This is a genomic window from Bacillus sp. AY18-3 (assembly GCF_008042305.1).
In the GTDB taxonomy this organism is placed as follows: Bacteria; Bacillota; Bacilli; order Bacillales; family Bacillaceae_G; genus Bacillus_A; species Bacillus_A wiedmannii.
In genome coordinates this window covers 1-57,671 of the sequence record NZ_QKQR01000005.1, presented here as the reverse complement: position 1 = coordinate 57,671, position 57,671 = coordinate 1, and the positions used below count along the sequence as shown (strand labels likewise).

General features: G+C 35.7%; 57 protein-coding genes, 8 tRNA genes, 1 rRNA gene and 3 riboswitches (1 of these 69 running past the window's edge). Of the genes, 22 read left to right on the top strand and 44 right to left on the bottom strand.

What is annotated here, in order from left to right; all coding sequences use genetic code 11:
• A protein-coding gene (locus tag DM800_RS04895; protein ID WP_048542991.1) for a transglycosylase SLT domain-containing protein crosses the window boundary here: on the bottom strand, positions 1 to 378 show its 5' portion. It extends 156 nt beyond the left edge of the window; only the first 378 of its 534 coding nucleotides appear in the window; it begins with the start codon at positions 376 to 378; the stop codon falls past the left edge of the window.
• Between the two features lie 250 nt (positions 379 to 628).
• Between DM800_RS04895 and DM800_RS04890 the strand changes: the two genes are divergently transcribed.
• Positions 629 to 2,278, top strand: coding sequence for a DUF2334 domain-containing protein (locus DM800_RS04890; protein ID WP_147786525.1), 1,650 nt, complete (start codon positions 629 to 631; stop codon positions 2,276 to 2,278).
• A gap of 113 nt (positions 2,279 to 2,391) precedes the next feature.
• On the opposite strand, the gene DM800_RS04885 is transcribed toward DM800_RS04890, so the two are convergent.
• From DM800_RS04885 to DM800_RS04865, 5 genes are all read right to left on the bottom strand, one after another.
• Positions 2,392 to 3,156: a TatD family hydrolase gene (locus tag DM800_RS04885; protein ID WP_098048790.1), complete on the bottom strand. Its 765-nt coding sequence runs from the start codon at positions 3,154 to 3,156 to the stop codon at positions 2,392 to 2,394.
• Positions 3,157 to 3,899: 743 nt separating this feature from the next.
• Complete coding sequence (locus DM800_RS04880) at positions 3,900 to 4,256, bottom strand: YxeA family protein (protein ID WP_048563001.1); 357 nt, start codon at positions 4,254 to 4,256, stop codon at positions 3,900 to 3,902.
• A 138-nt stretch (positions 4,257 to 4,394) separates the two neighbouring features.
• Positions 4,395 to 5,231, bottom strand: coding sequence for a YitT family protein (locus DM800_RS04875; RefSeq protein ID WP_000248044.1), 837 nt, complete (start codon positions 5,229 to 5,231; stop codon positions 4,395 to 4,397).
• 117 nt (positions 5,232 to 5,348) lie between these two features.
• A complete protein-coding gene (locus DM800_RS04870; protein WP_147786524.1) occupies positions 5,349 to 5,678 on the bottom strand; it encodes a PH domain-containing protein in 330 nt (109 codons plus the stop codon).
• A gap of 147 nt (positions 5,679 to 5,825) precedes the next feature.
• Positions 5,826 to 6,803 carry a LacI family DNA-binding transcriptional regulator gene (locus DM800_RS04865; protein ID WP_087984956.1) on the bottom strand — a complete coding sequence of 326 codons (978 nt, stop codon included), beginning with the start codon at positions 6,801 to 6,803 and terminating at the stop codon, positions 5,826 to 5,828.
• A gap of 305 nt (positions 6,804 to 7,108) precedes the next feature.
• On the opposite strand from DM800_RS04865, the gene DM800_RS04860 reads away from it, so the two are divergent.
• Positions 7,109 to 7,204: a DUF3948 family protein gene (locus DM800_RS04860; protein WP_001060007.1), complete on the top strand. Its 96-nt coding sequence runs from the start codon at positions 7,109 to 7,111 to the stop codon at positions 7,202 to 7,204.
• A gap of 73 nt (positions 7,205 to 7,277) precedes the next feature.
• Here DM800_RS04860 and DM800_RS04855 read toward each other — a convergent pair whose 3' ends face one another.
• Entirely contained in the window at positions 7,278 to 7,883 is a 606-nt protein-coding gene (locus DM800_RS04855) for a lysophospholipid acyltransferase family protein (protein ID WP_147786523.1), read from the bottom strand.
• 340 nt (positions 7,884 to 8,223) lie between these two features.
• Here DM800_RS04855 and DM800_RS04850 point away from each other — a divergent pair, with 340 nt between their 5' ends.
• The gene (locus DM800_RS04850) at positions 8,224 to 8,319 is read left to right on the top strand and encodes a DUF3948 family protein (protein ID WP_001060007.1); all 96 of its coding nucleotides are present in this window, start codon (positions 8,224 to 8,226) and stop codon (positions 8,317 to 8,319) included.
• A 60-nt stretch (positions 8,320 to 8,379) separates the two neighbouring features.
• Here DM800_RS04850 and DM800_RS04845 read toward each other — a convergent pair whose 3' ends face one another.
• Both DM800_RS04845 and DM800_RS04840 read right to left on the bottom strand, forming a co-directional pair.
• On the bottom strand, positions 8,380 to 8,520 hold the full coding sequence (locus DM800_RS04845) for a YrzO family protein (protein ID WP_000894064.1): 141 nt from the start codon (positions 8,518 to 8,520) through the stop codon (positions 8,380 to 8,382).
• Positions 8,521 to 8,541: 21 nt separating this feature from the next.
• Positions 8,542 to 9,510: a DMT family transporter gene (locus tag DM800_RS04840; protein WP_142310846.1), complete on the bottom strand. Its 969-nt coding sequence runs from the start codon at positions 9,508 to 9,510 to the stop codon at positions 8,542 to 8,544.
• Positions 9,511 to 9,637: 127 nt separating this feature from the next.
• Here DM800_RS04840 and DM800_RS04835 point away from each other — a divergent pair, with 127 nt between their 5' ends.
• Positions 9,638 to 10,504 (top strand): LysR family transcriptional regulator, encoded by an 867-nt coding sequence (locus DM800_RS04835; RefSeq protein ID WP_048542928.1) that lies wholly within the window; start codon positions 9,638 to 9,640, stop codon positions 10,502 to 10,504.
• 255 nt (positions 10,505 to 10,759) lie between these two features.
• Entirely contained in the window at positions 10,760 to 10,861 is a 102-nt protein-coding gene (locus tag DM800_RS04830; RefSeq protein WP_001060018.1) for a DUF3948 family protein, read from the top strand.
• A gap of 65 nt (positions 10,862 to 10,926) precedes the next feature.
• Here DM800_RS04830 and DM800_RS04825 read toward each other — a convergent pair whose 3' ends face one another.
• Positions 10,927 to 11,874 carry a helix-turn-helix transcriptional regulator gene (locus tag DM800_RS04825; protein WP_106383479.1) on the bottom strand — a complete coding sequence of 316 codons (948 nt, stop codon included), beginning with the start codon at positions 11,872 to 11,874 and terminating at the stop codon, positions 10,927 to 10,929.
• A gap of 143 nt (positions 11,875 to 12,017) precedes the next feature.
• Between DM800_RS04825 and modA the strand changes: the two genes are divergently transcribed.
• The 3 genes from modA (at position 12,018) to DM800_RS04810 (ending at position 14,656) form a co-directional block, all read left to right on the top strand.
• Entirely contained in the window at positions 12,018 to 12,824 is an 807-nt protein-coding gene (gene modA, locus DM800_RS04820) for a molybdate ABC transporter substrate-binding protein (protein ID WP_098856585.1), read from the top strand.
• Between the two features lie 5 nt (positions 12,825 to 12,829).
• Complete coding sequence (gene modB, locus DM800_RS04815; protein WP_098134564.1) at positions 12,830 to 13,504, top strand: molybdate ABC transporter permease subunit; 675 nt, start codon at positions 12,830 to 12,832, stop codon at positions 13,502 to 13,504.
• A gap of 300 nt (positions 13,505 to 13,804) precedes the next feature.
• Positions 13,805 to 14,656 carry a GRP family sugar transporter gene (locus DM800_RS04810; protein ID WP_000353549.1) on the top strand — a complete coding sequence of 284 codons (852 nt, stop codon included), beginning with the start codon at positions 13,805 to 13,807 and terminating at the stop codon, positions 14,654 to 14,656.
• A 238-nt stretch (positions 14,657 to 14,894) separates the two neighbouring features.
• Here DM800_RS04810 and pnuC read toward each other — a convergent pair whose 3' ends face one another.
• Positions 14,895 to 15,527, bottom strand: coding sequence for a nicotinamide riboside transporter PnuC (pnuC, locus tag DM800_RS04805; protein WP_147786522.1), 633 nt, complete (start codon positions 15,525 to 15,527; stop codon positions 14,895 to 14,897).
• 187 nt (positions 15,528 to 15,714) lie between these two features.
• On the opposite strand from pnuC, the gene proC reads away from it, so the two are divergent.
• From proC to DM800_RS04785, 4 genes are all read left to right on the top strand, one after another.
• Positions 15,715 to 16,518 carry a pyrroline-5-carboxylate reductase gene (proC, locus tag DM800_RS04800; RefSeq protein WP_147786521.1) on the top strand — a complete coding sequence of 268 codons (804 nt, stop codon included), beginning with the start codon at positions 15,715 to 15,717 and terminating at the stop codon, positions 16,516 to 16,518.
• 1 nt (position 16,519) lies between these two features.
• Complete coding sequence (locus tag DM800_RS04795) at positions 16,520 to 17,353, top strand: aldo/keto reductase (protein WP_088061710.1); 834 nt, start codon at positions 16,520 to 16,522, stop codon at positions 17,351 to 17,353.
• A gap of 153 nt (positions 17,354 to 17,506) precedes the next feature.
• Positions 17,507 to 17,611, top strand: a riboswitch (SAM riboswitch).
• A 132-nt stretch (positions 17,612 to 17,743) separates the two neighbouring features.
• A complete protein-coding gene (locus DM800_RS04790) occupies positions 17,744 to 19,384 on the top strand; it encodes a peptide ABC transporter substrate-binding protein (RefSeq protein WP_147786520.1) in 1,641 nt (546 codons plus the stop codon).
• Positions 19,385 to 19,792: 408 nt separating this feature from the next.
• The gene (locus DM800_RS04785; protein WP_147786519.1) at positions 19,793 to 21,433 is read left to right on the top strand and encodes a peptide ABC transporter substrate-binding protein; all 1,641 of its coding nucleotides are present in this window, start codon (positions 19,793 to 19,795) and stop codon (positions 21,431 to 21,433) included.
• Positions 21,434 to 21,475: 42 nt separating this feature from the next.
• Here DM800_RS04785 and DM800_RS04780 read toward each other — a convergent pair whose 3' ends face one another.
• The 3 genes from DM800_RS04780 to DM800_RS04770 are packed head-to-tail and all read right to left on the bottom strand — an operon-like array spanning position 21,476 to position 22,922.
• The gene (locus tag DM800_RS04780) at positions 21,476 to 21,823 is read right to left on the bottom strand and encodes an ABC-2 transporter permease (protein ID WP_097891789.1); all 348 of its coding nucleotides are present in this window, start codon (positions 21,821 to 21,823) and stop codon (positions 21,476 to 21,478) included.
• Complete coding sequence (locus tag DM800_RS04775; RefSeq protein ID WP_075312858.1) at positions 21,820 to 22,011, bottom strand: hypothetical protein; 192 nt, start codon at positions 22,009 to 22,011, stop codon at positions 21,820 to 21,822. Before DM800_RS04775 ends, DM800_RS04780 begins: the two co-directional genes overlap by 4 nt.
• A gap of 11 nt (positions 22,012 to 22,022) precedes the next feature.
• Complete coding sequence (locus DM800_RS04770; protein ID WP_097907322.1) at positions 22,023 to 22,922, bottom strand: helix-turn-helix transcriptional regulator; 900 nt, start codon at positions 22,920 to 22,922, stop codon at positions 22,023 to 22,025.
• Between the two features lie 172 nt (positions 22,923 to 23,094).
• Between DM800_RS04770 and DM800_RS04765 the strand changes: the two genes are divergently transcribed.
• Positions 23,095 to 23,562: a YusW family protein gene (locus tag DM800_RS04765; RefSeq protein WP_088061704.1), complete on the top strand. Its 468-nt coding sequence runs from the start codon at positions 23,095 to 23,097 to the stop codon at positions 23,560 to 23,562.
• Positions 23,563 to 23,578: 16 nt separating this feature from the next.
• On the opposite strand, the gene DM800_RS04760 is transcribed toward DM800_RS04765, so the two are convergent.
• Genes DM800_RS04760 through DM800_RS04740 form a run of 5 tightly spaced genes read right to left on the bottom strand, consistent with a single transcriptional unit; the run spans position 23,579 to position 28,878 of the window.
• A complete protein-coding gene (locus DM800_RS04760; protein WP_070169278.1) occupies positions 23,579 to 25,189 on the bottom strand; it encodes a peptide ABC transporter substrate-binding protein in 1,611 nt (536 codons plus the stop codon).
• A gap of 13 nt (positions 25,190 to 25,202) precedes the next feature.
• Complete coding sequence (locus tag DM800_RS04755) at positions 25,203 to 25,976, bottom strand: ABC transporter ATP-binding protein (RefSeq protein WP_060486393.1); 774 nt, start codon at positions 25,974 to 25,976, stop codon at positions 25,203 to 25,205.
• Entirely contained in the window at positions 25,973 to 26,983 is a 1,011-nt protein-coding gene (locus DM800_RS04750) for an ABC transporter ATP-binding protein (RefSeq protein WP_088609470.1), read from the bottom strand. The genes DM800_RS04755 and DM800_RS04750 overlap by 4 nt, the downstream gene beginning before the upstream one ends.
• Positions 26,940 to 27,944 carry an ABC transporter permease gene (locus DM800_RS04745; RefSeq protein WP_147786518.1) on the bottom strand — a complete coding sequence of 335 codons (1,005 nt, stop codon included), beginning with the start codon at positions 27,942 to 27,944 and terminating at the stop codon, positions 26,940 to 26,942. The genes DM800_RS04750 and DM800_RS04745 overlap by 44 nt, the downstream gene beginning before the upstream one ends.
• A 16-nt stretch (positions 27,945 to 27,960) precedes the next feature.
• Entirely contained in the window at positions 27,961 to 28,878 is a 918-nt protein-coding gene (locus DM800_RS04740; RefSeq protein WP_000289321.1) for an ABC transporter permease, read from the bottom strand.
• A 134-nt stretch (positions 28,879 to 29,012) separates the two neighbouring features.
• A riboswitch (SAM riboswitch) is annotated at positions 29,013 to 29,118 on the bottom strand.
• Positions 29,119 to 29,515: 397 nt separating this feature from the next.
• Here DM800_RS04740 and DM800_RS04730 point away from each other — a divergent pair.
• Positions 29,516 to 29,650, top strand: coding sequence for a DUF3951 domain-containing protein (locus DM800_RS04730; RefSeq protein WP_097891821.1), 135 nt, complete (start codon positions 29,516 to 29,518; stop codon positions 29,648 to 29,650).
• An 18-nt stretch (positions 29,651 to 29,668) separates the two neighbouring features.
• On the opposite strand, the gene DM800_RS04725 is transcribed toward DM800_RS04730, so the two are convergent.
• The 6 genes from DM800_RS04725 to DM800_RS04700 form a co-directional block, all read right to left on the bottom strand.
• Positions 29,669 to 30,172, bottom strand: a complete 504-nt coding sequence (locus tag DM800_RS04725) for a hypothetical protein (protein WP_000756533.1) — start codon at positions 30,170 to 30,172, stop codon at positions 29,669 to 29,671.
• A gap of 249 nt (positions 30,173 to 30,421) precedes the next feature.
• Complete coding sequence (locus tag DM800_RS04720) at positions 30,422 to 31,672, bottom strand: multidrug effflux MFS transporter (RefSeq protein WP_001014693.1); 1,251 nt, start codon at positions 31,670 to 31,672, stop codon at positions 30,422 to 30,424.
• A gap of 126 nt (positions 31,673 to 31,798) precedes the next feature.
• Positions 31,799 to 33,517, bottom strand: a complete 1,719-nt coding sequence (locus DM800_RS04715) for a DUF3981 domain-containing protein (protein ID WP_147786532.1) — start codon at positions 33,515 to 33,517, stop codon at positions 31,799 to 31,801.
• Between the two features lie 78 nt (positions 33,518 to 33,595).
• On the bottom strand, positions 33,596 to 34,129 hold the full coding sequence (locus tag DM800_RS04710; RefSeq protein ID WP_048567287.1) for an MFS transporter: 534 nt from the start codon (positions 34,127 to 34,129) through the stop codon (positions 33,596 to 33,598).
• On the bottom strand, positions 34,126 to 35,562 hold the full coding sequence (locus DM800_RS04705; protein ID WP_147786517.1) for an FAD-binding oxidoreductase: 1,437 nt from the start codon (positions 35,560 to 35,562) through the stop codon (positions 34,126 to 34,128). The genes DM800_RS04710 and DM800_RS04705 overlap by 4 nt, the downstream gene beginning before the upstream one ends.
• Before the next feature lie 112 nt (positions 35,563 to 35,674).
• Entirely contained in the window at positions 35,675 to 36,439 is a 765-nt protein-coding gene (locus DM800_RS04700) for a hypothetical protein (RefSeq protein WP_000720089.1), read from the bottom strand.
• A 145-nt stretch (positions 36,440 to 36,584) separates the two neighbouring features.
• On the opposite strand from DM800_RS04700, the gene DM800_RS04695 reads away from it, so the two are divergent.
• The 4 genes from DM800_RS04695 to DM800_RS04680 all read left to right on the top strand — a co-directional run bounded on the left by DM800_RS04695 (position 36,585) and on the right by DM800_RS04680 (position 40,282).
• Positions 36,585 to 37,493, top strand: a complete 909-nt coding sequence (locus DM800_RS04695) for an NAD(P)-dependent alcohol dehydrogenase (RefSeq protein WP_087984968.1) — start codon at positions 36,585 to 36,587, stop codon at positions 37,491 to 37,493.
• 80 nt (positions 37,494 to 37,573) lie between these two features.
• A riboswitch (SAM riboswitch) is annotated at positions 37,574 to 37,688 on the top strand.
• A gap of 85 nt (positions 37,689 to 37,773) precedes the next feature.
• Positions 37,774 to 38,586 carry a MetQ/NlpA family ABC transporter substrate-binding protein gene (locus tag DM800_RS04690; protein WP_087984969.1) on the top strand — a complete coding sequence of 271 codons (813 nt, stop codon included), beginning with the start codon at positions 37,774 to 37,776 and terminating at the stop codon, positions 38,584 to 38,586.
• A 12-nt stretch (positions 38,587 to 38,598) separates the two neighbouring features.
• The gene (locus DM800_RS04685; RefSeq protein WP_147786516.1) at positions 38,599 to 39,639 is read left to right on the top strand and encodes a methionine ABC transporter ATP-binding protein; all 1,041 of its coding nucleotides are present in this window, start codon (positions 38,599 to 38,601) and stop codon (positions 39,637 to 39,639) included.
• Positions 39,614 to 40,282 (top strand): methionine ABC transporter permease, encoded by a 669-nt coding sequence (locus DM800_RS04680; RefSeq protein WP_088061690.1) that lies wholly within the window; start codon positions 39,614 to 39,616, stop codon positions 40,280 to 40,282. Before DM800_RS04685 ends, DM800_RS04680 begins: the two co-directional genes overlap by 26 nt.
• A 37-nt stretch (positions 40,283 to 40,319) precedes the next feature.
• Here the strand turns inward: DM800_RS04680 and DM800_RS04675 are convergent, their stop codons facing one another.
• Positions 40,320 to 41,096 (bottom strand): SDR family oxidoreductase, encoded by a 777-nt coding sequence (locus DM800_RS04675; protein WP_147786515.1) that lies wholly within the window; start codon positions 41,094 to 41,096, stop codon positions 40,320 to 40,322.
• A gap of 460 nt (positions 41,097 to 41,556) precedes the next feature.
• Between DM800_RS04675 and DM800_RS04670 the strand changes: the two genes are divergently transcribed.
• From DM800_RS04670 to DM800_RS04655, 4 genes are all read left to right on the top strand, one after another.
• Positions 41,557 to 42,858: a DUF5068 domain-containing protein gene (locus DM800_RS04670; protein WP_137011024.1), complete on the top strand. Its 1,302-nt coding sequence runs from the start codon at positions 41,557 to 41,559 to the stop codon at positions 42,856 to 42,858.
• A gap of 140 nt (positions 42,859 to 42,998) precedes the next feature.
• Positions 42,999 to 43,490, top strand: a complete 492-nt coding sequence (locus tag DM800_RS04665) for an RNA polymerase sigma factor (RefSeq protein WP_088061685.1) — start codon at positions 42,999 to 43,001, stop codon at positions 43,488 to 43,490.
• The gene (locus DM800_RS04660; RefSeq protein WP_088061683.1) at positions 43,490 to 44,401 is read left to right on the top strand and encodes a sigma factor regulator N-terminal domain-containing protein; all 912 of its coding nucleotides are present in this window, start codon (positions 43,490 to 43,492) and stop codon (positions 44,399 to 44,401) included. The genes DM800_RS04665 and DM800_RS04660 overlap by 1 nt, the downstream gene beginning before the upstream one ends.
• A 245-nt stretch (positions 44,402 to 44,646) precedes the next feature.
• The gene (locus tag DM800_RS04655) at positions 44,647 to 45,153 is read left to right on the top strand and encodes a DoxX family membrane protein (protein WP_087984974.1); all 507 of its coding nucleotides are present in this window, start codon (positions 44,647 to 44,649) and stop codon (positions 45,151 to 45,153) included.
• 71 nt (positions 45,154 to 45,224) lie between these two features.
• On the opposite strand, the gene DM800_RS04650 is transcribed toward DM800_RS04655, so the two are convergent.
• The 18 genes from DM800_RS04650 to rrf all read right to left on the bottom strand — a co-directional run bounded on the left by DM800_RS04650 (position 45,225) and on the right by rrf (position 57,635).
• Positions 45,225 to 45,791: a DUF4256 domain-containing protein gene (locus tag DM800_RS04650; RefSeq protein ID WP_088061681.1), complete on the bottom strand. Its 567-nt coding sequence runs from the start codon at positions 45,789 to 45,791 to the stop codon at positions 45,225 to 45,227.
• 117 nt (positions 45,792 to 45,908) lie between these two features.
• Positions 45,909 to 47,873 (bottom strand): S9 family peptidase, encoded by a 1,965-nt coding sequence (locus DM800_RS04645; protein WP_147786514.1) that lies wholly within the window; start codon positions 47,871 to 47,873, stop codon positions 45,909 to 45,911.
• 269 nt (positions 47,874 to 48,142) lie between these two features.
• Positions 48,143 to 49,945, bottom strand: coding sequence for a glutamine--fructose-6-phosphate transaminase (isomerizing) (gene glmS / locus DM800_RS04640; RefSeq protein ID WP_088061678.1), 1,803 nt, complete (start codon positions 49,943 to 49,945; stop codon positions 48,143 to 48,145).
• A gap of 12 nt (positions 49,946 to 49,957) precedes the next feature.
• Positions 49,958 to 50,143 carry a hypothetical protein gene (locus DM800_RS04635; RefSeq protein WP_033659100.1) on the bottom strand — a complete coding sequence of 62 codons (186 nt, stop codon included), beginning with the start codon at positions 50,141 to 50,143 and terminating at the stop codon, positions 49,958 to 49,960.
• Between the two features lie 286 nt (positions 50,144 to 50,429).
• On the bottom strand, positions 50,430 to 51,776 hold the full coding sequence (gene glmM / locus DM800_RS04630) for a phosphoglucosamine mutase (RefSeq protein WP_000521485.1): 1,347 nt from the start codon (positions 51,774 to 51,776) through the stop codon (positions 50,430 to 50,432).
• Positions 51,769 to 53,274: a CdaR family protein gene (locus DM800_RS04625; protein ID WP_147786513.1), complete on the bottom strand. Its 1,506-nt coding sequence runs from the start codon at positions 53,272 to 53,274 to the stop codon at positions 51,769 to 51,771. Before DM800_RS04625 ends, glmM begins: the two co-directional genes overlap by 8 nt.
• Entirely contained in the window at positions 53,267 to 54,088 is an 822-nt protein-coding gene (gene cdaA, locus DM800_RS04620) for a diadenylate cyclase CdaA (protein ID WP_097907823.1), read from the bottom strand. The genes DM800_RS04625 and cdaA overlap by 8 nt, the downstream gene beginning before the upstream one ends.
• A 249-nt stretch (positions 54,089 to 54,337) precedes the next feature.
• On the bottom strand, positions 54,338 to 55,231 hold the full coding sequence (gene rocF, locus DM800_RS04615) for an arginase (protein ID WP_088061671.1): 894 nt from the start codon (positions 55,229 to 55,231) through the stop codon (positions 54,338 to 54,340).
• A 209-nt stretch (positions 55,232 to 55,440) separates the two neighbouring features.
• Positions 55,441 to 56,586 carry a glycerate kinase gene (locus DM800_RS04610; protein WP_147786512.1) on the bottom strand — a complete coding sequence of 382 codons (1,146 nt, stop codon included), beginning with the start codon at positions 56,584 to 56,586 and terminating at the stop codon, positions 55,441 to 55,443.
• A 106-nt stretch (positions 56,587 to 56,692) separates the two neighbouring features.
• Positions 56,693 to 56,768 (bottom strand) — tRNA-Ala (locus DM800_RS04605).
• 90 nt (positions 56,769 to 56,858) lie between these two features.
• Positions 56,859 to 56,934: transfer RNA gene (locus DM800_RS04600), tRNA-Lys, on the bottom strand.
• 5 nt (positions 56,935 to 56,939) lie between these two features.
• A tRNA-Gln gene (locus DM800_RS04595) sits at positions 56,940 to 57,014 on the bottom strand.
• Between the two features lie 65 nt (positions 57,015 to 57,079).
• Positions 57,080 to 57,163 (bottom strand) — tRNA-Tyr (locus DM800_RS04590).
• A 17-nt stretch (positions 57,164 to 57,180) separates the two neighbouring features.
• Positions 57,181 to 57,256, bottom strand: a tRNA-Val gene (locus DM800_RS04585).
• A 5-nt stretch (positions 57,257 to 57,261) separates the two neighbouring features.
• Positions 57,262 to 57,336, bottom strand: a tRNA-Glu gene (locus DM800_RS04580).
• A gap of 22 nt (positions 57,337 to 57,358) precedes the next feature.
• Positions 57,359 to 57,431, bottom strand: a tRNA-Thr gene (locus DM800_RS04575).
• A gap of 4 nt (positions 57,432 to 57,435) precedes the next feature.
• Positions 57,436 to 57,510 (bottom strand) — tRNA-Asn (locus tag DM800_RS04570).
• Between the two features lie 9 nt (positions 57,511 to 57,519).
• A 5S ribosomal RNA gene (rrf, locus tag DM800_RS04565) occupies positions 57,520 to 57,635 on the bottom strand.
• Positions 57,636 to 57,671: the final 36 nt, after the last annotated feature.

The following is a 57,671-nucleotide window of genomic DNA, read 5'->3' as shown; positions in this document are numbered from 1 at the left end:
CACCCCGCGCTTATATCCTTTCATTAAATGCGGCATTGCAATTTGCGCATTTGTGCGCGGATCTTTCAACTCTTCATCAGTTAAATGATCTGGTGCAAGCCCACCGCCACGGTGCAATTGAAACAGTCCGAATGAAGTTCCGTTATCTCCAATACTTCTTGGATTTAACCGGCTTTCATGTTCAGCAATTGTAAGAGGTATCCATTCTGGAAGATTGACTTTCTTTGCTTCCTCTATAATAATTTGTTTCATTTGTTTTGCTTCTTCTGAGTCAACATAGCTTGTCTCATTCACTAACTTGCCCATTCCTTCAGACTTTCCTTGGAAATATAAGTACACCCCAAGAACAACTAAAAATCCTACAAAGAATTTCTTCACTACCACTACCTCTTTCTCCGCTGAAATTTGTCCCCTTTCAGCCTTCCTCCCTTTACAATTACCCACATTCTATCATTCTCTTACCCTTTTATCATAGCAAATAACTATATATATTATCATCATGCTTTAGACCGATTTTGTGAAAAAACAGCTGGTAAATACGTGCAAAAATGTAACTTTCATAGACTACAACGTATTTTTTGTATATAATTTTAAATTGAACTCTACATATAGAAGAGGAGCAGACCAAATGAAAAAGTGCATCATACTCTTGTTCAACATTTTACTACTTATCCCTATCCACACCTCTGCACAAACATCATCAAAACCAAAAGTACTTGTTTTATACAGTACAAAAGACGATAAAATTACAAATAATATTCAAATTCTTAATACCCAATTAGGACATTTTACAAACGATATAACTACGAAAAGTTTAAAAAAGGCTAATGAAATTACTAATTCATCTTCTTATACACATATTGTTTATATCGGTGAACAAAAAGAAGAGTTTCCTATTGAAACAAAGCAACTTCTAGAAAATTTCTCAGGCCCAGTATTAGTTTTAGGACAAAATGTTGAACAATTATCTCATCGCTTTTCTTTCATTACCCTAAAGGCTGATGATATACGAGTTAATAAAATCGAATATCCAAGCCATAAGCTTAAAAACACTTTAGAAGAGGAACGATTGGTTCAATCTTTTGATACAACCGGAACTGTTCTTGCTAACGCTTTAAGCTCAAATAGCAAGAGCCCACTAATCGTTCGGCACGAAACATCTTATTACGTTGCAACGTCAAATCTCTTTGACTGGATGTCTCATTATGTCGGCGAAATGTTATTTTCTTACTTTGGACAAAAGCCAACGACAAATAAAGTAGAGGCTTATTTACGTCTTGAGGACGTTCATCCAGCCGCAGATACAAATCAATTAAAAGAAATTGCTGAATTACTAAAAGAGAAAAAGATTCCTTACATGATCACTGTTATTCCTGTATATACAGATCCAGATACAGGTAAAACACTGCATTTAAAGGATAAACCCGAACTAGTCGATCTTTTACGCTCTATGCAAGATGATGGTGCATCAATTATTATGCATGGTTATACGCATCAATTTTATGATAGTGAAACTGGGGAAGGTTTTGAATTTTGGGACGTAAAAACAGATCAACCAATTCGTCAACCGAAGCATGAAAAACCAAAAACAAAAGATGACTTCCCTAATGTCGAAGCATATAATGCATATGTAAAAAAAGGGGAAGAGTTTGAAGAAAAGTATACGACTGATCATATTGAAAAAGGTATTCAAGAACTTGTAGATGCCAAACTATATCCTGTCGCATTTGAAGCACCTCATTACACGATGTCTCAAAAAGGATATGAAATATTATCAAGGTACTTTTCAACTTATGTAGGACAACTACAGTTAAGTGATACAACTTGGAAATCCATGCACTCACCATTCTATACAAGTACCCCATCATTTTTACACGGAATGAAATTAATACCTGAAACAGTTGGCTTTATTGAAGAAGATAAGCCACATGCTATTGCAAAGATGAAAGAACGTGCTGTATCTGTTGCTAAATTATCCGATGGAGTTATTGGTGCATTCTATCATCCTTACTTAGGTGTGAAACCATTAAAAGAAGTATTAAAGGATCTAGAAAGCATTCCAAATATAGAATGGATTGATTTACAAAAAGAAGCAAATGAAGTGAAAATGCAAGATATTCATATTACTACTAATAAAGACGGCATTCACGTTGAAAAACCAACAAGCGCAAGCGATGTAATGGATTATATAAAACAATATGGATTCTTCCTTATACTTGGTTTCTTCATCATTGTCTTTCTATTGTTATTAAGACGTGGGAAAAAATTAGAATCTTAATACAAAACCACCAAGCATTTTGCTTGGTGGTTTTTTTAACTTAAACTAAAACGTGGCATGTTATTAATAACCCATTGATCATTTTCATAATAAAAAGGATAAGAGTAACGCTCCTATCCTTTCAAATAAAATTGAATCGTATTTTCATATATCGTTTTCGCAACCTTATTAACAGATACGTTTTTTATAACACTAATTTCCTTTAATACCTCTCGAATCATTCTCGGATGCGTCATAACATCCTCGTGAAATTCCCACGGTCCATCTGTTTCTACCATCATATATTCAAGTGGATAATACGAAACAATTTTTCTAATTTTGTCCTTATGTAAAACATCTGGTGTGATAGAAATATAATAACCGTTCCTCATCATCCGTTTCATTGTTGTTTCACTTCCTTTAAACCAATGAAAGTGTGCACGTGAAACTTTATATTTCTCTAGTAAATCACATACAATATCAGCATCTTCATACACTGCATGCAATATAATGGGTAAATCATATTTACTAGCTAGTTCAACAAATCGTTGTAACACTGATATATATGATTTGATAGTAATACGCTCATCTTCTTTTCTTAAATAATACGGTAAGCCTACTTCACCAATCGCAACTATGTCTTCTACATGCTCTTCAATTAATTTATAAATTTGCTCACATTCTTCTTTATGAATCGGTTGCTCCGGATGAAAACCTATTGCTGGATGTACAAAAGGATATCGCTTTGCTAAAGATAAAGTTTCTTTACATGATTGATAATTCATAGATACCGCGATAAGCCCCTGTATCTCTTTACTATGTTCCACATCTTTAAGTAATCTACTTTTTTCTTCATCCTTATATTGGTCAACATGTATATGACTATCAATCCATTTCATCTTTATTCCCCCATAAAAAAAACAAGAAAGGATCTCCCTTCTTGTTTTATCATCTATATTATTTAACAATTAAGTTTGTTATGATATCAAATAATCCAATACATACTACGGCAACAGTAAAGTAGCTACAGAAATCTTTAATTGGAAACTTCACTACTTCTTCTTTACGCATCCCAGTTTTCTCCCTTCTTACTATATCCCTAATTATTTTATCTATTTGTATCTATTATGCAAAAAATATGACAAATTTACTATCGAATTAACTTACGTAAACCTTACAATGTTGTAAGGTTTATAAAAAGAGCCTCATCTAAATACAGATGAGGGCTATTAAAAAGTAGTTGGTTTTTCATTCTTCATTAATATTACAAACAGAAAGTAATACAGTGAGACTTTCTAATTACACTATATGAAATTCACTATCTTTTAACCATCGAATTACATTACAGAAGACTTACATGTTTGTAAGCTATGTGTAATGTAATTCGATAGTTTCTCTTACCTATATCTCGTACACTAAAGTTAGAAAGCAAGCCAAATAAGAAGAACACTCACATAACCAAATTACATTGCTAGTAGCTACTCTTCTTATACCTTTCACTCATGCTACTACAATGTACCCCCTTCCCCTTTATATAACAAAAAGAGCCTTAGTCCATATTGACTAAGGCTCTTTCATGAACCCTAAAATACCCCTACCTAGTATTTTTATTTTCGACAAAAAATAGATGGGGTATAATCTGCTATCTCATCGTTAAAAGTTTACTCTTCGCATTAATAGGAATATTTACAGCTTCAATTTCTTCAATCGCCTCTCCGTAGCGTCCTTTTGCATACACCTTTAACGCTTCATCTCTCTTTAACATATGCTTAACAGTCTTCTTTATTTTTTGTTCTCTTCCACGTTCGTCAAATGCAATAAATTCATATTCATACCACTCATCACCAATATGCTGACCAATTGTATTCACGACCGTATAGTATTCTTTCGTCTTATAAAGTGGATTATATTTATCGATAACTGGTCCAAGTTTCGTAGGCAGTAACATTACTACTATCACTATCATCGCTATTATAGTAGTGATCATTTTTTTCTTCATAATCAATCTTCCTCCTCTGCAGGATATATATACATCCATTTTAAAAAGAAGGAATAAAATCTACTATTGAATCTCATTACATTACACTTACATTATTGTAAGAATTAAAAAAGGTGAACGAATTTACTCGTTCACCTTTTAGCTCGCTTTAAAGCCACCGCCAAGTACATCGCGTACATCATGAATAACAACGAAAGCATCTTCATCTACTCGACTAATAACCTGCTTTAACTTAACAAGCTCTTGTTTATTTATAACAACATATAACACTTCTTTATTTTTACCAGTATATCCGCCGCGTCCTTCTAATACAGTGACACCGCGTGTCATGTTTTTCGTAATAGTTTCACGGATTAAATCCGGTTGATTTGAAATGATTGTAACAGCTGTTTTTGTATCCATTCCTTCTACAATGAAATCAATCACTTTCGCTCCGATGAATACTGCAACAAGTGTGTACATTGCTTTTTCTTGCCCTATTATAAATACAGAACCAGCAATTACCACAATATCAATAATAAGTACGCCTTTACCAACGCTCCACCCTAAATATTGATTGGCTAACCGAGCTAAAATTGCCGATCCTCCTGATGTACCTCCAGCTTTGAACATACAGCCTAATCCGACACCGACAAATAAGCCAGCGAATAGAGCTGCTAATAACGTATCACTATTTACATGATACTCAATATGTTCCGTAACATATAAAAACAAGGATGTTTCTACAATCCCTAAAATTGTATAAACCATCGTTTTCTTATCAAAAAATTTATAACCAATAGCTAGTAAAATTGCATTTATAGCAAAGTTTACAATCCCCGGTGACCAATCAAATAAATAGTACGTAACAACCGTTAAACCAATAATTCCACCCTCTGATAAACGGTTTGGAATTGCAAAGTAATTAATACCAATTGCGAATAATAATGAACCAATTGTAATTAGTGTTATTTCCTTTATACGTTGATTAACCATAGTTCATACCTCCCCCCATTTGACATTGTATCACTATCTCCTAGAGGTTTAGAAGTTGTTTTTATTGCGCATTTTTACTCTTACAGATCGGGATATTATGTTTAAACAAAGGGGTGATTAATTATTCATATTCGCTCTAACTGTACGGACAAATCGCTCCACATTCCCCTTCTGAATATACTTAGCTCGAATGGTTTCATGATTACAAGTACATTCGAAATGCGGACGAAAATCTATGCTATCTATATGCAAATATGAATAATCTTTAAATGTTGCAGGATAGTATGGAAATTTCCCATAAAAGAGAAGACGTCTAGTAGTAGCAGCAAAAATCCCTTGTTGATACGATAGCGTAAAATTATCCTTCTCAAATATCCCTACGACAAAAGCCAAAATCTTTTCATCATCCTCTATATACTTTTTCATACTCAATAAAAGTTCATTCATGCATATCCCTCCAAATACTATTCTTGAAAAGAATCCATGGATTATTACAGACCGGTGTAACTCCTTTATAAAGTATGAAACGCGTTTCCTGTCAAAGATATTTCAAAAAAATAATCCGTTATGCAATTTACACATAACGGATTAAAACTAAACAGTAGAGCGTTCCACAAGTTCGTATGGAATTTCCACCTTTTCTTGTTTAGAACTCTCACCACTTATTTGCCTATAAAACATTTCAAAAGCCTTTTTACCTATCTCCTTTAAATTTTGATCAATGGTTGTAAGTTGTAACACTTGCGAAATAGGTTGATTATCAAAGCCAATAATCGCTAAATCCTCAGGAACTTGAATACCTAATTTTTCAGCTTCTGTCATAACCCCAATCGCAACTTCATCTCCTGCTACTATTAATGCTTCGGGAAGATGCTGCATCCCCTTTAATTTATGAGCCACTTTCACACCATCTTCTAATGTAAAACATTCTGTAAAAATCCATTCTTCATTCACTTCTTCATCTATAGATTGCAATTGCTGTTTATAAACATCAAAACGCTTTTGACTACTCGGACCTAATTTCCTCCCCGTACAATAACCAATTTTTTTATAACTTTTCTCAATCAAATAATCCATTCCTAATTGAAAAGCTGCCGAATGATTCGTATATACACTTGAGATATTTGAAATATCATTATCTTCACAAGCAACGATTGTCCCATAGGAAGCATACGGCTCTATCGTTTCCCAATCATTCGCACGAGAACAAATAATAAGGCCATCCAATTGTTTTGTTTTTAACATATGTAAACTTTTCATTTCTTCTTTTTTATTATAATTCGTTTGGCAAAGTAGCACTCTGTAATTATGAGCTAACGCCACCTCCATCATCCCGCCCACCATCGCATCAAAACATGGATGATTAATATACGGTAAAATTACACCAACAATATTCGTTTTCCCTTTTGATAAATGAACGGCATTTGCGTTTTGTGAGTAATTCAACTTCTCAACTATCTCCATAACCGCTTTCCTTTTTTCTTCACTTACATATGGGTGATCATTCAACACTCTCGAAACAGTTGTAACTGAAACTCCCGCCATCTTTGCAATATCTTTAATATTGGCCATACACTCACCTCTACTTTTAACTTAATGAATTCCACGAACATATGTCAAACTTTCTCATCATTACACCTTCATTCGTTTTTCTTACAAAAGTGTAATTTTCCTGTAAGCTAATTCGATAGTTACTCTCCTCAATATTTCATACAATTAAGTCAGAAACAGGACAACAACTATTCGAAAGGGAGCGGATTCATATGATGAACAAAATGAAATCAAACAATTTTTTAAATACAATGGGCATGGTATTTTCCGCTCTAATCGATGCTAAAGCTGTTGCTTCTACATTAAACAAGTAAGGAGAATGCATCATGAATAACATCACTTTTAACAAATTAGATTTTTTAGGACTAGCTAGTGGCTCTCTTCTTCTTACTGCTTTTATTTACGCCGCTACGCTTGTATAACTTTTGTGTCCCCTTTCCCCTTTATTATAAATAGTAATAGAAAAGACGACCGTCTATGCCCGGTCGTCTTTTCTTACTTTTGATTTGATTGCAAAGTTTCCTTTAGCTCATCAAACTTCTCATTTAATTGATCTGTCATCATTTTCATAGCTGTCTTTCGATCTATTTGTTCTTCAGCATCAATTTGAATTGGGTCGCCAAAAATTAATTGTGCCCTTTTCCCTTTTATTAATTCTTTTACACTTGATGGACCAACATAAGCTGCCGGTACTAACGGGACATTAGAACGCAATGCAATCGTAACAGCCCCAGCTTTTAATGAAACGTCTTCTGTTGATCGTGTCCCACTCGGAAAAATCCCTACTACTTTCCCTTCTTTTAATAGGCGTGACGGAATTTTGAGTGTACTCGGTCCTGGATTCGCACGATCTACAGGGAATGCATTCACATTTTTAAAGAACCAATTTTTGAACTTCCCTTCAAATAACTCTTTTTTTGCCATGTAATGAATTTGGGTCGGGTACATCCCTGTGGCTAACATTAATACATCCATAAAACTTGTATGTGTACATGCAACAACATATGGGCCACCTTCTGGTAACTTTTCTCTTCCTTGCACTTCTACTTTCCCAGCTGTTTTAAATATATATTTCAACAAAAATGTAATTGGTTTATACATTTGTTTCGTTCCTTTCTGAATATCCGAATTATAATCATTTTCTTATAACGATTATAACACTAAGTTTTAGGAGTTGGTAATAATTTTAAGTATTAATTGTTACATTTCAATTCTTACAAAAGTGTAATTTTCTTGTAAGCTAATTCGATAGTTACTTCCCCAAATATTTCATACAATTAAGTCAGAAAGAAACAACAACTATTCGAAAAGGAGCGGATTCATATGATGAACAAAATGAAATCAAACAATTTTTCAGATACAGTGGGCATGGTATTTTCCGCTCTAATCGATGCAAAATCTGTTGCTTCTACATTAAACAAGTAAGGAAGGAGAATGCATCATGAATAACATCACTTTTAACAAATTAGATTTTTTAGGATTAGCTAGTGGCTCTCTTCTTCTTACTGCTTTTATTTACGCTGCTACGCTTGTATAACTTTGTGTCCCCTTTCCCCTTTATATAGAAAAAGACGACCGTCTATGCCCGGTCGTCTTTTTACATTTTTCTTTCTTTCAATTCTTTTAAAAGCTGTATCAGCTCAGCTTGTTGTTTTATCTTTTTACGACCATTTCGGTTAATTGCTGCAAGCTCGCAGGCAACTCCGACGGCGAAGAAAAACAATAAACTTTCTAACATGTGAAATCCTCCAATTGCCTATTAAACAGCTTGACGTAATTGCTCTTCTTGTAAACTTCGCTTGTTTATATTTTCTTCTTTTCTCTGACAAACGTTATTGCGAATAAGTGCTGCAATAACAAGTAAAGTCCCTATAATATCAAACATTGTTATTCGATATCCTTGCATCATCATAATAACTAAAGTCGTGATTGGTACAAAATTAATAAATAAAATCCCATTAATGGACGATAAAATTTTCACACCATAGTTCCAAGCAAGTAACGCTACGATACCTGGTAATGTCATCATAAAAAATAAATCATATTTCACGATAGAAATCGTTCCCATATTCGGAACCGATACGTATCCAAACGATGTAATGATTACAGTTATAATCCCTGTGACAGTCGTACCGAATACACACGTCAACGTAGAATAACGTAATGTTGACCAATCGCTACACGTTTGACCACCCATCGTATAAATAACCCAACCTACAACCCCAACAAATATAAAGGCCAGCGAAAACATGTTATCTTTCAATGTTAAAAAGAAACTCATATCACCTTTCGTAATAACGAATACAGCCCCTACAAAAGCGATAATCATGCTCGTTATCATATACTTTTTCGGTTTTACATGCTTATATCCCCATAGAATACAAATAGAAATCATCGGCATCAGTGCTTCCATAATGGAGGCTACCATCACACCTGATTTTCCCATTAACATTTGACCTAAAAATATAAGTACATTATATACAGTAAACGCCATCGTTCCGAAAAAGACGAGTAACTTTCCTCTTCCCTCTAAACGAAATGCCTGTTTTCCTTCTTTCATTAACAACAATACAATCAGTACGATCGCCACTGCTCCATAGCGAATAAGCGAAAAATAAAATGGATCTATGTATTCTAGCGCATGATCAGCAACCGGAAACATTGCTCCCCACGACATACTTGCAATTAAACACGCTAAAGCCCCTATTATCATTTGACCTTTTTTCACCACAATCCCCCACTTCTTTCTATTTGCACAAAGAGAATTGTAAAAGAAAAAATATATCACGTAAAATGATTCAAAATGATGTTAACTATCATTTATAATGATAGTTAACATCAAGGAGGATCACATTATGGAATTAAGAGATTTACAAATCTTCCAGAACGTTGCCGACAAAGGTAGTGTAAGCGGCGCAGCAAAGGAATTAAATTACGTACAATCAAATGTAACTGCACGTATTAAACAACTAGAGAACGAACTAAAAACACCGCTCTTTTATCGTCATAAACGAGGCATGACTTTAACAGCTGAAGGAAGGAAAATGCTCGTTTATGTTAATAAAATTTTGCAAGATGTTGACGAGCTAAAACAAGTATTTTTAGATAGTGAAACTCCCTCTGGCATATTAAAAATCGGTACAGTCGAAACAGTAAGTACATTACCTACCATTTTATCTTCTTACTATAAACGCTATCCGAATGTCGATTTATCATTACAAGCGGGTCTAACAGAAGCATTGATTAGAGAAGTACTTGATCATCAATTAGATGGTGCCTTTATATCAGGGCCTATTAAACACCCACTAATTGAACAATACGATGTTAGTACAGAAAAATTAATGCTTGTAACACAAAATAAAGCTTTTCATATAGAAGAATTTACAACAACGCCCCTACTCGTTTTTAACCAAGGATGTGGATACCGTTCCAAACTAGAACGATGGCTTAAAGATGAAGGTTTGCTCCCAAAAAGAATTATGGAATTTAATATATTAGAAACGATATTAAACAGTGTTGCACTCGGCCTTGGAATTACACTCGTACCACAGTCTGCTGTCCACCATCTTTCTAAAGCTGGTAAAGTACATTGTCATGCAATCCCTGAAAAATATGGTAGTATTTCAACGGTTTTCATACGCCGTAAAGATAGTTATATGACGAATTCAATGCGTAGCTTTTTAAAAACAATTGAAGAGCATCATCATATCAATATGCTTTAAAAGACATTCTTACATGAATGTCTTTTTTTCTTACAAAAATGTAAGTCTCCCGTAAGCTAATTCGATAGTTGCAGGCGATCATATTTCCTATAATTAAGACATAAAGCAGGGCAACAACAATTCGAAAAGGAGCGGATACGCATGATGAACAAAATGAAATCAAACAAATTTTTACATACAATGGGCATGGTGCTATCCGCACTTGTCGATGCAAAAGCTGTTGCAACTACATTAAATAAATAAGGAGAGATTATAATGAACAACATTACATTTAACAAATCAGACTTTATCGGACTTGCAAGTGGAGCGACTCTTCTTACAGCCTTCATTTACACACTTGCTCAAGGTCTTGTTTAATACTTTGTTTCCCCAAACCCCTTTATATATAGAAAAAGCTGCTTGTCTTATAGACAAGCAGCTTTTTAGTTTGTTTCATATATAATTTGACCTGTTTTCGTCATATCGTATCCGCCAATCGCTTTTAATTCATTATGAAATTCTTCCGATTGCAGAATATCTTTCACGACTTCGATCAGCTCTTCATTTTCTTTATTCTTCAAAATCACTAAATCATACTGTTCTTTCATGATTGGAATAAAGTCTACATTTACAATCTGTGAAAACTTTTCTGAACCTACTCCTACGTCAGCTTTTCCATTTGCGACTTGCGTGGCAACACCAAGATGATTCGACTCTTCCCATTCATATCCACTAATACGCTCTTTATTTAATTTTTGAATGCGCAATTGTTCATCCACTAACACCCTAATGCCAGAACCTTTTTCTCGATTTACAAATCGTATAGATGATTGAGATAAATCAGCCCATGTTTTTATATTTTTCGGATTTCCCTTTTGCACATAAAACCCAACGTTTCTTGCTAATAAATTAATCATCGTACATGGTTGTCCCACTAAAATACGTTTTACATACGGAACATTATATGTACCTGTTTCTCCATCAAACAAATGTAAGCTAACGATATTTCCTTCTCCTTGATACATTTTTACTAAACTCGTTAAACTACCTTGATATGCCCTTAATATGTTTGAACTTGGCAGGCGATTTTCTATACGTTTTGCCAACATATCTAACGTTAGTTCTTGTCCGCTAATAATACATGTATCCAAGCCCCTACTATCTTCGCTCTTTACAGGAGTACCTTGTATTTTCCCTGTTTTCATTTGCTTTATATATTGTTCTAAATCTGTTGCATCAATGCGCATCTGTCTACCAATTCTATAAGAAGGAAGTTCTCCTTTTTTAATTAGATCGTATACAGTTAATTTTGATACCTTTAATCGCTTCGCTACTTCTTCCGTTGTGTAGGAATGATGATCCATAGACGATTCCTCACTTTCTTCATTCATTGTAACAAAGAAAAGAATATTTCTCCTATATTAAAAAACAACTATATCGTTCAAATTATATTCAATTATAACTAATTATATCTAGTTATAATTAGTTATAATTAGTTATAATTGAATATATCAAAACGAAAGGGGATTTTTTTATGAACAAGTTTACATTACGATCCATCGGAGCACTTATACTTTCTTTTCTTCTTATATTTAGTGCCGCATGTACAAGCGGCGAAAAGAAAGAGAAATCAACTGCTAAAGAAGGAAAAGCAGTTGAACTTACTATATCAGCAGCTGCAAGCTTACAAGATGCACTAAAAGAAATTGAAACACAATATAAAGAAAAAGAACCTAATATTAAACTTTCTTTTAACTTCGGTGCTTCTGGTGCACTTCAACAACAAATTGAACAAGGCGCGCCTGCTGATTTATTCTTCTCAGCAGCCGAAGATAAATTCCAAACTCTTGTAAAAAAAGGATTCATTAATGAAAAAGAAGGGAAAAATCTTCTTGGAAATGAACTTGTTCTAGTTATCCCAAAAGATAGTTCTCTTACGAAAATTCAAGATTTAAAAGATGAAAAAATTAAGAAAATCGCACTTGGCACACCTGAATCTGTACCCGCGGGAAAATACGCAAAGGCTTCTCTCATACATGAAAATCTTTGGAATGACATTCAAAATAAAATCGTATTTACAAAAGATGTTCGCCAAGTGTTAACATATGTAGAAACAGGTAATGTCGATGCTGGTATTGTATACAAAACAGATGCTCTTATTTCAAACAAAGTAAAGATTGGTGAGACAGCAGCAGCTACTTCGCATGAGCCAATCCACTATCCTTTAGGTGTTATAAAGGAATCTAAGCATAAGAAAGAGGCGACTTCATTTTATGAGTATTTGCAGTCAAAAGATGCACAATCTATCTTTAAGAAATATGGATTTACAGTCCTATCATAATTGCCATGAGCTTTGATGCCCTTTTGTCACCGATCTTTCTATCTTTACGAGTAGCTGCATGCGCCACCATTATCGTTACAATTTTAGGGACGATTATCGGGCGAGCGCTAGCACGCTCCTCATGGAGATATAAAATAATATTAGAAACTATTTTCTTATTACCAATGGTACTTCCACCAACTGTAATCGGCTTTTTTCTCATTATCATTTTTGGAAATAATAGTCCCATTGGAACATGGATAGAATCAATATTTCAGCAGTCCATTATGTTCACATCTACTGCTGCGATCATCGCTTCTACAGTTGTTGCATTTCCACTCATGTATCAATCAGCAAAAACGGGATTTTCTATTGCAAATATACAAATTGAAGAAAGCGCTCGTGACCTTGGTGCAAGTGAATTTCAAGTCTTTCTACACGTTACACTTCCGCTGGCATTTCCTGCCTTACTAAGCGGAATGATTTTGAGCTTTGTTCGTGCGCTAGGGGAATTTGGTGCTACGCTCATGTTTGCTGGGAACATTCCTGGTAAAACTCAAACAATCCCAACTGCAATTTATATGGCGATTGATGCAAGTAATATGCAACTCGCTTGGACACTAGTAGTTATCACTATTAGTATGTCACTCCTATTTCTGCTATGTATTCAGCTTATTAATAAAAGAATTACTAACTCTTAAAGCAGCTTTTATCGAAGCTGCTTCTTTATTTCTTAGGAAATAAAATATACCATCGGGAAATAACTGAATTTTACCTTTTATTAAAATATACATTTTATTTGAATTCACTTTCTAAAATAGGCAATTTCCTGTTATTATATGGAGGTGTTTCAAAAAATGAAGAAATGAAAACGCATTTATATCGTGAATTCTTCATCCTGTTTTAGCGATCGGTAATCTTCTACTCTAGTAGTGGGGCATTACCGATCGTTAGAACGATATGTAATTATATTGGTATAGAAAACCGAAGGGAGTCTTGTAATGGACATTTTATTAGCGCTTCTTCCTGCAATTGCATGGGGAAACATCTTATTAGTAAGCGTAAAAATGGGCGGTGGTGCATATAGCCAAACGGTAGGTATGACAATCGGTGCTCTATTCTTCGCAACAATTATGTATGTATTTACTCAACCAGCTTTAACAATGACAGTCTTGATTGTTGGTTTTATTTCAGGTTTATTCTGGGCTTTAGGACAAGTAAACCAATTAAAAACAGTTGAAAAACTAGGTGTTTCAACTACTGTAACGATTTCTACTGGTATGCAACTTGTTGCAACTTCTATCTTTGGGGTTATCGCTTTCCGTGAGTGGACTACTACAACAACGATTGTTCTGGGAACGATTGCAATCCTATTAATCGTAGTTGGTGTTGTATTCACATCACTAGATGACAAAGAAAATGCACAGCCACCAGGACAATTGAAAAAAGGACTTCTTACTTTAATTGTTTCTACTTTCGGTTACCTTGTATATGTAATTATTATTCGTTGGTATAATATCGATGGTTGGTCTGCTATTTTACCACAAGCAGTTGGTATGTTTGTTGGTGCGGTTGTATTGACATCTAAACATAAACCATTTAACAAATATGCAATCCGTAATGCTTTATCTGGTTTACTATGGGGAACTGGAAACTTATTCTTACTTCTTTCATTACCACGTGTCGGAGTAGCAACAAGCTTCCCATTATCTCAAACTGGAATCGTTATCTCAACATTCGGTGCGATTGTCTTCTTAGGTGAAAAGAAAACAAAACGTCAATTGATCTTTATTGCACTAGGTAGTGTTTTAATTATCGGCGGCGCTGTATTGTTAGGTATGACAAAAGCATAAACTTATAATCTATTAATAAACCCCTGAAGCATATATGCTTCAGGGGTTTTTCTCTTTCAATTGTTTTCTAAATATAATTATTTACATGCCCCTGTCTTTTATCCCGCTTTAACGGGCAGTAAGACCCCCACCTCAAAATTCAGCGAAAGCAAAGAATTTAGGTGGAGGATCAACTGCCCATAAAAGTCCGATTGGTGAGGGCTGATAATCAGTGGGGGATGAAGAAAACCCCCACTGATTAAAGTTTCACTTTATAGTTGTTCTTCCACTCTAGTAAACCAGCTACACATATAAAGAGATTAATAACAGCTAATATTAGCATGACGTATAAACCTGTGGAAATATAAATCACAATGCTAACCACGTTATACAAAATCCATAAATACCAGTTTTCTAAAATTTTTCGACTTAGCATAAATTGAGCTACTAATCCTAGTACAGCATTTAAAGCATCTAAATATGGACTAGTTGATTCTAAATAACGGATTTGATAATAGCCCCAACCAATCCAAGCAACTAACATAAAGATTATATAAATAGTCCACCCTTTTACACCTAAACGAACTGTTGCTTTTACCTCTTCTCCCCCACTACGTGCTATCCAATAATACCAACCATATACATTAAATATAAATTGAAAGGCTGCCAATACTGCCATTGCATATAAACCTTGCGTAATGAAAATATACAGAAATACCGCAACCGTAATCATGCCAAACAAAAAGTTAGATACCTTTTCCCTCGCTAATAACCAAACATTAATAATCCCCATAACCGATGCGAAAATTTCAATATACCTCGATTGAATATAAAATCCAACCAATACGCAAATAATACTAGAAATGAATAAAAAAAGCGGACTTCTGACCATGATCATCTCTCCCCAGATGTATAATAAATTCCCTATCACCAGTATAAGGAACAATGCTTCCCTTTACCATGAATTTCCTCCTCCTCGTTATCCATTCCATCTACGGTAAGTCTTTTCTTTTTACAAAATTCTCTTAAAGATGGTATCGTTTTTTATAACATATCTCCACTAGAAAGGAATAAAGGATATGCTAACTAAACATCGAATTCTATTTATTGGTGCTGGTCGTATGGCAGAAGCTATATTTTCCGGATTACTTAAAACAAGCAAAGAATACATCGAAAAAATTATCGTTTCTAACCGCAGCAACGTAGAAAAGCTAGAACAATTAAAAGGACGATATAATGTGTCTATCACAACAGATTGGAAGCAGCATGTTACATCTGTTGATACGATTGTTTTAGCAATGCCGCCTTCTGCACATGAAGAATTATTAGCGGAGCTATCTCCGTTACTATCGAATCAACTTGTCGTAACGGTAGCTGCTGGCATTGGTCCATCTTATTTAGAAGCTAGACTCCCTAAGGACACGCCTGTTGCTTGGATTATGCCAAATACAGCTGCTGAAATTGGGAAGTCAATCTCCTTATATACAACAGGACAATCAGTAAACGAGATGCATCAAGAAACCTTGCAACTGCTTTTAAGAGGCATTGGTACTTCGCAACTTTGCACTGAGGAAGAAGTTCATCAGCTTACTGCAGTTACTGGAAGTGCACCAGCTTTCCTTTATTACTTTGCTGAAAGCTTGATTGAAGCAACAAAAAGTTATGGCGTCGATGAAGCAACCGCAAAACACCTTGTCATTCAAATGATTTCTGGATCTGCTTCTATGCTTGAACAAACGCAAGATCCGGCTAACCTCCGCGAACAAGTAACAACGCCAGGTGGTTCCACAGCTGAAGGTCTCAAAGCTTTATATGAATATAATTTTTCAGAGGCGATTCAAAAAGCAGTAGAAGCAACAAACAAAAAAGCTAGGGGGAAATAATATGAGTTTAACAAGTTTAAAAGACTATACTACATTACATAACGGTGTAAAAATGCCTTGGTTCGGTTTAGGTGTTTTTAAAGTAGAAGATGGTTCAGAAGTAATTGAGTCTGTAAAATCAGCAATTAAAAATGGTTACCGCAGCATCGATACTGCAGCAATCTATCAAAACGAAGAAGGCGTTGGACAAGCGATCCGTGAAGCAGGTGTTTCACGTGAAGAATTATTTATTACATCAAAAGTATGGAATAGCGATCAAGGATATGAAACAACACTTCAAGCATTTGAAACTACATTAGAAAAATTAGGTCTAGAATATTTAGATTTATATTTAGTACATTGGCCTGTAAAAGGGAAATATACTGAATCATGGAAAGCGTTAGAAAAACTTTATAAAGATGGCCGTGTTCGTGCTATCGGTGTGAGTAATTTCCACATTCACCACTTACAAGACGTATTTGAAATCGCTGAAATTAAGCCAATGGTCAATCAAGTGGAATACCACCCACGTTTAGCACAAGAAGAATTACACGCTTTCTGTAAAGAACATAACATCCAGCTTGAAGCTTGGTCACCATTAATGCAGGGACAACTACTGGATAACTCCACATTACAAGACATTGCGACAAAATATAATAAATCAACTGCACAAATTATTTTACGCTGGGATTTACAAAATGAAGTTGTAACAATCCCTAAATCTATTAAAGAACATCGCATTATTGAAAATGCAAATATATTCGATTTTGAATTAAGTGCTGATGACATGAAAGCAATTCAAGCTCTAAATGAAGATCGTCGCGTTGGTCCAGATCCAGATAACTTTGACTTCTAGTAGAAAAACCACTGCCATATGCAGTGGTTTTTCTCGTTAAATAAAACTGAAAATTTAAACTACATTTCAATTGGTTGACACTTCATCATCCAAGGTGTAAGATTTTGAATTATCAAAGAAACACAAAAATTAATAAAATTTATTCGTTTACTCATTGTATCAAGAGAGGTGGAGGGACTGGCCCTTTGAAACCTCGGCAACAGGTTCATTTTGAATACTGTGCCACTTCCTGCAAGCATTGTGCTTGAAAGATAGAATGAGGGACTTCGTTTATATACGGGTGCATAACTTGTACGTAAAAATCCCTCTTTCTCAATATGAAAAGAGGGATTTTTTATTTTTCATTTCCCTCATCATCATCCAAACTTAATTATTTAGGAGGAAAATCAAATGAAAAAGAAGTTTGTACCCGGTATTGCATCAGTTGTAGGAGTAAGTATTTTATTAACTGGTTGCGGTAGTTATAAAAACGAAGCAAGCGGAGCAAATGCAAAAGACGAGGTGCCTAGTAAACAGGTTTTAAACTTATCTTCACCTACGGAAATACGAACAATGGATACAGCTCGTGCTACAGATACTGATTCTGGTCAAGTAATGAGAAACGTATTTGAAGGTTTGTATAATCTTGGTGAAGGTAACAAACCTGTCCCTGGCGTTGCGAAATCTCATGAAGTAAGTGGCGATAAAACGAAATACACATTCCACCTGCGAGATTCAAAATGGTCAAACGGCACTCCTGTCACAGCGAAAGATTTTGTCTTCGCTTGGCAAAGAGCTGTTGATCCAGCAACAGCCTCTGAATATGCATTTCTATTCTTTGATATTAAAAATGCAACAAAAATTAACAACAAAGAACTTCCAGCCGATCAACTTGGTGTAAAAGCAATTGATGACCATACGTTTGAGGTAGAATTAGAACGTCCTGTTCCGTACTTTATAAGCTTAACAGCATTCCCAACATTTCTACCAATTAACGAGGAATTCTTTAAAGCACAAGGTGATAAGTATGCGTTAGAAGACAATACAATTTTGTACAACGGAGCTTTTACACTAAGCGATTGGAAGCATGAGCAAAGCTTTAAATTTAAGAAAAACCCTACCTATTGGGATAAAGATACTGTCAAACTGGAAGAAATCAATTTTAACGTCGTAAAAGAAAAATCTACAGAAGTAAATTTATTCGAGTCAAAACAATTAGATCGTATCAAACTAACATCTGACTTCGTTGATAAATATAAAAAGGATGCTAACTTTAAAGAACGGCCAAACGTAGGGGTACAGTTTCTACGTATGAATCAACAAAACAAAGTACTTCAAAACGTTTCTGCACGCCAAGCAATCGATCAAACAATTGATCGAAAATCCTTTGTAAATACGTTATTAAATGACGGCTCCACACCAACCTCTAGTCTCGTACCGAAAAACTTTGCAAAAGGACCTGACGGAACAGACTTCCGTGCTGCAAACGGCGATTTAACAAAGGTTGATACAAAATCTGCTCAAGAATTATGGAAAAAGGCAAAACAAGAACTTGGGTCTGAAAAAATAACATTAGAACTATTAATAAGTGACGGTGACCTTGAAAAGAAAACTGGTGAGTTCTTAAAAGGACAATTAGAAAAGAATTTAGATGGCTTAACAGTAAATATAAAGCCGCAACCACGTAAACAACAAGTTTCACTTTTATTAAAAGGTGACTACGAAATTGGAATTGACGGCTGGAGCCCTGACTTTGCAGATCCAATTACATTCCTTGAGCTATTTACAACGAATAACCCTTACAACTTAGATCATTACTCTAATAAGGAGTTCGATGAAACAATAGCAAAAGTGAAAACAACTTTAGCCGGTGATGAAAAAGCTCGCTGGGAAGCATTACTAGCATCCGAGAAAATATTATTTAAAGACTCTGTTATCGCTCCTCTTTACCAAAAAGGCGAATCTTATTTAGAACGTTCTTATGTGAAAGGAATTGTGCAAGTAGACTTTGCAGGTCAATTAAACTTCAAATGGGCCAAAATTGAAAAATAAAGCGAAACTTTAATCAGTGGGGTTTTCTTCATCCCCCACTGATTATTAGCCCACACCAATTGTTTTTTTAGCAAAACATATTAAAAGCAGATTCCCTAATGCGAGGAAATCTGCTTTTTTAATATATTATTCTAAGAAATTAACAATCTATTTTTATTATTGACATATAGTTCTTTCCAGTGTTAATATTCTAAATAATCAAAGAAACAAAATATTTCACCATCAAAATATAACATCTACTACGTTGAAACATATAACGATAGATTATAGCTCAACATGTATATACATATAGAACACCTGATTACCTACATACACATATCTATAATAGGTTTTCTCTTCTTCTATAGCTACACTTCAAAACGTGGACATTACGACGTTACGAACAACACATTTAGGGAGGAACGAACAATGAAGAAAAAAGTTGTACCTGTTGTTGCATCTGTTTTAGGGGCAAGTCTATTACTAACTGCTTGCGGAGGAAATAAAGATCATGCAAGCGGAGCGAAAGCAAATGATAAAGCACCTGATAAACAGGCAATTAACTTATCATTCGCTTCAGAAATTCCAACAATGGATGTTGCAAAAGCAACGGATGGGGAATCCATGAGCGTAATGCGCAATGTTTTTGAAGGTTTATATGCAATGGGAGAAGATAACAAACCAATTCCTGGTGTTGCTGAGTCGGTTGACCTTAGTCCCGATAAAACAAAATATACATTCCACCTGCGTGATTCAAAATGGTCAAACGGTACTCCAGTTACAGCAAAGGACTTTGTCTTCGCTTGGCAACGTGCCGTAAATCCTGATACAGCAGCTGAATATGCATTCTTATTCTTCGATATACAGAATGCGAAACAAATAAGCCAGAAACAATTGCCAATTGATCAACTAGGTGTCAAAGCTCTTGATGATAAAACGTTAGAAGTACAACTAGACCGTCCTGTTCCCTACTTCTTAAGCTTAACGACATTCTCAACATTCTTACCAATTAATGAAGATTACTTAAAATCTCAGGGCGATAAATATGGTTTAGAAACAAATCATTTAATTTACAACGGTGCTTTCATATTAGATAACTGGAAACACGAGCAAAGCTTCCAATTGAAGAAGAACCCTAACTATTGGGATGCTAAAACTGTAAAATTAGAAGAAATCAACTTCAATGTCGTTAAAGATAAATCTACAGAAGTTAACTTATACGATTCAGGACAAATTGATCGCGTTGCTTTAACTGCGGAGTTTGTTGATAAATATAAGAGCGATCCAAACTTCAAAGACCGCGCTGAAGTTGGCATTCAATTTTTACGACTAAATCAAAAAAATGAAACATTAAAAAATCAACATGCACGCCTTGCTATTAACGGAGCAATGAATAAAAAAGCATACGTAGAAACAATTTTAAATAACGGTGCTATTCCAGCTGAAGGAATGGTTCCTGCGAAATTCGCAAAGAGTCCAGAAGGTAACGACTTCCGTAAAGAAAACGGAAACCTAGTCAAAGATGATGTGAAAACAGCGAAAGAAAACTGGAAAAAAGCGAAACAAGAACTTGGTACTGACAAAGTAACAATCGAACTATTAACAAGTGATAATGCTTTAGCTAAAAAAACTGGTGAATATTTAAAAGGTGAACTAGAAAAGAACCTAGATGGATTAACAGTGACATTAAAACCACAACCACGTAAACAACAGCTGAAACTACTATTAAGTGGTGACTATGAAATCGGTATTGATGGCTGGGGCCCTGACTTCGCTGACCCAATTACATTCTTAGATTTATTTACAACAGATAGTGCTTATAACTTCGATAAATACTCTAACAAAGAGTACGATGCACTCATTCATAAAGTGAAAACAGATTTAGCTAGCGATGAAAAGGCTCGCTTTGAAGCAATGAAGCAAGCTGAAAAAATCCTATTACAAGACGGTGCTGTCGCTCCTTTATACCAACAAGGTCGTTCTTACCTACAACGCGGATTTATTAAAGGGCTTGTAACAACTGACTTCGGTGGTGAATTTAACTACAAGTGGACAGAAGTTACAAAATAATAAAATAAAAAAGGTATCCAATCGCAGGATACCTTTTTTATTTTATACTTCTTTAACTACATAGCTTCTTCTCTTTACTATTCCTTTTATAGATACAGTAATTACTGCTACCAATTGTGTAACTAATATAATGACTAATAATGAAATAATATTTTTCTCTAAACTTACTCCCCCAAATATTATTGTATAATAGCCATTCGCTGCATATGTTGCGGGAAATAATTCACCGATTGTTTGATATGTTTTAGAAAGCATCTCATGTGGTACAATTACACCCGAACTTACAAGTTGTAATGATAGTGAAATTATATTAAAGATCATACCTGCATTTCCGAAAACAGTTATGAACATTTGTGTTAATGAAAGAAAGGCGAAGAAGACTATTGTCAATAATCCTCTTCCCCTTCTTTTTGCATCGAACTAAAACTCATCATAAATATAAACATAAACATCAAATATGTTCTCCACGTCAAAGAAGGTATATGTCCCGACCACAGATAGCTAATGAAATAGTTAATTCCCATAATACAAGACGATACTACTAAACTAATACTTATTAGTTTTGCATATTTGAACATAGCTTTTCTCCTTACTTTTCTATCTCTTCAAATTGCAGATTTATTGGCTCTTCTAGTAGTGTTTCATAAAAATTTTCAGCCAAATCTGTTGAAGGAATTTTTTCATCCACTTCATCAAATCGAATACTATCTAGCCACACACAACCTTCCCCTGATAATAAGACACCAAATGCTATACCAAGTGCTTCTTCTTTTATATCTAATACAACCGAGTACGATTGCCAGTTATTCGTATTTTTAATTGGGCGATTTTGCATGTTATCCATAGCGAGTGGTTCTGTATCTTTTCCGTCTACTCTCATCCACAATCCTGCCCAATCTCTTACGTTCTCACTCTTAACAAATGCTGTTAAACGTAATCTTTTACCTACATATTTATCTGCTCGGAACATTTGCATTAATGTTGAAAATCCTCCGTGCGTAACATTTTCTTTTGCTTTTATGTATGCAGATACTTTTCCTTGATGTGCAACTTCATAATCTAAGCCCATCTCATACTCAGCAGGATGACTTCCACTTAAGATCCATCCTTTCGGTATACCTTTTTGCATTGAAATACCCTCTCTTTCTATATAAAATGACTGGAAGTACTTTCGATATTTCTTTGGTGGCAATTGAAACATTCTTTTAAAAGCTCTCGTAAATGCCTCTTGTGAGGAAAAGCCGTATTGTACTGCAATATCAATAACAGCCCTCTCCGTTGACACTAAGGCTTGCGCAGCATAAGTTAACCTTCTCTTTCGAATATAATCCGTTACACTCATCCCAACATATCTTTGAAAGATGCGATGAAAATGGTACATCGATACTGCACTGTGAGACGCCACTCTTTCTGTTGTAAGCTCCTCATGTAAATGATCCTCTATATATTCAATTGCTTGTTTTATCATCTCTTTATATTCTTCATGCATGTTAGTACCCCCTCACAACTTCAATTTACCATATACATACAAATCATTTTTGATTTAAATTGCGGATTATCCCTTGTGGCTATAGGGTAATAATTTATTTTCACCTCATACATAATTACATGATTTTGGGAAAAACTTGTATAGAACGAATTTACATAAGGAGGAATTTTTAATGAGAATTTTACTATCAGTTTTATTAGCTCTTATGCTAGTACCTGCATTAACAGGATGTAAAGCTCCTGTTAAAGAAGACACAACTTCTAATAAAAAGACTACAGAAGAGGCAAAGAATGAAGCTCCTGCTGATTTAAAACTAAACTTCAATGAATTCGATTTAAAGGCAGACTACCAAGATACAAAGAAAGACTACGAAGCTGACTATAAAAATGTAGCAGCAGATAAAAAAATGGAAGCAAAAATTGAAGATCATAAAGCAGATGTAAAATTAACAGGAGACGAGGCTATCACAAAATTAAGCCCACTTCTACAAGAATTAAAATTTAATAAAGATACTCCCGACCAAGAAGTAATCGATCAAGTAGTAAATGTGTTCAAACTTGATAAAGACTACCAAAAGTTTGATTTAGAAGTTGTCTTCTCTGATGGAACGAAAAAAGAATATAAAAGAGAAATAAAATAAAGAAGTAGGCAGTTGCCTACTTCTTTATTTTTGCATATCTTAAATCTGGTTTAGATCCAACATAATATTGAAGTCCAGATACTGATCCTTTTTGTAAGTAAGAATCAGAAGGGAATATAATTGGAATTAACGGTGAATCTGTAAACATAATATCTTCTGCTTTATGCAATAAATCAAAACGCTTATCTTCATTTTGTTCAACTTCTGCTTCTTTGATTAAAGCGTCAAATTCTTTATTATGCCATTTTGCATAGTTGTTTGGACCATCACCTGCATATAAATCTAGTTTAGTAATTGGGTCTAATAAAGAACCGCCCCATCCCATATAAGCTAATTGGAAATCACTTTGCTTATATGTATCGATGTAACTCTTCCACTCTTTATTTTCTAATTTAATATCTACACCAAGATTTTTCTTAAACATTTCCTGCATTGCTTCTGCTACTTTTTTATGCTGTGTATCCGTTGTGAATTTTAATGTTACTTCAGGTAATGTAGACCAACCTTGTTCTTTCATACCCTCTTCTAATAATTTTTTCGCTTCTGTTGTATCAAATTTTACGTAATCACCTTTTTCTTTACGAAAATCACGACCACTTTGTGTTTTTGCTCCTTCTGGAACGAATGCATATGCTTCTTGCGCATTATTCTTATACAGTTTTTCAACGATAAACTTACGATCAACTGCTAATGAAAATGCTTTACGTACTTTCGCATTTGTGAATGGCTCTTTTTCTACGTTAAACGAATAAATATAAGATGAGAATCCCGCAACACGCTTATATTCTTTATTTCCTTTTTCTTTCTCAATCATTTCTTGTGGTAAACCACTTAGTAAATCTAATTCTTTTGATTTGTACAATTGGTACGCTGTTTTAGAATCTGGAATAATACGAAACTCAATTTCTTTTAATGTTACCTTTTTATCATAGTATTCTTTATTTTTTTGTACTGTAATTGCTTGGTTATGCTTCCATTCTTTTAACGTGAATGGTCCATTTGTAATTAACTCTTTTGGATCTGTTTTTAATTTGTTGTTGTCATCAATTGATTTTTTAGATAATGGAATAAATAATGAACTCGCTAATTTTTGTTTAATAGAAGCAACTGGGTGCTCAAGTGTTACCTTTAATGTTTGAGGATCAACAACTTGAATACCAACTTGGCTTTCTTCACCTTTTCCAGTATTATACGCCTCTGCACCTTTAATAAAGTACATTTCTGTCCCATTCATAGAACCCGTTTTCGGATTTAATAATCGCTTCCATGCAAATTCAAAATCATTTGCTGTAATAGGAGAACCATCTGACCATTTAATATCTTTCTTTAAATGGATTGTATATTCAGTTCCATCTGCATTTACTTCTTCTTTCTCTGCTAATTCATTTTGATATTTCCCATCACTATCTTGCGTATATAAGCTTGAGAATAAATGTCCAATTACATAACCTGATGTGCTATCTGTTGCAATAGCGGAATCGAGTGTATATGGATCGCTACCAATATTCGTTACTAATCGATCTCCTTCTCCCTTACCAGCACTCGCCTTTTGCGCCTCTTTTTTACCGCAAGCGACAGAAGTAATTGCTAATACGGTCATAATGACAAATAATAAAAACTTCTTCATCCTACATTCTCCTTTAACCCGAAATTTTTGGTGTTGATGCTAATAATGTTTTTGTATAAGAATGTTGTGGATTACGGAATACTTCATCCGTATTTCCAAATTCAACAAGTTCTCCTTTATATAAGACAGCCACTTTTTCACATAAGTAGTGAACCATCGGCAAATCATGCGCGATAAATAAATATGTATAGCCTTGTTCCTTTTGAATCTTTTGCAACAAGTGCACAATTTGGATTTGAAGTGAAACATCTAACGCTGAAATTGGTTCATCCAGGATTAATACTTCTGGCTCACATAATAACGCCCTTGCAATAGCGATCCGTTGACGTTGTCCTCCGCTAAATTCGTGTGGGTATCGATCAGTATATCGTCTATCTAATCCAACACGTTCTAGCGCATCACCTGCTACCTCATCTTTCAATCCTTTATCACCTAAACCGAATGAAATATATCCTTCTGTTACGCTATCGCGTACTTTCCAGCGCGGATTTAATGCAGCTGTTGAATCTTGAAAAATGAATTGTACTTTCTGCAAGAAATCTCGCTTATGAGCTGATTTCAACTTGTGAACAACTTGACCGTTATAATCAATTTGACCAGACGTTGGGCTCTCAATCCCAGCTATGAGCTTACCAAGTGTTGTCTTTCCTGAACCACTTTCTCCAATAATGCCAAGCGTTGTTCCTTTCGGGATAGAAAGTGATATATCTTTTAGCGCTATGATTTCTTTCTTTTTACTTCCATACGTTTTCGTTACTTGCTTTACAGTAATTAAATCTGTCGTCATGAGGCATTCACCTTCTCTTTTGATTTCGCTTGGTCATGCTCTAGAACATGTTGCCAACAATGTGAACTGTGTTCCCCAGAATATGCTGTTCTATCAGGGAAACGATGAACACATTCTTGTATTGCTACTGGGCATCTATTTACAAATGGGCACCCAAAGCTATTTAACGTTTCAATTGATGGTGTTGTTCCCTCAATGGCCCTAAGTACCTTTTCGGAATCATCCATATTCGGAATAGCTTGCAATAAACTTTTCGTATATGGGTGCTTAGGTGAACCTATCACTTCTTTTATCGTCCCTTTTTCAACAACACGTCCCCCGTACATCACAACTACTCGGTCAGCTACTTCACGTACAAGCGCCAAATCATGTGTAATTAATAAAATACTCGTATTTTGTTTTTCTTTGCGCTCTTTTAATAACCCCATAATTTGCTTTTGAATCGTTACATCTAATGCAGTTGTAGGCTCATCTGCAATAACGAGCTTTGGGTGACACGCAAACGCAATTGCTAAACAAATACGTTGCCTCATGCCTCCGCTTAATTGATGTGGGTACTGTTCAAAACGTTTCTCTGCTTCATGTATCCCTAAATCATTTAATAAGTTAATCGCAATTTCTTTTGCTTCTCTTTTCGATTTTTTCTCATGTTGCAAAATCACTTCTGTAATTTGCCTTCCTACTTTCATCGTCGGATTTAAAGAGGACAGAGGGTCTTGAAAGATAAATGAAATATCTTTCCCTCGAATTTGATTCCATTCTGATTCTTGTAAATTCGTCAACCTTTGAGATTGGAAAGAGATGCTTCCGTCATCAATGTGAATAGATTCTTGATTTAATCCGACAATAGATTGTGCTGTAACACTTTTTCCTGAACCACTTTCTCCTACAAGTGCAACGATTTCACCTTCATTAATAGAAAAGGAAACATGCTTCACAATTGCTTGCTTACTACTCTCTTTTTCAACGACCAATGTTACGTTTTCTAAAGATAAGAGCTGTCCCATGTTTTTTCTCCTTTCGATTCCGTTTTACAATCTTCGGATCAATTGCATCTTGCAAACCATCACCAATTGCATTAAATGCAAACATAATGAGTGCAATCATGATTGCTGGGAAGAATAATTGCCACCATTCTCCGCTTAGTAATGTCCCGAGTGCATCGTTCGTCATCGTTCCCCAGCTCGCTAATGGTGATTGTACTCCGAGTCCGATAAAGCTTAAAAATGATTCTGAGAAAATAGCTGCTGGAATTGTAAATGATAAATTTACGATAATAATGCCTGTTAAATTCGGAATGATGTGTCCGTATATAATCTTCATATGCGATGTACCTAATCGCTCTGCTGCAATAACAAATTCTCTTTGCTTTAAAGATAATACTTGTGCCCTAACGAGACGTGCCATGCCAATCCATCCTGTTAATGCAAGGGCAATAATAATTGTAAAAAGCCCTGGTTTCATAACGATTAATAATAAAATAACAATTAATAAATATGGGATACCGTATAACACTTCAATCCCTCGTACAATCCACTCATCAATTAACGTTCCAAGGCGACTACGTCCTCTCACATATCCACTAAAGCCCCCGATTAGTACACCTATTCCTATATCAAGAGCCGCTGCCACTAATCCAACTGTTAGTGAAATTTTCCCTCCAGCCCAGGTGCGCGCCCATATGTCCCTTCCTAAATCATCTGTTCCGAACCAATGCTCACTACTAGGTGGGAGGTTTGTTGCTTCTTTTACTTGTTCACTCGCAGTAAATGCCGTTAAACTTTCGCCAACCAGTGAGAAAATAATAATTAGTAATAACGTCACTGCCCCTAAAACTGCTATAGGGTTTGATATAAACTTGCGAAACACTTCCTTCTTTCGACTAATCGTTTGCTGATCTTTATTTATCGTTAATTCTTTTTTCTCCTCATTCGTTAATAACTGTTTATTGATTTCATAAGCTCCCATTTAAATGCCCCCCTCCTTACGTAATAGAACGAATACGCGGATCCACAATACGGTGAATAATATCTGTAATGAAAATACAAGAAATTAATAATGCACTATAGAAAATCGTTGTTCCCATAATGACCGGATAATCCCGGTTAAAAATGCTATCTACAAAATATTTTCCTAGACCAGGAATGGAAAATATTTTTTCAATAACGAAAGTTCCTGTTAAAAGTCCAGCCATTAACGGTCCAACAAATGTAAGTACCGGAACAATCGCATTTCGAAGAGCATGTCTTATAATGATTTTCTTAATTGGTATGCCTTTCGCTCTCGCTAGCTTAATATAATCACTCTGCAAAACTTCAATCATATTAGAGCGAACAAATCTTGTAATAACCGCGATTGGTCCTAACGCTAATGCGAAGGATGGCAATACCGTATGTTCGAATGTGCCCCAAGACGCTACTGGTAAAAGTTCAAATTGTATAGCAAATACTTGTATAAATAGTGGTGCTAAAATAAAACTTGGAATAGAAATACCGAGAATCGCAAGTAAGCTCACACTATAATCAATTACTTTCCCATGATATAGAGCTGCAAATGTACCTGCTGCAATTCCGACTAATAATGAAATAACAAGTGCTTGTAAACCAATAATCGCTGATGGACCAAATCCTGTCGTTATAATTTCTGATACACCTTGACCTGTGGATTGAACAGATTCACCAAAATCAAAATGAACTACGCCATCTAAATAAGCAACATATTGATTCCATAACGGTTCATCAAGGTGATACTTCGCTCTCATGTTTTGTATCACTTCTTCAGGAAAGATTTTCGCATCTGATGAAAATGGATCCCCTGGAATGATATGCATAATCAAAAATGTTACTGTTGTAATGACCCATAGCGTGAACACCATAACCGATAGTTTTTTAATAACATACACTTCAATAACCCCCTAAACAAATGTATTTACTTTGTTTTATTGACATATTTGTTCCTATTACTTTTCCGCTTCTTAAAACACAAAAAGCCTTGATCTTAAAAAATAAGATCAAGGCTTAATAAACGAAGGCCCATCACTTATCTTTCAAGACTTGCTTGCTGGAATTAGCACGGTGTTCCTGTTACAGAACCCGCTGCTGAGGTGTCATAGGGCCAGTCCCTCTACCTCTCTGGATAAGTAAATTGCTATATTATTATTTGGTTCAAATTGTATATTTTGAATTATAATTCTGAAAAAATGAAAAGTCAATCAAATTGGATATATTTAGAAAAAACAGTTTTTTACTTATTTTATCGAAATTACAGTTTTCTCTTATAATAAAAAGAAATAATATTAAAGAAGTTATAAGATGGATCCCTTACTTCTTACTACTATAGGATTACCATTAACAATCGTTATACTTGTCATCATCGGGGTCTATAAAGTGAAACTTTAATCAGTGGGGGCATCCCCCACTGATTATTAGTTGAACCAATCGGGCTTTTAGGGGCAGTGGATCCCCTACCTAACTTCTTTGCTTTCACTGAACTTTGAGGTGGGGGTCTTACTGCCCGGCAAATAGCGGGATAAACTCTTTATTAAAAAGAAACGTATCACTTCTTTTTATACTCCATTCGATAATATTACCGGACAAACAATCTCTGAATTTCACGAAAAACAAAATGTATTAGTATCCGAGGATGAAGACGGAGATGGTAAGAAGAAAAAATAACCTTGCGTGTACGCAAGGTTATTTTTTCGTTTCTGCTTGAAAACGTTTATAGTATGTTGATGCTGTTGCAAAGTTAATTTCTATATCACGAATCAATGATGAGTCTTCTTCTTTAGCTAACTTCTGTAATTTTTTCATTGCTTGTTCCGATTCATTCAAGAAACCAGCGTATACCTCATGTTCTTGCTCTTTCGATTTTGGAACACGAATTTCTTTACGTATATTATCAATATCTTCTAACATGCTAGTCGTTACCTTTTGCACATCTTCTTTATATGTAGCATTCGTTATTTCCTTACCGCCCTTTTCTTTTGCCACTTCAAATAACTGTAGTGCTTTATTAATTTCTTTATTCATTTTCATATCGTATTTTTCATGTACTGCACGGTATTCTTTCATCTCTTCTGTTTGCTCAGTAGATTGCTCTACCTTTTCTTTCGGTTCTTTCGTATCTTTATTTCCATTACATCCTGCTAGAAGGATCATACTTCCCATTACAGCAATACCCAAAACCTTCTTCATCTCTTCTTCTCCTTTTATCTACAGCTACTACTCATTATAGTTTCTTTTATCTCCACTTGTTATTATACCGAGAACATCCTACTTTTTACACTTAAGACGCTACCTTAATATACATGCCTACATTTTTGTCACAGTATCGTCACTTTATGCAAATAACTTTTGCATCACCTTACAAAGCTGTATGAGTTATTTCAAAGAAATGAAAAAAGAGCTGATTCAAAAATATTTGAATCAGCTCTTTTTTATAATTTAAGCTTCTAAATTTTGTCTTTGTTGTAGTTCAAACTGCTTTTCACTTCTTCTGGCCATAAATAGATAACATAATACAGCACCAATTTCACAAAGAGCTATCACAACCCCCATCGGTAATGCGGTATTGCTTCCGCCAATACCTACTAATGGTGCAACAAGTGCTCCTGAAATGAACTGTAATAAACCTAATAAAGCCGATGCCGTTCCTGCAGCTTGTTTCTGATTTCTCATCGCTAATGAGAAACCAGTTGTTGATACAACCCCGACACTTGATACAACAAGGAATAACGAACATAAAACACCAATTAAGCCTATTCCTAGTACAATTGTCAATAGTAAAGATAAACCACCAACAGCTGCAATAATAATACCGGAAACGAATAACGTTTTCTCATTCACTTTCCCTGCTAAACGGCCTGTAACCTGACTAGCAATAATAATACCGATACCGTTAATCGCAAAGAATAAGCTAAATTGCTGTGGTGATGCTCCGTATATGTTCTGCAACACAAATGGTGAGCCCGAAATGTAAGCAAACATTGCCGCCGTTACTAGCCCTTGTGATAATGCATATCCCATAAACAAACGATCTTTTAACAGTTTTCCATACGTCGCCAATGTCCCTGACAAACCACCTGTTTCTCTTTCTTCAGGAGGTAATGTTTCACGTAATACGAAAGTAGCTGATATTAACATGAATACACTAATTGCTCCGAGAACGATGAAGACACCGCGCCATGTTGTGAACTGTAGTAATTGTCCCCCTATAATCGGTGCCAAAATAGGCGCTGCTCCGTTTACTAACATGAGCAGTGAGAAAAACTTCGTCATTTCAGAACCTGAATACATGTCACGTACCATTGCACGTGATATAACAATCCCGGCCGATCCTGAAGCCCCTTGTAAGAAGCGCAATAACACTAAACTCCAAATAGATGGTGCAATAGCACAAAGTAAAGAAGAAGCAACATAAATAATAAGAGCGATAATAAGAGGTTTGCGCCTTCCGTAAATGTCACTAATTGAACCAACAAATAATTGTCCTACTGAAAGCCCAAGCAAACATGCTGTCAATGTAAGCTGTGCAAGAGATGCGCCTGTTTGTAAATCATCTGTTAATTTTGGTAAAGAAGGCAAATACATATCAATAGATAATGGCCCAATCGCCGTAAGTGTCCCTAATACAAGAATCATCCATAACCTATTTGTCTTGACAGGTTTATATATTTCGTGATTAACTCCATTCACTTTTCCGTTCACCCTTTCCGATAAATACTAAATCGTAACAATTATAGTTACAACATAAACATACGTCAAGTATAGTTCATTTTCCTGTTTCATACCGTAAAAAAAAGCGATAGAATTTCTATCGCTTTACTTTTTCAAATTGCTATTTGTAAATTTAGATACGGAAGACATCGCCTCTCCTGTATCTAAATATGTGATTTGAATTGGATCTCCCACTTCTGTAAACATAGCATATGGGAATTTCTTCACCGGTATCATAAATACTTTTTGTTCATTCTCTAACAGTACATACACAATTGTATTTTCACCTGATTTTTCTTTATATACACGTTGTACAACGCCTTCTTTTTGTGCTTCTTTACCATTTGAAGTCGGTCTAAATGAATCTCCACTTCCACTCAGCGCATTTTTATAATTCTCAAGCGCTTCTTTTTGCGTCGAACCTGTTGCAAATATTTTCGCATTAGAAGCATATATAACTGTATGAGCACGTACTAATCCCCCGTCATCAATAACAGGTACAATCCAAGAAGGTTTACCATACACGTTATAAATAACCGGCATCGTTCCATGCCATTTCTCTCTCTTAAAGGAATTATCCACTACTTCCGAAGCAGCTGAACCATCCATAATCCCCTTCACTTCTTTTCCGTTATAGTAATACAACTTACCTGTACGCGCATCGATAAGCGAGTAACCTAACGCAGAATCTACTCCCTCTTTTGGAGAGGTGAAATCAGTAAAGTAATATAACGTTCCATCCTTACCGAAAATTGGTGTAACTCCTTCTTTCGTTCCCCACTCAGTCGGAATCTTCATATCCGTTTGCGAGAATTTCGTATTCCAAAATCCGTGAATATATTTACCGAAGTATGTATTTAATGTAGATGCGGTCTCGTGATTTAATACACCATCAACAAATTTAGGCGCTTTTCCTTTATCATATCTTTTCACTTCACCTGTTTGTGCATCTACTACTACAACGCCCTCTACCTCAAATCCAGATCTTCCTGAAATAAATTCACCATACGTCATTGTATAATACGGTTTCCCTTTATCATCCACTTCAAATTTAGGTTTCCCTTTAAAGATTAGATTTGGTTCTGCTTGCCTTACAACACGCTCTAAATTATTCCCGAAGAACATGCTCGGCACATATTTCATTTTATAACCAAGATGCAGTTTCGCTTCCGCATCAGGATTCGTACCTGACATCGTTACGTACCCTGGAATTGTCTCAGCTTTACGTGCTTTAAAAAAGCCTGAAACTTCAATCGGTGCTACATATAAAGCCTCACCATTTACCATTTGTGGCGTTAATTCCCCTAGCTCAAAATAAGCTACTTTCGGAATATCCCCAAATACTTTTTTCATTTTATTCTCCGCTGTCTTTGGCGGCACTGTAAACGGTTGATCATTTTCAGTAAACGGCTCTGAAATATCTTTCTCGATCTTCACAACAGAATCATATTTTTTTTGCGTGATTACTATATCGTGTAAATAACCAAAATAGCCGTAACTTGCGAGTAAAACAAACATTAGAAGTCCCTTTAACGTACCTTCTAATTTCTCTATTTGATTTTGTGAAAATAAAACAAGCCCAATTAAAACTGCTACTGCAACGGCATAATGAGTAAGAATCGAATCTGCTCGATCATCGATTAGCCAAAGATATTCATAGATTGCAATACCTATCCAAAATAATACAGGAATAACTAAAATGGATGATTTCTTACCCTTTACAACCTTCTCATCCCCTTTCTTATCCACTGCTCGAAGTTTACTACCGCTTCTTGTCCATGGAATCAAAAACAAAGTGAGAATAGCTAAAATTAAAAATTTCATCAAAGGCAATGTCCCCTTTTCTTTTATTTTCCCTTTTAGTATAACAAATAAAGGGTATTCAGGTAAAAATGGGGATGATTATATTTTTTTACTACTTAATACAATCCCACTCACTACATATAAGATAGATGCAATATAAAAAATGGTGCCAATCGTAAAGAAATCTACTAAATATCCCGTGGCAATAATTGCTATTGCTCCTCCAATCGATGTCCACACATGATATTTTCCAATCTCATAACCAGCATTTTCTTGCACAACCTTTCGTGCTAACGACGTCTTCTCGGTATTACGCTGCACAGCACCTAAAACTCCCATTACAATTTGAAGAATATACACATGCCAGACTTCCGTGGCAATCGGGAAACAAAGCATTAATATTGCCATGGACCAAGCATATATAATTAATAATTTTTGATCGCCTACTCGATCAGACATCTTTCCTACTAATGGATATACAAGTGCTGAAGTTAAAGCAAATAAGCCATACGCCCAGCCAAACTGCGAGAAGCTATTCCCAACATTCCGAAGCAATAGAATGTAAAAAGGAAATACCATACTTCCCGCCATCATAATTATGCTTTGTGACGCTACAAATCTTCTATATGTCATTTCGTATACTCCCTATAAAATAAATTCACAAATCTCTCTTTTGGATCCGCTTCTTTTTTCTTCTGAAGAAATTCTTCTATACGAGGATATGCCCTCTTTAACTGCTCCTTCGTTGGATACGAATAGTACGGTAAATAATAACTACCATTATGTTTTAAAGTAACATCAATCATTTTCTGAATGACATCTTCTGTTTTCTTTATTTCACCCTCTGAGCGTCCTTGGTTAATTAAAAGAACTAGCGCAAACATATCATCTTTCGCATAGGATAAAACTGCATTTTCATTCTTTTCCACATAACGAATCGTAATATTGAGCAAATTAAACTCTTCTTCATTTAATACATTACGTAAATCATCTATGTATTCCGTGAAGAAATCTATAGGCACAAAGTATTCTTGTAACAATTCTGTTCTATTCGGATTTTCATATTCCATAAAGGCACTATCTGACCTCATAACATTATTTCGCGTCTCATACGCTCCATCTGTGCGCTCAAAATAACTTCTTTGTATATCCCAAAATGTATTCTTTCCCCAATCGCTATAACGGGATAATCCGAGTAAAAATTTCGGTGCAGCTATAATAGTTTCCTCTTTTAATTCACTGTACTCTTCCCTCATATTTTGATTTTTCGCCAATGTATAATCTGTCACATACATCTCTTTTAAAAATGAATTGGGGGCAACAGAAATACGGGCTAAGTGCATACGAACATTTTCATCTCTTTTCACTTTATCTTTGAAATAAGATGTGTATTCTTTATAATCTATCATTCTCGTATGCATTTCATATAATTCATCATCAGTTAACTTTAATGTCACATCTAAAATGACACCAAATAACCCGTAACCACCTATGACATATGGAAATAGCTCTGCATTTTCTTCTCTACTTACATTACGTACCGTACCATCTGCCATTAACAATCTGAATGACTCTACTGTATCAATCAATGCTTCATGACGAATATCACGCCCATGTACATTCACACTTAATGAACCACCAACAGTAAAAATGTTTTGAGATTGCATTACTTGAACCGCAAGACCATATGGATTGATTTTCTTTTGAATGTCATTCCATGTGACACCGCTTTGCACCCTAATCCTCTTCTCCTCCGGATCAAATTCTAATATTTTATTATACCCCTTCATATCAAGCATCGTGCCGTTCGGATAATACGTCTGTCCTCCTTGGCTATGTTGCATACCTGCAATGGAAATTTTCTCTCCGGAAGTATTTGCATCTTTCACTACCTGTTTTAATGAACGTTCATCCTCAGCATTTTCAACACGTTTAATTTTCGTTGGAAGCAACTTTCCTACATCGCTCATAATAGGGTGCTTTAGTTGCTCTTTATATGTATTTACAGATGTTGCAAGCAACACTGTATAAGCCACAATGACCACCGCTATCTTTCTTTTTTTCAAATGACACTCTCCTCTTCTACAGTTTTCCCTCTTCATATTGTACCTATTTTCCTATGAAGAAAGTATACAAAAAAGAGGGCACCTTATTTTAGGTCCCCCCTCATCAAAACTATTACTTTGCTGCCGGCAATTGTATCGGGTCAAACTTTTCGTACGACGTATATTTTGCGTTCGTAATAATGTGTGCTTTATCCTTGCCGTTACTACTCATAATCATGTCTATCTTTGCTGATTCATATTTAAAATCTTTTGTAATGATATATTCTGCATCTACTTCTTCTATCTTCGCATTTTGTGCTTGTAACATTTTCTTCTGTGTTTCATCCATGCTAGTTAACATACTTTCTGTTTCTTGCCCTTTTAATGTAAATTTCAGTTTATATTTATCTCCGCTTTTCTCCATCTTCATTTTATCTAAAACTACTGCTGGTACTTCTAACTTATCTATAATATCTTGAGTCGCTTTCATTCCACCAGCGTTTAATTGCTCCTCTGGTACGGTTATAACTTCTCCTGTATTAGGGTTTTTTACCTCACCAGCAACTTTACCATCCACAGTATACACTACAACATCTGTACCGGAAATATTCATTTCAGAACGAGAATTCTTTGTCTTTGGCTCTAATTGCATCTTAGCCTTTAATATATCCATCTCTGTTCCCTCAGCTTTTACCCCTACACCATATGTCATCGTTACATGCTCTTCATTTTTAAAAGCTTCGTTCGTTTTCTTGAAAACATCCTTCGCTGCTAATTCTTTTTCTTTTTGAACTGATTCTTTTTTCGGTTCATCCGTCTTTGCTGTTTTCTCATTACTACACCCTACCCCTAGACTGATTGCAAGTACTAAACTTGAAACAAAAATAATTTTTTTCATAATGTCGCCCCCTTTCCCAAAATAATATCACCTCTTTTCCTATGAAATCTATATAATTTTTAATCTATATTCGCTATATAGCGACATGTTTAATGAAGGTTTTAAATATGATGTAAATAACAACAACTCATTTCAGGAGGTCATTATGAAGGCGATCATTTGCACACAGTATGGACCACCTAACGTTCTTCAGCTTCAAAATATAGAGAAACCTACACCTAAAAAGAACGAAGTATTAATTAAAATTCACGCAACAAGTGTATCGACTGGAGATTGTAGAATACGCGGTTTTAATAGTCCCCTCTTATTTTGGATTCCTATGCGGATCATATTAGGTTTCAGAAAACCGAGAAACCCTATACTCGGCGTAGAGTTATCCGGTGAAATCGAAGAAATAGGAACAGATGTAACTCAATTTAAAGAGGGAGATCCTATCTTTGCATTAACTGGCCTTCATGCTGGTGCTTATGCTGAATATACATGTGTACATGAAAGTGGATTAATAACATTAAAACCTACCAATGTGACGTATGAAGAAGCGGCAGTTATTCCTTTTGGTGGAACTTCAGCATTACATTTCCTGAGAAAGGGCCGTATAAAAAAAGGGCAACAAGTGCTCATATATGGTGCCTCTGGATCAGTAGGAACAGCTGCTGTACAACTTGCTAAATATTTCGGTACGACCGTTACGGCTGTTTGTAGTAATTCAAATTTTGAACTCGTTCAATCTTTAGGAGCTGATAAAGTAATTGATTATACGAAAGAAGATTTTACTAAGCCGGGCGAGCGCTACGATATTATATTTGATGCAGTTGGGAAGTATAAAAAATCCCTTTGTACAAATACATTAACATCCAATGGAAAATATGTATCTGTTAATGGAATGATGGCCAAGGTAAGTAAAGAGGATATGATTCTATTAAAAAAACTAGTCGAAACGGAAAAACTAAAGCCCGTTATTGATAGAACTTACCGATTAGAAGAAATTGCTGAAGCTCATATGCATGTGGAAAAGGGACATAAAAAAGGGAATGTTTCCATTACCTTAAAATAAAATATATTCAGAAAATAACATTGACAATTCTATTTGTAAGATTTACTATTAGTACCATATTAAAAAACTACATACACATACTCTTATCAAGAGTGGCGGAGGGACTGGCCCGATGATGCCCGGCAACCGAGCTTATGACGTATAAGCTAAGGTGCTAATTCCTGCAAAACGAGTTTTCGTTTTGGAAGATAAGAGAGGAACCTATTTTGTCTATTCGGCACCTCTCTTATTTTGGAGAGGTGCTTTTTATTTTGGAACGTATATGAAGGGGGAACTATAGATGAAAAAAGTATTATTGAGCATTGTAAGTGGAGCTGTATTATTGTTAGGTGCATGTGGTGCTAATTCTGATAAAGAGGTAAAAGCATTAGATGAGAAAAAGATTACTGTCGGTGTAACGGGTGGACCGCATGAACAAATTTTTGAAAAGGTAAAAGAAGTGGCAGCGAAAGACGGTCTCGAAATTGATGTAAAAGTATTTAATGATTATGTAGCACCGAACGTATCTTTAGATGAAAAAAGCCTCGATGTAAATAGCTATCAAACGAAATCTTATTTAGACGTATTTAAAGCTGAACGCAATATGAAATTAACTGAAGTATTTTCAACAGTAACATTCCCTATGGGCGTATATTCTAAAGACATAAAAGATGTAAAAGACTTAAAAGAGGGCGACGCAATCGCTGTACCAAATGATCCAACGAATGAACTTCGAGCTTTAAAACTATTTGAAAAAGCAGGCGTTTTAAAAGTGGATCCAAAGGCTACAGAAAAAGCGACTGCGAAAGATGTAATTGAAAACCCAAAGAAATTAAAAATTGTTGAATTAGAGGCATCTCAATTACCGACACAACTAAGTGAAGTGAAAGCAGCTGCAATTAATACAAACTTTGCATTAGGTGCAAAATTAAGCCCTGCGAAAGATTCTATTTTCCGTGAAGGAAAAGATTCACCATATGTAAACTGGGTCGTTGTTCGTACTGAAAATAAAGATGATGCTGTTGTAAATAAATTAAAGAAAGCTTATCAATCTAAAGAAGTAAAAGAATTTATCGAGAAAAAATTTGATGGTTCAGTTTTACCATCTTGGTAGGAGCTGACGATAATGATTGAATTAAAAAATGTATCCAAAGTATTTACAACAAAAAAAGGGAATGTAGAAGCTCTTAAACCTACTTCCCTTCAAGTAAAAAAGGGCGAAGTATTTGGAATCATTGGATATAGTGGCGCTGGTAAAAGTACATTAATTCGATGTGTAAATTTATTAGAAAAACCAACGACAGGAAATATCATTGTAAACGGCCAAGACTTAACAACTTTATCAGCAAAAGAACTAGCAAAATCGAGACAAAAAATCGGAATGATTTTTCAAGGATTCAACTTACTTAAAACTGTGACAGTTTATGAAAATATCGCATTACCGTTACGTCTATCTGGTCTTCCCAAAAATGAAATTGAAAAAAGGGTAGAAAAGTATTTACGTATTGTCGATCTTTTTAACCGAAAAGATGCATATCCGAGCGAACTTTCTGGCGGCCAGAAGCAACGTGTTGCCATTGCACGTGCACTATCACATGAACCGGAAGTGTTATTAAGCGACGAAGCAACGAGTGCTTTGGATCCAGAAACAACTGAATCTATTCTCGACCTATTATTAAAGATTAATGAAGAAATCGGGATCACAATTTTATTAATTACACATGAAATGAATGTTATCCAGCGTATATGTGACCGAGTTGCTGTTATGGAACATGGAGCAGTAGTTGAAAGCGGGACTGTGAAGGATATCTTCACAAACCCACAGCATACAACAACGAAGAAATTCGTAAACAGTGCATTTGCAGCTAAAATTCCAGAAGAAGTACAAAAAGAACTTCAAAGAACCGGAGAAATCGTAACACTTTCATTTATAGGGAACTCTTCTGGCGAACCAGCGTTAGCTATCGCTACAAAGCGCTTTCAAGTGTATCCGAATATTTTATCCGGTAATATTACACAGCTAAAACATGAAGCATATGGGAAACTGATTATTCATATGCAAGGTGAAAAAACTGAAATAGACCGTGCTTTATCATTTTTGCAAGAGCAAGAGATCATCGTAGAAGGAGGTAGAACAGATTATGGGAAACAAATCCTTTTTGGATGAATGGGGTAAAGTCATATGGGAAGCAACCATTCAAACATTTCAAATGACATCTATTTCACTATTCATCTCTATCCTTATTGCACTACCACTTGGCGTCACGCTTGTTTTAACGAGACCTGGTGGACAGCACGAAAATAAAATCATTTATCCAATTCTTAATACAATTATTAACGTTATTCGCTCTCTTCCATTTATCATTCTACTATTCTTTATTTTACCTTTTACAAAGTTTCTAATGGGAACATCCATTGGTGTGCAAGGTGTCATCGTACCACTTGTCGTATTCACGGCCCCTTATATTGCACGATTAATGGAGACAGCTTTATTAGAAGTGGATCGTGGTGTTATTGAAGCTTATCAAGCGATGGGCGTTTCTACTATAAAAATCATTTGGCACGTTATGGTGAAAGAAGCTCGTCCCTCCCTTGTACTTGGGTTAACAATCGCAACAATCGGCTTAATTGGCGCAACAGCAATGGCTGGACTTGTAGGTGCTGGCGGTCTTGGTGATTTAGCATATCGATTCGGGCACTTACGCTACGAACCTGAAGTAATGTATGCAACAGTCTTTATTTTAATTATCCTCGTTCAAGGGTTGCAGTCTTTAGGAAATGGTGTTGCACGAAGATTGAAGAAAGATTAAAAAAGAAGGTATCTCACTAGGGTGAGATACCTTCTTTTTACCTTTTAAATCCACCTTCAGAATGAATAACTTGTCCAGTAATCCATTCTGCTTCTTCACTTACTAAAAACTTAATGAGTCTTGCTGCGTCCCTCGGCTCACCAATTCTACCAAAAGGAAACATCGGCTTTAATCCTTGCTTTATCTCTTCAGTCATCCAGCCTGTACTAGTTGGACCTGGATTAATTGCATTCACTGTTATACCTAGGTGGGCGACTTCAGCTGACAACGAACTCGTAAGGGCATCAATAGCTCCCTTCGTTGTTGCATACGCTAGCTCTCCAACCATAGGCCCTTGAAATTGTCCCGACGTCATATTCACAATTCTACCACCAGATTTCTTATCAAATCCTCGGGCAAATTGACTACTTAACAATGTAGTTGCACGAACATTTACCATGTAGTGCTTATCTAATTCTTCAGCAGTCAAATTAGAGAAGTCATTATTTGTAGAATACGCTGCATTATTAATTAATATATGAGGGTAGCCTAGTTGTTCAGTAACTTTATTTATAAGCTCTTTCGGTGCATCATTCTGAGTTAAATCTAACTCCATACTCGATACTTCCACACCGTTTTTTAGTAACTCTTCTTTTAATTGTGTTTGTTCACTTTGATCAACGCCCCAAGGCATTTCTTTATCGTACGCTGTCCAATACGTAAAAAATATATCATATCCTGCTCCAGCTAATTCTTTACAAATCGCTGCGCCTATACCATCTAGACGACTTACACCTGTAACAACTGCTATTTTATTTTTTAATTGATTCATCATATACTCCTCCAATTTAAAGGACGCATACTTTATATAAGAGATATGAATTTCCCTACACATTCTCCTTACAAAAGGGATGTACAAACCAAATATGCAGTCCTTGAATGATTTACAGATAACTAAATAAACCCTCACTTATGAGAGAAAAATTTATCTATCTAGTTTCTAATCATTACAAGCTCATCCACATATTAAGTCCTTGTCCCCTTTCCATATATCTCTATTTCTATCATACCAATATGATGTAATATTTCAAATGATAAAAAAATAAAAATCGATATTCCATGGCGATCTTCCACTAATTTTAATATATTACAATAACTAGATAATTAAAATAATTAGAAAAACACTGGTAAATACTGGCTACATTTTTTATAATAAAATGTGGGGCTAATGTGAGAGTTGTAAACGGTCTGATTATACAGACTCAACTAGTTTTAAACAAATAGGGGGAAGAAACATGTCAAAAAAATTACTTTCTTTATTTTCTACAGTAATCGTAGCAGCGTTTGTAATAACTGGCTGTGGTCAAAGCGATACGACAAATAAAGAACAAAAAGAAAATACAACAAAAGAAAGCAAAACAGAAAAAACGGATACAACGAAAGAAAATAAACCTGAAGAAAAAAAATCCGAAGATAAAAAAACTGAAGATAAAAATCCTGAAAATACAGCTACTAGCTCAAGCGATTACTCTAAGCTGATTTCCTATATGGAAAAAGAAACAGGTGGTAAAACAAAAGTTCTTTTTGAAAATAAGGAACCACAAGTGTATAAAGCTGAAGATGTTTCAGTATCAATGAACGGTTACACATTAGTTGAATTAAATGGATTCCATACAAACTTCGACATTCCGTTTAATCGTCAAACAGAGGGCGGAGTTATTCTTGTGAACTACAGCGTAAAAAATAGTTCAGCTAAAGATATTTATTATATGCCAGCATTGGACATGTCATTTACTGGTGCGCAGAAAGCGTATAGTAACTATAAAGATTTAATTCCAAAAGAAGATCAGCTACCAACTAAGCTTGCTCCAACGAATGATTACTTAGTAAAAGCAGGGGAAACTATTTCTGGTTATATCGCGTATCCATTCGGAAAAGATGATCTAGCGAAAATCTCAAGTCTCTCAACAGTCTCAGTCACAGTCCCAACTGCACAAGCTAATAAAGGAAAATTTGATGCTCCAATCGGAAGTCCTGGAAGCTTTTCATTAAGTTTAAACAAACAAGGTGCTGAAAAGGTTGCAACAGATAACACTTTCTACCAAGATAAAGCTACAGCTAATAACATGGGCGATAAAAAAATGTTAAAAGAGAAATCAAGTATTAATAACAGCCAAGAATTAGGCGCTGTTAATGTTACATTAGACGGATACCAATTCACTCAATTCACACCAAATTCCGTCGAAGCTCCACGCTTTGCAAATTTTAAAAACGGTCTTGTTCTGTTAACAGTAAAATTCAAGCTTGATAACAAAGATGCTCAAGACGTTTCACTATCTCCTATAAGCTCTACATTAAGAGTGAATGATGGTACACAATATACGATTAATGAAGGTATGCTATTAAATTATGACTATAATGCTTCAGTCAAAACAGGAACATCTGGAGAGTTACTACAAGTATATATTTTAGATCAAGAGCAGTATGAAAAGATTTGGAAAGACAAAAGCTTTGAGATTGAGTTAGGACCTATGAGAAATAAAGAAGCTAAAGATATTTCACAAGGTAAAAAAGTTAAATTTACATTACCTAAATAAATTACTAAGTATATATTAGAAAAGGCATATAACATATGATTGTTATATGCCTTTTCTATTTGTATAAAGAACAAAATTTTAATTTAAGTGTATACATTTATCATTACCTATCCGTTGTATAAGTGTAGGGAGGAAAAGTGATGGGAAAAGAAAATATATTGACCTCCTATCTTATCAATTTAGGGGAGGAAGTGTTCAAACTACTATTAGCGAAAGGGGCTATAAAAGAAGATGCAGAAGACATCATCCAAAATACCTTCTATAAAGTATACACATTGCTAGATAATCTAACCGAGAGTAACATACGTCCATGGTTTTTCAGAGTCGCATTAAACGAATACATTGACTTGAAAAGGAAAAAAGAGCAACAAAACATTTATTTAACTGAAGAGATTTATTCAAAATTACAATATACAGACCGAGAATTAGACGCTGTTTTAAATAAAGATGAGATTTTCTATCTATTAAAAGATATAAAACTAGAATATAAAGAAGCTTTCTTTTTAAAGTACTACTACAACTTTTCATATGAGGAAATCGCCCTAATACTAGATATTCAAGTAAACAGCGTCAAACAAAAGTTACATCGTGCACGTAAAGCAGTTCACTCAAAAATAGGAGGAAAATCTTAATGGATACTTCTTTAAAAGATGCATTAAAAAAAGCTAAAAGGAAACATTTATTTAAAAGTATCATTACCTCTATGATCGTTGTAATCATACTTATCCCTATACTTTATAAAGTTGGCAATTACTTCGCAGCAAAAAGCTCTACGAAGCTTCACGAACGACTCTTTTTACATAACGCAATTGCAGAACCGAATGTACAAATTAACTCTCAAGTAACGAGTAATTCATCCATGTTTGGCGGCAATATTATATCAAATCGTTCTAAAAATATTAATGGTTACGTAGTCCCGTGGAATACATTAACAAGCTCCTATGGTTGGATCCGTATCAATATCGATTCCAATGAATTAACGCCTGGTTTTTATTGGTCCAATAAAGAGTTCTATGAGTACGATAAACAAACAAAGAAAAAATTTGCAACATTTTATAATCCCGCTATTAAGGAATATTTTGATGGTGTCCAAAATGAATTAGGGGAAGTTTCACAAATGAACAACTATGTTGCCGAAGTTGCTATCTCTTTCAACCAGCCCTACACACTACAAGAAATTAAAGAGAAGATTCCAGACAACTTAAACATTGTATGGTTATACATGACCTCACCAATTGGAGATGAAAGTAAAGGACCCGCTGGTATGCCAATTTACGGATTTAATCCAGACAAGTCCCCTGAAGAAGCGTACAAAGAGTTCGTTGATTCACTTAACCAATACGATGACGATGGACATGACGAAGATATCCAGAAGTTTTTAAAATCAAACAAGGACAAACCATTCGATCAAGTGAAAATCTTAGGTGTTATGCTAACAGGAAAAACAGAAAACTTTAAGGCATTAGAAAACCAAGACTTTATTCGCGGTGCTTCTGTAGGGGTTACTGCACAAGTTGTTCCTTATATAAAACCGGAGAAATAATAAGGAAAAGACAAGATAAACTAATAATAGCTAGTTAAAAGAACATACATGAATCTGTTTACTATGGGAGCTACATATTTTAGTCAAGAGCTCCCTTCATGAATTGTTCACCCTCCAAACAATTCATTTACAAATACTTTATGTACAAATGAAAAATCATAATTTTTGTTCACACTTTATCCATTGTGAATATTTTCACAATGGATATATAATAAACATGTAAATAAAATATTGGAGGGATTTCAATGGTTATCAATTTTTTAAGAACTGATAAACGTGCTGCTTTCATATTATTATTTTTAAGATTTTACATAGGATATGCATGGCTCACTGCTGGGATAGGTAAAGTTTTCGGACAATCTTTTGATGCAAGTGGTTTTCTAAAGGGCGCTATTGCTCAGGCATCAGGTGATCACCCTGCCGTACAAAGTTGGTGGGCAGATTTCCTTCAACACTTTGTTCTTCCAAACGCAGACCTATTTAGCTTTTTAGTTCAATGGGGAGAAATTTTAGTAGGTCTAGGTTTAATTTTAGGCGGATTAACAAAAACTGCTGCATTCTTTGGAATTATAATGAATCTTTCATTTTTACTAAGTGGAACTGTTAGTGTAAACCCAAATCTGCTTATTTTAACTATGTTCATTTTAGTTGCAGGTCATAACGCTGGACGTATTGGATTAGATGGCTATGTTTTTCCTAAACTTTTCCGTAAAAACAACCATGAAACATATAAGTTAAGTAAAACTGCGTAGTAACCGTTTACTTTTAAAATATAAATAAAAAAAAGAGCCTAAGTATAGGCTCTTTTCTACTTACTCCAAATTTAAACTCTTAACGAACCACGAAATCCTCTAGCAGCATAGTAGGAATCTGCTCCATTGTGGTACACAAAAACGTGTCCAAATCGATAATCGCAAAATAGAGCACCACCTAATTCTCGAATATCTGAAGGCGTTTGTACCCAGCTTGATGATTTCATATCGAAATCCCCAAGCTGTTGCAACTCTCGATATTGTTCTTCCGTTAATAATTCAATGCCCATAGCAGTTGCCACATCAATAACGTTATTTTCTGGTTTATGTTTTTTTCTTGACTCTAACGCTTCAAGATCATAGCAAAGGCTTCTGCGCCCTTTAGGACTCTCCTTTGAACAATCACAGAAAGTATACTCGTCCTTCTCTTCATCATAAGCAACAATATCCGGCTCACCGCCAGTTACTTCCATTTCATAAATTGACCATAATTTTTCAGTATTAGTAGCCAGCTTCACTTCAACTTTATCCCATTCAAGACCTTCATGGCGGTTCATGTTTTTCTCAAAACGAGCTTGTAATACTTTTAATAGTTCTTCACGTTGTTCTACAGATAACTCATTTTTATTCTCTGTCATATTAGTCCTCCGAATTCCGTTCCCTATAATCATTTAAATCTTCTCAATAATGGTTTGCATACAGTTTACAACAATCTGATACAATTGCACAACGAAAAATCCCTGTGCGGATATCCATTATATAGTACGAAAATCTTTCATGCTTTCTCCAAGAATATAGTGTGAAAACCACATCAAGTTCTGCTTCATAATAGCCACATTCATTCCTGGCTGATTCGAACTATATGCCATTCCTTTAAATATAATTAACTCCGTATCAACTTCCATATCTCTTAACCCTTCATATAGCTCATATGCATTTGTAATTGGAATTCTTACATCCTTTTCCCCATGTTGAATTAAGGTAGGCGTACAGGCTGATTTAATATATGTCATTGGTGATGTTTTCTTATATACCTCTGGATCATTCCATGGAGTATTTCCTAAATACATGCTAATAAAGTAAGGGATATCTGTATTTACATAATGGGTACTCCAGTTCGTAATGCCGCCCCCAACTGAAATAGCTTTAAATCTACTGCTACATGTAGAACAGAAAGCTGATATATATCCTCCGTTACTCCATCCCATAACCCCTACTCTCTCTTTATCTACAATCCCTTTTTCAACTAGTGCATCCACTCCAGATATAACATCATCATAATCAGCAAGTCCTTGTTTTCTATAGTTTGCTTTTAAAAATTCATTACCATAACCAGAACTTCCTCTATAGTTTGGCTCTAAAACGATAAAACCTTTTTCGATAAACTGTTCAATCGGATATTTCTCATTAAAACAGTCTGAAAATATCGGAAAGGACGCCCAATTCGGACCACCACGGATTACTACTAATAAGGGATATTTTTTATTTGCGTCAAACTCTACTGGGGTTGATAAAACTCCTTCTATTTCCAGTCCATCACTACTTTTCCATGAGATGATTTCTCTGTTACTTTTAAGCCTTCCTTCGAAAAAGCTATTTTCATTTGTTACTTTTTTATCATCCAAATAGATTTCAAAGGTTTCATTCGTTATAGCCTTATTATAGGTTATATGATTGCCATCCCTTGTTATAGAGGCATCCATTATAAAGCCATCTACTTTTTCGCTTAACATTTCCACAGTGCCATCCTCACATAGCAATCCAATACGATAATTCGTTTTATCCTGCCATCTAATTAAAATCCCTTTAGCTGTCCACTGTAATGGCATAACCGTACTATCAAAATTTGTTAAAGGTTGAATTACCTCTCCAGTATTCATATCATATATCTCTAATGTATTATCTTGTATATGATTTCTATAGTAATCCTTCTCTCTTATGCTTGCTGCGTAACATATTTTATCGTCCTCAGGAGAAAAGCAGACGCTCGCTCCTAACAACTTATCTATATTCATCTTTTGTAGTTCCCCAGCTCTAACATCTAATATATATATATCACCATTCATATAATCGTTTAAGCTTGGTGTAACCATACATACAACCTTTTTCCCATCATTTGAAATATCAAAGTTATGTATATAAAAATCTTTACCATTCGTTAGTTGATAAATACCGCTAACTTTCCGTTCCTGTTTATCATTTTGTATCACTTTTTCTATTTCAACGTAGTATAAACAATTATTCCGATGTTCCTTACCTACATGGTGAAAATCTCCATATAGTCCCTTACGTTTCTTTATTTCCTCACATTCTTTTGACTGTGCAATATAATAAAAACCTTTACCAGTAGGCTCCCATTTGAATGTATTAACTCCTTCCTTCTCATCCGTAATTTGAACCTCACTACCACCTTCTATTGATTTTACAAAGATCTGATTTGTATTAGCCCCCTCACCGCTTGGGCTAAGGTATGCAATGCTCTTGGAATCTGGAGACCATAATGGATGTATACTATCTATATCCCCATTTGTTAGTGGGTAACTCTGCCCTTTATCTGCTTCATATATCCATACATGATTTCTATACGTATTATCTTCCCAGTTAGCGCTCTTCTTAACAAATGCTACGTTTTCGCCATCATCACTTATGTTTGCACTTGATAAGACCGGTAATGAAATAATCTCTTCTATACTTAAATATGTTTTTGCTTTCACTTTCATATAATAAGCCCCCTTGTAATGTCCATGAATCTATTGTCTCTTCTTGTCGTAATAAAGGAAATTGTTCACGAATACTTAAAACGATAACGGAAAATTCAGATAAATAAAAGTGAATCTGATAAAGTTAAAATTTAATCTATAGGGTTCTATCCACTTACCAATTTTAGATGTTCTTTTTCAGCACAAAAATACCCCTTTAGATAAAATATCTAAAGGGGTACAAATTCGTAAATTTATTTTAAAGCTATATTTATTAACCTACCAATCTCCTACTCAACAGTAACAGACTTAGCTAAGTTACGTGGCTTATCAACGTCACACTCGCGGTGAAGTGCTGCATAGTATGAAATAAGTTGGAATGGAATAACTGCTACTAGCGGTGCTAATGCTTCGTGTACAGCTGGTAATACGAAGCTGTCACCTTCCATTTCTAAGCCTTTCATTGAGATGATACATGGGTTTGCTCCGCGTGCTACTACTTCTTTCACGTTACCACGAATTCCAAGGTTTACGTGCTCTTGTGTAGCAAGCGCGATAACTGGTGTACCGTTTTCGATTAAGGCGATTGTACCGTGTTTTAATTCTCCTCCAGCAAATCCTTCTGCTTGGATGTAAGAGATTTCTTTTAGCTTTAACGCTCCTTCTAATCCTACGTAGAAGTCTACGCTACGTCCGATGAAGAAACAGTTACGAGTTGTTGCTAAAAATTGTTTTGCTAATGCGTCCATTTCTTCTTTTTGATCACAAAGTTGTACCATTGCATTCGCTACAAGTCCTAATTCGTGTGTTAAATCAAAATCAAGAACTTCGCCTTTCGCTTTAGCAATGTCCGCAGCTAAAATTGAAAGTACCGCAAGCTGTGCTGTGTAAGCTTTCGTTGATGCAACTGCGATTTCTGGTCCCGCGTATAACGGAAGTGTATAATCAGCTTCACGAGAAAGTGTAGAACCAGGTACGTTTGTAATCGTTAATGCTTTATGACCCATTTCATTCGTTTGTACAAGTACTGCACGGCTATCAGCTGTTTCACCACTTTGTGAAATGTAAATGAAGAATGGTCTCTCTGTTAATAATGGCATATTATAAGAGAATTCACTTGCTACATGCACTTCAACTGGCATTTTTGCAAACTTCTCGATAAATTGTTTTCCAACAAGACCTGCATGATAACTTGTTCCACATGCAATGATGTAAATACGATCGCTGTCTAAAATTGCGTTACGGATATCTTCATTCAGTTCAATCTCGCCATTTTCATCTTGGTACTTTTGAATTATATTACGGATTACAAGTGGTTGCTCATCGATTTCTTTCAGCATGAAATGAGGGTATGTTCCTTTTTCAATATCACTTGCGTCTAATTCCGCTGTAAACGGTGCACGTTCAATCGTTTCACCTTGTAAGTTTTTAATTGTAATACTTTCTTTTGTTACGATTACGATTTCTTTATCCATTAACTCAATAAATTGATCTGTAACTTGTAACATCGCCATAGCGTCGCTCGCCACAACATTAAAGTTGTCACCAACACCTACTAATAGCGGGCTTTTGTTTTTAGCAACATAAATCATGTTTGGATTTTCAGCATCAAGTAATCCGATTGCATAAGAGCCATGTAAAAGAGATAGCGTATTACGGAACGCTTCTTCTACACTTAGTCCTGTGCTCACTTGTTGTTCCATAAGCTGTACGATAATCTCTGTATCAGTTTCACTTACGAACGTTACATCTTGTAAATATTCTTTTTTCACTAATTCATAGTTTTCAATTACACCGTTATGAACTAGTGTAAAGCGTTTTGATGTACTTTGATGCGGATGCGCGTTTACTTTGCTTGGAACACCATGTGTAGCCCAGCGTGTGTGACCGATCCCCACGCTTGCTGCTACGTTCTCATCTACGATTTCGCGAAGTTTTGCAATACGACCTTTTTCTTTGTATACAACAACACCGTTACCTGTTTGTACTGCAATACCTGCTGAATCATATCCACGATATTCTAGCTTTTCTAAACCTTTTAATAAAATTTCCTTTGCATCTTGCTCTCCAATAAATCCTACGATTCCACACATGTTTAGTCGCCGTTACAAATGCTTACATTGCTCTGCGAACATGTAACGACATAGTCCGATACCATTTTTATTTATACTAAAAAACGGATTACATATTGCTAGCCCTGTAAGCTTGTAACGGCTTTCACCTTCCTCTCGATTGGGTTTAAGTCCGTATATACTTATACAGCTAGTTTTCATCCGTTCCTTTTCTCTCATCACACTTTCACCTTTGTCCACTAAGTCACCTTAATGATTTAAGTAAAAGCTTGCGGTTGTGATGAACAACCGGGAGTCATCCGCCGAAATCTCGATAAACTCCACCTCGTCAACTACACTACTTGTAGTTCTGGCGCTTCTATAATTTACAATATTTCCTTTGAGAAAAAGAACAAGACCATCTTATAACAAACATAGATAAACCGTCAATGAAATTTTTTTCATCGTCTATAAAACATATGAAAAAGGAGCACTTTTTGTGCTCCTTTTCAATAAATTTATCGAATTATTCAGCGCCAACTTCAGCTTTCACAACTTCTACAATGCGATGTACATATGCGTCACACACTTCTTGTGTTGGTGCTTCTGCCATTACACGAATAAGTGGCTCTGTTCCAGATGGACGAACAAGAATGCGGCCATCACCGTTCATTTCTTCCTCTACAACACGAATAATTTCTTTAATTTTTTCATTTTCTAATGCTAGTTTTTTATCTGTTACACGAACGTTTACTAGTAATTGTGGGAATTTTGTCATCTCACCTGCAAGCTCAGATAATGGTTTTTTCGTCATTTTCATGATGTTTACCAGTTGAAGTGCACTTAACATTCCATCACCAGTTGTAATGTAATCAAGTAAGATAATATGACCCGATTGTTCTCCACCTAAGTTGTAACCACCACGCTTCATCTCTTCCATTACGTAACGGTCACCAACTGCTGTTTTATCACTTGTGATATTGTTAGCTTCAAGTGCTTTGTAGAAACCTAAGTTACTCATAACAGTTGAAACGACTGTATTATGCTTTAGTTGACCAGTTTCTTTCATGTACTTCGCACAAATAAACATAATTTGATCGCCATCAACGATGTTTCCTTTTTCATCTACAGCGATTAAACGGTCACCATCACCATCAAAGGCAAGACCGATATCAGCGCCTTTATCTTTTACTAATTTAGCTAATACTTCTGGATGCGTAGAACCTACTCCATCGTTAATGTTCATGCCGTTTGGTGAAGTTCCCATTGTTGAAATATCAGCCTCTAAATCCGCGAATAAGTATGGAGCTAAAGAAGACGTAGCACCATGCGCACAATCTAAAGCGATATGTAAACCAGAGAAATCTTCCTCTACAGTTTGTTTAATATATTGTAAATATTTTTGTCCGCCTTCAAAATAATCACTCACTTGTCCAAGATTCGTACCTGTTGGACGTGGTAGTTCATCAACTTCTTTGTCTAATAAAGCTTCGATTTCTGCTTCTTGCTCATCTGTTAATTTAAAACCGTCTGAACCGAAGAATTTGATTCCGTTATCCTGTACTGGATTATGAGATGCAGAAATCATAACACCTGCTTGTGCATCTAACGCTTTTGTTAAATAAGCAACACCTGGTGTAGAAATAACGCCAAGGCGCATTACTTCTGCTCCAGTTGATAATAGACCTGCTACTAAAGCTCCTTCTAACATATGTCCTGATATACGTGTATCACGGCCGATAATTACTTTTGGACGATCTGTATCTTTTGTTAATACATAACCACCAAAACGTCCAATTTTGAACGCTAATTCAGGTGTTAACTCCTGGTTCGCAACCCCGCGTACTCCATCTGTACCAAAATATTTACCCATTATGATTCGCTCCTTTTTCTGGCTCTTTTTGATTATCTACTGTTGGCTCTTGACTAGTTTCTTTTGTTGGCTCTTGACTAGTTTCTTTTTCTTTTTCTTTTTCTTTATCTTTATTTTGTTCCTGTTCCGTGTCAGGCTTAGGTTCAGGTTCAGGATTTTTTGGTTTTTCAGTTTGATTATCTTGGTTATTATTTGAATCTGGTTTTTCACCGTTACCCTGTACTTCTTTGTCTGGATTTTCTTTCTTCACAATTGTGACTTTAGCACTTTTTTGCTTTGGCTCTATGGAAATATTACCAGGACCGCTCACTTGAATAGAAACATCCTTCGTCCCCGGAGATACATTTTGCAGATTAATGGCTGCTGTTATTTGAGCAGCTGTTATTTTATCTACTATACTTGTTTCTCCTGAAATATCAACGCTTATCTTCCCATCTTGCGGCGAAAGTAGCTGGGCCGTAACATCTTTAGAAAGTCCATTTTTTTGAATTGATATACCATCAATCGTTCTTGTTTTCGTTTGTTTTGTTTTTTGCACTCCTACCGAAACCTTCACTTGATTCGGTTTTGCACTTGTTACACCCTTTGGCAATAAAACAGAGGTATCGAATGTTGTAGACTCTGTCAATTGACTAAGATCTACTTCGACCCCCTCTATCGATTGTATATTATCCAAGATATCTTTTGGACCTGCTATCGTTACTTCTCTCGGCTCAATGCTAATATTTGTAACGGCCAATCCTTCTGGTAAACTCCCCTTTTTCGTATACGCTACAGGAACAGTTTTTTCAGTATTATTGGCCGTAGCTTGCGTCGCCACATTCAATGTTACACTAATTTTAGATGGACTCGTTCTTACATTTAAACGTTTTCCTTCTCTATTGTATAATGTAACTTCGGCTGTTTTTGTAACAGTTTTATTAACACCTTTTAAATCAATATACGCCTTAGCAGATGAAATACTTTCAATTTCTTCTTTCGTCCCAACTACCTCAACAGTATCAGGTTTAATGTTTGATTTTTCGAGAGTAGAACCCGCTGGCATTTGATCCTCATTTGATAATTTTAAGTCTACATGGACGTATTTTCTCGCTTTTTCATGTAGAGTAATTTTAATTGTTGATGGCTGAACTGTTCCTTTCACATCATCTGGAAGCCCGTTCGTTTTCAAAGAAACTTCATAAGTTCCTTTTTCGCTATCTCTCAAATCAACTGGTATATCAAATTGTTTTTTCGCTTTTGCTGTAGCAACTGCTGCTTTTGGGCCCTCTAACTTCACCTTAACGCCCTCTGACGGAATACCACTTACAATATATTTCTCTTCATCATACTTAAGGTTAATGGCATAATTAGTTAAGGTTTCTTTCGCATCATTTGCGAAAGGCATTATCCCCGATGTCGTATTTTTTTCAGTTAAAGTCGCTGACATAAAAAGCATACACGCCAATAGTAATGAGATCCCTTTTAGAAACCAATGATTCTCCATTAACTTATCCATGACGCTTTCTCCTCCAATTCCATAAAGACGAAGAAGTCGTTTTTTCGTTCACACTAAATTCAGCTAACAACATATCTTTCAGTTGTTCTGTCTTCAAATCACGATGCAACTTACCATTTTTCGTTAAAGAAATTTGGCCAGTTTCTTCCGACACAACTACTGTAATACTATCAGTAACTTCACTAACTCCCATTGCAGCGCGATGCCTAGTTCCTAGTTCCTTAGAGATAAAAGGACTTTCCGATAACGGAAGATAACACGCTGCTGCTTTAATGGTACTTCCTTGCATAATTACTGCTCCATCGTGAAGAGGTGTATTAGGAATGAAAATATTAATGAGTAATTCCGATGATACGTTTGCATTTAGCGGAATACCCGTTTCCACATAATCACCCATACCAGTCTCTTTTGACAAAGTAATTAATGCACCAATTCTACGTTTTCCCATATATTCCGTCGCTTTCGCTATCGCTGTTGCAACGATTTCAGGCTCATCGTCCTCCTGAGTTCCAGTACGCGAAAATAAACTCCCGCGTCCTAGCTGCTCAAGTGCTCTTCTCAATTCTGGCTGGAAAATAATAATAACGGCTAAAAATCCCCACGTTAATACTTGCTCAGTTAGCCAATAAAGCGTATGTAATTCAAGGAAAATACTGATCATCCGAACGACAATAATAACTGTAATCCCTTTTAAAAGTTGAACAGCTTTCGTCCCTCGGATTATGAGAATTAGCTTATATATAATAAACCATACAACGGCAATATCTAATACCGTACTAAGATATTTCAAAATGGTCGTATCTTCAAAAGGCATGCTAACCCTTCCTCCTACTTACGAGCAATTCTATCCATATATTGAAATATTGTTTTATGCTCTATCTGTATGTATTTCCAACAACTAGTTAATTATACCATACATGAAACAAACGACAATTACAAACAACCCTCCTTTAGTCTAAATTGGTAAGATGTCAAACATTATTATCGTACAGTATAATATAAATCATTATTATACGCTTATTTTCAAATAAAAAAAGCAACTTCTCAGTTGCTTTTCTTACATTTATTTTAGTTTTTCACCGAATAAAGAACCCATTAAAGCAACTGCTGTTGTTGCCGTTCTGTTTCGCTCATCTAAAATTGTATTTACTTCAACAAACTCAGCAGATGTAACAATATCAGCTTCCGCTAACATTTCCATTGCTAAATGGCTTTCACGATAAGATAGGCCACCAATTACAGGCGTGCCAACTCCTGGTGCATCATGAGGATCAAGACCATCTAAATCTAATGATAAATGTACACCATCAGTATGAGATAAATAAGCGATTGTTTCTTCCATAACGGCCGTCATACCCATACGATCAATCTCGTGCATCGAGAATACTTTAATACCTTCATTGCGAATAAAGTCTTTTTCTCCTTCATCTAATGCACGTGCACCGATAATGACAACATTCTCTTTTTTCACCTTTGGATATGCCCCGTATAAATCTACAAGCGTTTGATGTCCATACCCTAAACTTGCTGCAAGTGACATGCCATGAATATTTCCAGATGGTGAAGTTTCTTCTGTATTTAAGTCACCATGTGCATCGTACCAAATAACACCTAAATTTTTATAATGTTTGGCAACACCAGCTAATGTACCAATTGCGATACTATGGTCACCACCTAATACAAGTGGAAAACGTCCCTCTTCTATAATATGATCCACCTTACTTGCTAATTCGTTACATACAGTTGCAACTTGTGTAAGGTTTCTTAAGCTTGTATTTACATCTATTTCTTTTTCTCTCTCTATACATATATCTCCCATATCTTTAACGTTATATCCAATTTCTTCAATTCTTTCAATTACGCCTGCATAACGGATTGCACTCGGCCCCATATCTACCCCGCGACGCATCTGTCCTAAATCCATTGGAACTCCAATAACTGAGATTTCTTTTTTCATAGATAGTATCCCCCTTTTATGCCTTCACTAAATATTTTAAATCTTTTATATAGTCTGACTCAACTCAACATTTTTCTGTATGGATATACAAATTATTCACTTGTATTCGCCTTAAAAACCCAATTTCAAGACTATTCTATGTATAAAGTTAACTTAATGAAACAACTACCATCATTATTATTAAATAATAATAAAAAACACTCCTACATTTAGAAGTGTTTTTCTGATGCTATTTTCCATACTGCGGCAATATTCTTTGCTGTCATTTCGATATTCTCTTCCGCTACTTTATATGCCTCTTCTAATGTCATAGGACTCGCTGTAATACTAAATACTGCATCGATTCCTTTTTCATGAACAGCTGGATAATTCGGAGATACAGATCCTCCAATAGCAATGACAGGAATACGAAAATGCTTTGCACGCTCCGCAACACCTACAGGTGCCTTTCCATATGCTGTTTGTTCATCTATTCTCCCTTCGCCAGTTATAATTAAATCTGCTCCTTCTATATGCTTATCAAAATTTGTATAGTCTAATACAATTTCAATTCCTCTCCGCAAGTTTCCCTTTAACACTGCAATAACAGCTGCTCCCATTCCTCCTGCGGCTCCTGCGCCAGGTATTTTAGATACGTCGCAAGATAAGTATTGTTTAAGGATATTCGCATAATGCTTTAAATTCTCATCCAGCTCTTTCATCATCTCTGCATTCGCACCCTTTTGCCTCCCAAATACGAAAGATGCTCCCCTTATTCCAACTAACGGATTATCTACATCACATGCTGCTTCTATCTTTATATGCAGTAAGCGTGAATCCATGCATGAAAAATCAATAGCGACAATCGAATGTAACGTTCCTCCAGATGGCTCTATTACTTCCCCTTTTCCATTTATAAACCTGACCCCTAAAGCTGACAACATACCTGCTCCGCCATCATTTGTAGCACTTCCGCCAAGTCCTAAAATAATGTGCTCAGCTCCTTCGTCTAGCGCATGTAGTATAAGCTCTCCGGTTCCTTTAGTCGTTGTAATAAGTGGGTTTCGCTTTTTAACCGGAACATGTTGTAATCCTGATGCTGCTGCCATTTCAATAAACGCTGTCTTTTTATCTTTAGAGATACCGTAAAAGGCTTGTACACGTTCTCTAAGCGGTCCTGTCACATGAAGAGGTATCATTCTTCCATCTGTAGCATCCACAAGTGAATCAACCGTTCCTTCACCTCCATCTCCAATTGGTATTTTTACGTACTCTGCTTTAGGAAAAATTGCTCCAAATCCTCTTTCAATAGCTTCACATACTTTTATAGCTTTTAAGCTTTCTTTATATGAATCAGATGCAATAACAACTTTCACAATTATCCCCCATCCTTTACTTTTACATTTTCTTCATTTTAAACGACAAGTATGAAAGTTATCTAGTTTTCAAAGAACATACCATTTGCTATTTAAAATAGCTTTTTGGTGGAGCCTAGCGGGATCGAACCGCTGACCTCCTGCGTGCAAGGCAGGCGCTCTCCCAGCTGAGCTAAGGCCCCAAAAGTTGTATGGTGGGCCTAAATGGACTCGAACCATCGACCTCACGCTTATCAAGGTTGTATTCTACCACTGAACTACTTCCGCGAAAATGGTGAGCCATGAAGGATTCGAACCTTCGACCCTCTGATTAAAAGTCAGATGCTCTACCAACTGAGCTAATGGCTCGTAAATGGCTGGGCTAGCTGGATTCGAACCAGCGCATGACGGAGTCAAAGTCCGTTGCCTTACCGCTTGGCTATAGCCCATTAATATTTACTAGTATGGTTATCTTTTCAAAAAAATAAACCCTCTCAGGTTATTTTAAAGAAAATGGTGGAGGGGGGCAGATTCGAACTGCCGAACCCGAAGGAGCGGATTTACAGTCCGCCGCGTTTAGCCACTTCGCTACCCCTCCGACATTTAAAATATATATGGTGGAGGATGACGGGATCGAACCGCCGACCCCCTGCTTGTAAGGCAGGTGCTCTCCCAGCTGAGCTAATCCTCCAAAAGTGGTGACCCGTACGGGATTCGAACCCGTGTTACCGCCGTGAAAGGGCGGTGTCTTAACCACTTGACCAACGGGCCAAAAATTTCAAAACTCTTCCCAAGCTTCCAACCGGGCTTGAACCGGTGACCTCTTCCTTACCATGGAAGTGCTCTACCAGCTGAGCTATGGAAGCATAATGGCTCCGCAGTTAGGACTCGAACCTACGACCGATCGGTTAACAGCCGATAGCACAACCACTGAGCTACTGCGGTTTAATAGTTGCTTGGCGACGTCCTACTCTCACAGGGACAAGGTCCCAACTACCATCGGCGCTAGAGAGCTTAACTTCCGTGTTCGGTATGGGAACGGGTGTGACCTCTCTGCCATCATCACCAAACTATGAAGGCATATTCCTTCAAAACTAGATAACATT

Bases quoted from the DNA above. Each gene is read 5' to 3' on its own strand.
- DM800_RS04695 (WP_087984968.1), top strand. From the start codon at position 36,585: ATGAAGGCGATCATTTGCACACAGTATGGACCACCTAACGTTCTTCAG.
- DM800_RS04670 (WP_137011024.1), top strand. From the start codon at position 41,557: ATGTCAAAAAAATTACTTTCTTTATTTTCTACAGTAATCGTAGCAGCG.
- modA (WP_098856585.1), top strand. From the start codon at position 12,018: ATGAACAAGTTTACATTACGATCCATCGGAGCACTTATACTTTCTTTT.
- DM800_RS04645 (WP_147786514.1), bottom strand. From the start codon at position 47,873: ATGAAAGTGAAAGCAAAAACATATTTAAGTATAGAAGAGATTATTTCA.
- glmS (WP_088061678.1), bottom strand. From the start codon at position 49,945: ATGTGTGGAATCGTAGGATTTATTGGAGAGCAAGATGCAAAGGAAATT.
- DM800_RS04690 (WP_087984969.1), top strand. From the start codon at position 37,774: ATGAAAAAAGTATTATTGAGCATTGTAAGTGGAGCTGTATTATTGTTA.
- DM800_RS04715 (WP_147786532.1), bottom strand. From the start codon at position 33,517: ATGAAATTTTTAATTTTAGCTATTCTCACTTTGTTTTTGATTCCATGG.
- proC (WP_147786521.1), top strand. From the start codon at position 15,715: ATGCTAACTAAACATCGAATTCTATTTATTGGTGCTGGTCGTATGGCA.
- DM800_RS04870 (WP_147786524.1), bottom strand. From the start codon at position 5,678: ATGAATGAACTTTTATTGAGTATGAAAAAGTATATAGAGGATGATGAA.
- DM800_RS04665 (WP_088061685.1), top strand. From the start codon at position 42,999: ATGGGAAAAGAAAATATATTGACCTCCTATCTTATCAATTTAGGGGAG.
- rocF (WP_088061671.1), bottom strand. From the start codon at position 55,231: ATGAAAAAAGAAATCTCAGTTATTGGAGTTCCAATGGATTTAGGACAG.
- DM800_RS04750 (WP_088609470.1), bottom strand. From the start codon at position 26,983: ATGGGACAGCTCTTATCTTTAGAAAACGTAACATTGGTCGTTGAAAAA.
- DM800_RS04890 (WP_147786525.1), top strand. From the start codon at position 629: ATGAAAAAGTGCATCATACTCTTGTTCAACATTTTACTACTTATCCCT.
- DM800_RS04865 (WP_087984956.1), bottom strand. From the start codon at position 6,803: ATGGCCAATATTAAAGATATTGCAAAGATGGCGGGAGTTTCAGTTACA.
- DM800_RS04825 (WP_106383479.1), bottom strand. From the start codon at position 11,874: ATGAATGAAGAAAGTGAGGAATCGTCTATGGATCATCATTCCTACACA.
- DM800_RS04860 (WP_001060007.1), top strand. From the start codon at position 7,109: ATGAATAACATCACTTTTAACAAATTAGATTTTTTAGGACTAGCTAGT.
- DM800_RS04760 (WP_070169278.1), bottom strand. From the start codon at position 25,189: ATGAAGAAGTTTTTATTATTTGTCATTATGACCGTATTAGCAATTACT.
- DM800_RS04710 (WP_048567287.1), bottom strand. From the start codon at position 34,129: ATGACATATAGAAGATTTGTAGCGTCACAAAGCATAATTATGATGGCG.
- DM800_RS04835 (WP_048542928.1), top strand. From the start codon at position 9,638: ATGGAATTAAGAGATTTACAAATCTTCCAGAACGTTGCCGACAAAGGT.
- DM800_RS04855 (WP_147786523.1), bottom strand. From the start codon at position 7,883: ATGTATAAACCAATTACATTTTTGTTGAAATATATATTTAAAACAGCT.
- DM800_RS04770 (WP_097907322.1), bottom strand. From the start codon at position 22,922: ATGCATGAAGAATATAAAGAGATGATAAAACAAGCAATTGAATATATA.
- DM800_RS04830 (WP_001060018.1), top strand. From the start codon at position 10,760: ATGAACAACATTACATTTAACAAATCAGACTTTATCGGACTTGCAAGT.
- DM800_RS04755 (WP_060486393.1), bottom strand. From the start codon at position 25,976: ATGACGACAGATTTAATTACTGTAAAGCAAGTAACGAAAACGTATGGA.
- modB (WP_098134564.1), top strand. From the start codon at position 12,830: ATGAGCTTTGATGCCCTTTTGTCACCGATCTTTCTATCTTTACGAGTA.
- DM800_RS04745 (WP_147786518.1), bottom strand. From the start codon at position 27,944: ATGGGAGCTTATGAAATCAATAAACAGTTATTAACGAATGAGGAGAAA.
- pnuC (WP_147786522.1), bottom strand. From the start codon at position 15,527: ATGGTCAGAAGTCCGCTTTTTTTATTCATTTCTAGTATTATTTGCGTA.
- cdaA (WP_097907823.1), bottom strand. From the start codon at position 54,088: ATGCCTTTTGAAGATACGACCATTTTGAAATATCTTAGTACGGTATTA.
- DM800_RS04635 (WP_033659100.1), bottom strand. From the start codon at position 50,143: ATGAGAGAAAAGGAACGGATGAAAACTAGCTGTATAAGTATATACGGA.
- DM800_RS04725 (WP_000756533.1), bottom strand. From the start codon at position 30,172: ATGAAGAAGGTTTTGGGTATTGCTGTAATGGGAAGTATGATCCTTCTA.
- DM800_RS04660 (WP_088061683.1), top strand. From the start codon at position 43,490: ATGGATACTTCTTTAAAAGATGCATTAAAAAAAGCTAAAAGGAAACAT.
- DM800_RS04655 (WP_087984974.1), top strand. From the start codon at position 44,647: ATGGTTATCAATTTTTTAAGAACTGATAAACGTGCTGCTTTCATATTA.
- DM800_RS04875 (WP_000248044.1), bottom strand. From the start codon at position 5,231: ATGGTTAATCAACGTATAAAGGAAATAACACTAATTACAATTGGTTCA.
- DM800_RS04880 (WP_048563001.1), bottom strand. From the start codon at position 4,256: ATGAAGAAAAAAATGATCACTACTATAATAGCGATGATAGTGATAGTA.
- DM800_RS04700 (WP_000720089.1), bottom strand. From the start codon at position 36,439: ATGAAAAAAATTATTTTTGTTTCAAGTTTAGTACTTGCAATCAGTCTA.
- DM800_RS04795 (WP_088061710.1), top strand. From the start codon at position 16,520: ATGAGTTTAACAAGTTTAAAAGACTATACTACATTACATAACGGTGTA.
- DM800_RS04625 (WP_147786513.1), bottom strand. From the start codon at position 53,274: ATGGATAAGTTAATGGAGAATCATTGGTTTCTAAAAGGGATCTCATTA.
- DM800_RS04810 (WP_000353549.1), top strand. From the start codon at position 13,805: ATGGACATTTTATTAGCGCTTCTTCCTGCAATTGCATGGGGAAACATC.
- DM800_RS04650 (WP_088061681.1), bottom strand. From the start codon at position 45,791: ATGACAGAGAATAAAAATGAGTTATCTGTAGAACAACGTGAAGAACTA.
- DM800_RS04675 (WP_147786515.1), bottom strand. From the start codon at position 41,096: ATGATGAATCAATTAAAAAATAAAATAGCAGTTGTTACAGGTGTAAGT.
- DM800_RS04850 (WP_001060007.1), top strand. From the start codon at position 8,224: ATGAATAACATCACTTTTAACAAATTAGATTTTTTAGGATTAGCTAGT.
- DM800_RS04685 (WP_147786516.1), top strand. From the start codon at position 38,599: ATGATTGAATTAAAAAATGTATCCAAAGTATTTACAACAAAAAAAGGG.
- glmM (WP_000521485.1), bottom strand. From the start codon at position 51,776: ATGGGTAAATATTTTGGTACAGATGGAGTACGCGGGGTTGCGAACCAG.
- DM800_RS04885 (WP_098048790.1), bottom strand. From the start codon at position 3,156: ATGAAATGGATTGATAGTCATATACATGTTGACCAATATAAGGATGAA.
- DM800_RS04845 (WP_000894064.1), bottom strand. From the start codon at position 8,520: ATGTTAGAAAGTTTATTGTTTTTCTTCGCCGTCGGAGTTGCCTGCGAG.
- DM800_RS04790 (WP_147786520.1), top strand. From the start codon at position 17,744: ATGAAAAAGAAGTTTGTACCCGGTATTGCATCAGTTGTAGGAGTAAGT.
- DM800_RS04765 (WP_088061704.1), top strand. From the start codon at position 23,095: ATGAGAATTTTACTATCAGTTTTATTAGCTCTTATGCTAGTACCTGCA.
- DM800_RS04775 (WP_075312858.1), bottom strand. From the start codon at position 22,011: ATGTTCAAATATGCAAAACTAATAAGTATTAGTTTAGTAGTATCGTCT.
- DM800_RS04785 (WP_147786519.1), top strand. From the start codon at position 19,793: ATGAAGAAAAAAGTTGTACCTGTTGTTGCATCTGTTTTAGGGGCAAGT.
- DM800_RS04680 (WP_088061690.1), top strand. From the start codon at position 39,614: ATGGGAAACAAATCCTTTTTGGATGAATGGGGTAAAGTCATATGGGAA.